This is a genomic window from Sphaerotilus microaerophilus (genome assembly GCF_023734135.1).
Classification (GTDB): domain Bacteria; phylum Pseudomonadota; class Gammaproteobacteria; order Burkholderiales; family Burkholderiaceae_C; genus Sphaerotilus; species Sphaerotilus microaerophilus.
This window is the reverse complement of sequence record NZ_AP025730.1, coordinates 3,930,177-3,987,482: the sequence shown is the minus strand read 5'-3', so window position 1 is coordinate 3,987,482 and position 57,306 is coordinate 3,930,177. Positions and strand designations below refer to the sequence as shown.

Annotated in this window: 46 protein-coding genes and 2 tRNA genes (2 of these 48 running past the window's edge); 26 read left to right on the top strand and 22 right to left on the bottom strand. The window is 69.3% G+C overall.

The annotated features are described in order from the left end of the window. Both NGK70_RS16970 and NGK70_RS16965 read left to right on the top strand, forming a co-directional pair. Window positions 1-843, top strand: partial view of a carbohydrate kinase family protein gene (locus NGK70_RS16970; RefSeq protein ID WP_251969678.1) — the 3' portion only. Its footprint begins 108 nt before the window's first position; only the last 843 of its 951 coding nucleotides appear in the window; the start codon falls outside the window, past its left edge; it ends in the stop codon at window positions 841-843. Window positions 844-892: 49 nt separating this feature from the next. Further along, window positions 893-969 (top strand) — tRNA-Pro (locus tag NGK70_RS16965). A 52-nt stretch (window positions 970-1,021) separates the two neighbouring features. Here NGK70_RS16965 and NGK70_RS16960 read toward each other — a convergent pair. The 4 genes from NGK70_RS16960 to nikR all read right to left on the bottom strand — a co-directional run bounded on the left by NGK70_RS16960 (window position 1,022) and on the right by nikR (window position 3,674). Then, a complete protein-coding gene (locus NGK70_RS16960) occupies window positions 1,022-1,483 on the bottom strand; it encodes a copper chaperone PCu(A)C (protein ID WP_251969677.1) in 462 nt (153 codons plus the stop codon). A gap of 222 nt (window positions 1,484-1,705) precedes the next feature. Next, a complete protein-coding gene (locus NGK70_RS16955; protein ID WP_251969676.1) occupies window positions 1,706-2,101 on the bottom strand; it encodes a DUF2946 family protein in 396 nt (131 codons plus the stop codon). Between the two features lie 83 nt (window positions 2,102-2,184). Beyond that, window positions 2,185-3,030 (bottom strand): HoxN/HupN/NixA family nickel/cobalt transporter, encoded by an 846-nt coding sequence (locus NGK70_RS16950; protein ID WP_251969675.1) that lies wholly within the window; start codon window positions 3,028-3,030, stop codon window positions 2,185-2,187. A 131-nt stretch (window positions 3,031-3,161) separates the two neighbouring features. Continuing rightward, entirely contained in the window at window positions 3,162-3,674 is a 513-nt protein-coding gene (gene nikR, locus NGK70_RS16945) for a nickel-responsive transcriptional regulator NikR (protein ID WP_251969674.1), read from the bottom strand. A 153-nt stretch (window positions 3,675-3,827) separates the two neighbouring features. Here nikR and clpB point away from each other — a divergent pair, with 153 nt between their 5' ends. Further along, a complete protein-coding gene (gene clpB / locus NGK70_RS16940; protein ID WP_251969673.1) occupies window positions 3,828-6,419 on the top strand; it encodes an ATP-dependent chaperone ClpB in 2,592 nt (863 codons plus the stop codon). Window positions 6,420-6,443: 24 nt separating this feature from the next. Here clpB and NGK70_RS16935 read toward each other — a convergent pair whose 3' ends face one another. Beyond that, complete coding sequence (locus NGK70_RS16935; RefSeq protein WP_251969672.1) at window positions 6,444-7,397, bottom strand: tripartite tricarboxylate transporter substrate binding protein; 954 nt, start codon at window positions 7,395-7,397, stop codon at window positions 6,444-6,446. Between the two features lie 185 nt (window positions 7,398-7,582). On the opposite strand from NGK70_RS16935, the gene NGK70_RS16930 reads away from it, so the two are divergent. Next, window positions 7,583-9,247: a sensor histidine kinase gene (locus tag NGK70_RS16930; RefSeq protein WP_251969671.1), complete on the top strand. Its 1,665-nt coding sequence runs from the start codon at window positions 7,583-7,585 to the stop codon at window positions 9,245-9,247. Between the two features lie 31 nt (window positions 9,248-9,278). Further along, entirely contained in the window at window positions 9,279-9,974 is a 696-nt protein-coding gene (locus NGK70_RS16925) for a response regulator transcription factor (protein WP_251969670.1), read from the top strand. Between the two features lie 25 nt (window positions 9,975-9,999). Here NGK70_RS16925 and NGK70_RS16920 read toward each other — a convergent pair whose 3' ends face one another. After that, on the bottom strand, window positions 10,000-11,394 hold the full coding sequence (locus NGK70_RS16920; protein ID WP_251969669.1) for an ATP-binding protein: 1,395 nt from the start codon (window positions 11,392-11,394) through the stop codon (window positions 10,000-10,002). A gap of 186 nt (window positions 11,395-11,580) precedes the next feature. On the opposite strand from NGK70_RS16920, the gene NGK70_RS16915 reads away from it, so the two are divergent. The 7 genes from NGK70_RS16915 to NGK70_RS16885 are packed head-to-tail and all read left to right on the top strand — an operon-like array spanning window position 11,581 to window position 18,552. Then, on the top strand, window positions 11,581-12,807 hold the full coding sequence (locus NGK70_RS16915; protein WP_251969668.1) for an ABC transporter substrate-binding protein: 1,227 nt from the start codon (window positions 11,581-11,583) through the stop codon (window positions 12,805-12,807). Window positions 12,808-12,817: 10 nt separating this feature from the next. Next, on the top strand, window positions 12,818-14,338 hold the full coding sequence (locus NGK70_RS16910) for a sensor histidine kinase (protein WP_251969667.1): 1,521 nt from the start codon (window positions 12,818-12,820) through the stop codon (window positions 14,336-14,338). Next, the gene (locus NGK70_RS16905; RefSeq protein ID WP_251969666.1) at window positions 14,316-15,191 is read left to right on the top strand and encodes a response regulator; all 876 of its coding nucleotides are present in this window, start codon (window positions 14,316-14,318) and stop codon (window positions 15,189-15,191) included. The genes NGK70_RS16910 and NGK70_RS16905 overlap by 23 nt, the downstream gene beginning before the upstream one ends. A gap of 43 nt (window positions 15,192-15,234) precedes the next feature. Next, a complete protein-coding gene (locus NGK70_RS16900; protein WP_251969665.1) occupies window positions 15,235-15,579 on the top strand; it encodes an STAS domain-containing protein in 345 nt (114 codons plus the stop codon). Between the two features lies 1 nt (window position 15,580). Continuing rightward, entirely contained in the window at window positions 15,581-16,501 is a 921-nt protein-coding gene (locus NGK70_RS16895; RefSeq protein WP_251969664.1) for a patatin-like phospholipase family protein, read from the top strand. A gap of 9 nt (window positions 16,502-16,510) precedes the next feature. Further along, complete coding sequence (locus tag NGK70_RS16890) at window positions 16,511-17,380, top strand: patatin-like phospholipase family protein (protein WP_251969663.1); 870 nt, start codon at window positions 16,511-16,513, stop codon at window positions 17,378-17,380. Beyond that, window positions 17,377-18,552 carry a PP2C family protein-serine/threonine phosphatase gene (locus NGK70_RS16885; RefSeq protein WP_251969662.1) on the top strand — a complete coding sequence of 392 codons (1,176 nt, stop codon included), beginning with the start codon at window positions 17,377-17,379 and terminating at the stop codon, window positions 18,550-18,552. The genes NGK70_RS16890 and NGK70_RS16885 overlap by 4 nt, the downstream gene beginning before the upstream one ends. Before the next feature lie 84 nt (window positions 18,553-18,636). Here the strand turns inward: NGK70_RS16885 and NGK70_RS16880 are convergent, their stop codons facing one another. The 3 genes from NGK70_RS16880 to NGK70_RS16870 form a co-directional block, all read right to left on the bottom strand. Continuing rightward, window positions 18,637-19,767: a phosphotransferase gene (locus NGK70_RS16880; RefSeq protein ID WP_251969661.1), complete on the bottom strand. Its 1,131-nt coding sequence runs from the start codon at window positions 19,765-19,767 to the stop codon at window positions 18,637-18,639. Window positions 19,768-19,771: 4 nt separating this feature from the next. Continuing rightward, window positions 19,772-20,764: a Bug family tripartite tricarboxylate transporter substrate binding protein gene (locus NGK70_RS16875; protein ID WP_251969660.1), complete on the bottom strand. Its 993-nt coding sequence runs from the start codon at window positions 20,762-20,764 to the stop codon at window positions 19,772-19,774. A gap of 211 nt (window positions 20,765-20,975) precedes the next feature. Then, on the bottom strand, window positions 20,976-21,707 hold the full coding sequence (locus NGK70_RS16870) for a FadR/GntR family transcriptional regulator (RefSeq protein WP_251969659.1): 732 nt from the start codon (window positions 21,705-21,707) through the stop codon (window positions 20,976-20,978). Between the two features lie 486 nt (window positions 21,708-22,193). On the opposite strand from NGK70_RS16870, the gene rimP reads away from it, so the two are divergent. The 7 genes from rimP to NGK70_RS16835 all read left to right on the top strand — a co-directional run bounded on the left by rimP (window position 22,194) and on the right by NGK70_RS16835 (window position 31,886). Further along, window positions 22,194-22,811: a ribosome maturation factor RimP gene (rimP, locus tag NGK70_RS16865; protein WP_251973809.1), complete on the top strand. Its 618-nt coding sequence runs from the start codon at window positions 22,194-22,196 to the stop codon at window positions 22,809-22,811. Then, a complete protein-coding gene (gene nusA, locus NGK70_RS16860) occupies window positions 22,808-24,286 on the top strand; it encodes a transcription termination factor NusA (protein WP_251969658.1) in 1,479 nt (492 codons plus the stop codon). Before rimP ends, nusA begins: the two co-directional genes overlap by 4 nt. 73 nt (window positions 24,287-24,359) lie before the next feature. Beyond that, complete coding sequence (gene infB / locus NGK70_RS16855; protein WP_251969657.1) at window positions 24,360-27,461, top strand: translation initiation factor IF-2; 3,102 nt, start codon at window positions 24,360-24,362, stop codon at window positions 27,459-27,461. 141 nt (window positions 27,462-27,602) lie between these two features. Further along, the gene (rbfA, locus tag NGK70_RS16850) at window positions 27,603-27,974 is read left to right on the top strand and encodes a 30S ribosome-binding factor RbfA (RefSeq protein WP_251969656.1); all 372 of its coding nucleotides are present in this window, start codon (window positions 27,603-27,605) and stop codon (window positions 27,972-27,974) included. 8 nt (window positions 27,975-27,982) lie between these two features. Continuing rightward, on the top strand, window positions 27,983-29,059 hold the full coding sequence (truB, locus tag NGK70_RS16845; RefSeq protein ID WP_251969655.1) for a tRNA pseudouridine(55) synthase TruB: 1,077 nt from the start codon (window positions 27,983-27,985) through the stop codon (window positions 29,057-29,059). Between the two features lie 53 nt (window positions 29,060-29,112). Next, window positions 29,113-30,942 (top strand): translational GTPase TypA, encoded by a 1,830-nt coding sequence (gene typA, locus NGK70_RS16840; protein WP_251969654.1) that lies wholly within the window; start codon window positions 29,113-29,115, stop codon window positions 30,940-30,942. Further along, window positions 30,939-31,886 (top strand): DMT family transporter, encoded by a 948-nt coding sequence (locus NGK70_RS16835; protein ID WP_251969653.1) that lies wholly within the window; start codon window positions 30,939-30,941, stop codon window positions 31,884-31,886. Before typA ends, NGK70_RS16835 begins: the two co-directional genes overlap by 4 nt. Here NGK70_RS16835 and NGK70_RS16830 read toward each other — a convergent pair. The 3 genes from NGK70_RS16830 to NGK70_RS16820 are packed head-to-tail and all read right to left on the bottom strand — an operon-like array spanning window position 31,878 to window position 34,611. Continuing rightward, window positions 31,878-32,636 carry an arginyltransferase gene (locus NGK70_RS16830; protein WP_251969652.1) on the bottom strand — a complete coding sequence of 253 codons (759 nt, stop codon included), beginning with the start codon at window positions 32,634-32,636 and terminating at the stop codon, window positions 31,878-31,880. The two genes, NGK70_RS16835 and NGK70_RS16830, sit on opposite strands and share 9 nt — an antisense overlap. Then, window positions 32,633-33,430: a leucyl/phenylalanyl-tRNA--protein transferase gene (gene aat, locus NGK70_RS16825; RefSeq protein ID WP_251969651.1), complete on the bottom strand. Its 798-nt coding sequence runs from the start codon at window positions 33,428-33,430 to the stop codon at window positions 32,633-32,635. Before aat ends, NGK70_RS16830 begins: the two co-directional genes overlap by 4 nt. A 26-nt stretch (window positions 33,431-33,456) precedes the next feature. Beyond that, window positions 33,457-34,611: an AIR synthase related protein gene (locus NGK70_RS16820; RefSeq protein WP_251969650.1), complete on the bottom strand. Its 1,155-nt coding sequence runs from the start codon at window positions 34,609-34,611 to the stop codon at window positions 33,457-33,459. Between the two features lie 115 nt (window positions 34,612-34,726). Between NGK70_RS16820 and dnaX the strand changes: the two genes are divergently transcribed. The 3 genes from dnaX to recR are packed head-to-tail and all read left to right on the top strand — an operon-like array spanning window position 34,727 to window position 37,825. Then, window positions 34,727-36,814: a DNA polymerase III subunit gamma/tau gene (gene dnaX / locus NGK70_RS16815; protein ID WP_251969649.1), complete on the top strand. Its 2,088-nt coding sequence runs from the start codon at window positions 34,727-34,729 to the stop codon at window positions 36,812-36,814. Between the two features lie 41 nt (window positions 36,815-36,855). Then, window positions 36,856-37,182: a YbaB/EbfC family nucleoid-associated protein gene (locus NGK70_RS16810; RefSeq protein ID WP_251969648.1), complete on the top strand. Its 327-nt coding sequence runs from the start codon at window positions 36,856-36,858 to the stop codon at window positions 37,180-37,182. Window positions 37,183-37,201: 19 nt separating this feature from the next. Further along, window positions 37,202-37,825, top strand: coding sequence for a recombination mediator RecR (gene recR, locus NGK70_RS16805; RefSeq protein ID WP_251969647.1), 624 nt, complete (start codon window positions 37,202-37,204; stop codon window positions 37,823-37,825). Window positions 37,826-37,908: 83 nt separating this feature from the next. Here recR and NGK70_RS16800 read toward each other — a convergent pair whose 3' ends face one another. Then, window positions 37,909-39,711: a transglycosylase SLT domain-containing protein gene (locus NGK70_RS16800; protein WP_251969646.1), complete on the bottom strand. Its 1,803-nt coding sequence runs from the start codon at window positions 39,709-39,711 to the stop codon at window positions 37,909-37,911. Window positions 39,712-39,761: 50 nt separating this feature from the next. Next, a complete protein-coding gene (gloB, locus tag NGK70_RS16795) occupies window positions 39,762-40,547 on the bottom strand; it encodes a hydroxyacylglutathione hydrolase (RefSeq protein WP_251969645.1) in 786 nt (261 codons plus the stop codon). On the opposite strand from gloB, the gene NGK70_RS16790 reads away from it, so the two are divergent. The 3 genes from NGK70_RS16790 (at window position 40,546) to NGK70_RS16780 (ending at window position 42,836) form a co-directional block, all read left to right on the top strand. Further along, window positions 40,546-41,370, top strand: a complete 825-nt coding sequence (locus NGK70_RS16790; RefSeq protein WP_251969644.1) for a class I SAM-dependent methyltransferase — start codon at window positions 40,546-40,548, stop codon at window positions 41,368-41,370. The genes gloB and NGK70_RS16790 overlap by 2 nt on opposite strands. A 7-nt stretch (window positions 41,371-41,377) precedes the next feature. Beyond that, a complete protein-coding gene (locus NGK70_RS16785) occupies window positions 41,378-41,860 on the top strand; it encodes a DUF2946 domain-containing protein (RefSeq protein ID WP_251969643.1) in 483 nt (160 codons plus the stop codon). A 220-nt stretch (window positions 41,861-42,080) separates the two neighbouring features. Further along, window positions 42,081-42,836, top strand: a complete 756-nt coding sequence (locus NGK70_RS16780; RefSeq protein ID WP_251969642.1) for a Crp/Fnr family transcriptional regulator — start codon at window positions 42,081-42,083, stop codon at window positions 42,834-42,836. A 44-nt stretch (window positions 42,837-42,880) separates the two neighbouring features. Here NGK70_RS16780 and NGK70_RS16775 read toward each other — a convergent pair whose 3' ends face one another. Then, window positions 42,881-44,017, bottom strand: coding sequence for a GGDEF domain-containing protein (locus NGK70_RS16775; protein ID WP_251969641.1), 1,137 nt, complete (start codon window positions 44,015-44,017; stop codon window positions 42,881-42,883). Between the two features lie 185 nt (window positions 44,018-44,202). On the opposite strand from NGK70_RS16775, the gene NGK70_RS16770 reads away from it, so the two are divergent. Continuing rightward, a tRNA-Arg gene (locus NGK70_RS16770) sits at window positions 44,203-44,279 on the top strand. 108 nt (window positions 44,280-44,387) lie between these two features. On the opposite strand, the gene NGK70_RS16765 is transcribed toward NGK70_RS16770, so the two are convergent. The 7 genes from NGK70_RS16765 to NGK70_RS16735 form a co-directional block, all read right to left on the bottom strand. After that, window positions 44,388-46,499: a DEAD/DEAH box helicase gene (locus NGK70_RS16765; RefSeq protein ID WP_251969640.1), complete on the bottom strand. Its 2,112-nt coding sequence runs from the start codon at window positions 46,497-46,499 to the stop codon at window positions 44,388-44,390. Next, on the bottom strand, window positions 46,496-47,806 hold the full coding sequence (gene brxD / locus NGK70_RS16760) for a BREX system ATP-binding protein BrxD (RefSeq protein ID WP_251969639.1): 1,311 nt from the start codon (window positions 47,804-47,806) through the stop codon (window positions 46,496-46,498). The genes NGK70_RS16765 and brxD overlap by 4 nt, the downstream gene beginning before the upstream one ends. Further along, on the bottom strand, window positions 47,803-50,607 hold the full coding sequence (gene pglZ / locus NGK70_RS16755; protein WP_251969638.1) for a BREX-2 system phosphatase PglZ: 2,805 nt from the start codon (window positions 50,605-50,607) through the stop codon (window positions 47,803-47,805). Before pglZ ends, brxD begins: the two co-directional genes overlap by 4 nt. Window positions 50,608-50,609: 2 nt before the next feature. Next, a complete protein-coding gene (locus NGK70_RS16750) occupies window positions 50,610-54,296 on the bottom strand; it encodes a DUF6079 family protein (RefSeq protein WP_251969637.1) in 3,687 nt (1,228 codons plus the stop codon). A gap of 14 nt (window positions 54,297-54,310) precedes the next feature. Beyond that, window positions 54,311-55,075 carry a hypothetical protein gene (locus NGK70_RS16745; protein WP_251969636.1) on the bottom strand — a complete coding sequence of 255 codons (765 nt, stop codon included), beginning with the start codon at window positions 55,073-55,075 and terminating at the stop codon, window positions 54,311-54,313. Continuing rightward, a complete protein-coding gene (locus NGK70_RS16740; protein ID WP_251969635.1) occupies window positions 55,072-56,325 on the bottom strand; it encodes an AAA family ATPase in 1,254 nt (417 codons plus the stop codon). The genes NGK70_RS16745 and NGK70_RS16740 overlap by 4 nt, the downstream gene beginning before the upstream one ends. A gap of 100 nt (window positions 56,326-56,425) precedes the next feature. Continuing rightward, window positions 56,426-57,306: the 3' portion of a Fic family protein gene (locus NGK70_RS16735; RefSeq protein WP_251969634.1), read on the bottom strand. Its footprint extends 685 nt past the window's final position; only the last 881 of its 1,566 coding nucleotides appear in the window; the start codon falls outside the window, past its right edge; its stop codon occupies window positions 56,426-56,428.

The window sequence follows — 57,306 nt, the reverse complement described above, 5'->3', positions numbered from 1 at the left end:
CCGCTCAATGTGGCGATGGGCGTGGCCCGGCTGGGCCACCCGGCGCTGTTCTTCGGCGGCCTGTCGCGCGACTTCCTGGGCGAGCGCATCGAGCGCAGCCTCCGTGCCGAGGGCATCTCGATGGACGCGGTGCTGCACTGCGATGCCCCCACCACGCTGAGCCTGGTCGGCCTGGACGCCCAGGGGGTGCCGAGCTACCGCTTCTACGGGCATGGCGGGGCCGATCGCCAGCTGAGGCCCGAGCACCTCGACCGCCTGCCTGCCGAGGTCGCGGCCTTCCACTTCGGCTCCTACGCCTGCGTGGTGGAGCCCATCGCTGCCACCATCGAGGCGCTGGTGGAGCAGCGCCGCCACCGCAGCGTCATCGCCTATGACCCCAACGTGCGCCTGAACGTCGAGCCCGACCTGGCCATCTGGCGCCAGCGCGTCGACTGGATGGCCTCGCGCAGCCACTTGCTCAAGCTCAGCGACGAGGACTTCGAGCGCCTCTACCCCGGCGCCTCGCCGGAGGGCATGGCGCGGCACTGGCTGGCGGCCGGGGTGAACCTGGTGATGCTCACCCGCGGTGGCGAGGGCGCGGTGGCCTGGACCCGCGAGGGCCGCTGCGAGGTGAGCGCCCCGCGCATCAGCGTGATCGACACGGTCGGTGCTGGCGACACCTTCCAGGCCAGCACATTGGTTGCGCTGGCCGAGCTTGGCCGGCTCAGCCCCGCTGGGCTGGCCCGGCTGACGCTCGACGAAGCCACGCGCATCGCAGCCTTTGCCGCCGGCGCCGCGGCCATCACCTGCACCCGTCGCGGCCCGGATCTGCCGCGCCGTGCGCAATTACCGGCGCAGATTTGAGGGGGCTGTGTTGAAGTGCCTCCTGAACCGCTAGAATCGCAGGCTTCGTCGGGGTGTAGCGCAGCCTGGTAGCGCAACTGGTTTGGGACCAGTGGGTCGGACGTTCGAATCGTCTCACCCCGACCACCGAATGCAACGGGTTGGTTCTCGCAAGGAACCAGCCCGTTTTCCGTTCCGGTCAGTGCTTGTGTGCGTCCATCGGCCTGGCGGCCAGCGGGCGGGCGGGGGCCTTGAGGGTGAGCGTCTCGCGCTTCTTGTCCTTGCCCTCAATGGTCAGCGTCACCTCCACCAGGTCACCGTCCTTGATGGGCTGCTTCAGGTCCATCAGCATGACGTGGTAGCCGCCCGGCTTGAGTTCCACCGTCTTGCCGGCCGGCAGGTCCAGGCCCGGGACGGCGCGCATCTTCATCACGTTGCCTTCCATCGCCATCTCGTGCAGTTCCACCACGCCTGCGGCGGGTGAGCCGACCGCCACCAGGCGTGCGTCGGTGCTGGAGGTGAGTTGCACGAAGAGGCCAGTGGCCTTCTGCTGGGCGACGGTGGCGCGCACCCAGGCGTCCTTGGCGGTGACTTCGGCCTGCGCGGCGCCACACAGGGCGAGGGCGGCGGTGGCGGCGATGAGGAGTTGGTTGAGCTTCATGGTGAGGGTCCTGTTCGAAGGATTGGAACGGAGGGAACGGTTGGAAGGGAGGTGTCGTGCTCGGTTGGCCTGAACCGGCGCCCGATGCGACGCGACCCTGACCTGGATCGGCCGAAGGAACGCGGCGGCATAACCGGCGTGAGGCGCGGGAACCCGCTCGGCCCGGGGGCGGACGGGCGGGGCGTCGCCCCGCTCAGTCCCGTTCAGGCGGGCTTCGCCAGATCAGGCCAGCGGGGGCGGGGCGCGCGGGCTGCGGTGCCGGGCGGGCGCGGTGGCCGGCCGGTCCGGGTTCTCGCGATGGGGCTGCACCGTGGCCACGCGCAGGGCGGGCCGATGGTCCGGCGCCGTGGCGTTTGGCAGAGCCAGCTGGCTCGCCGGATACAGGCAGTAGCCGCAAGCGGAGTCCTGCGTCGTGGAGGCTGGCGGCGCTTCCTCGGTGGCACCCGGGTTGGACGGGGCAACGACCGAGCACAGATCCGCCAGCAGGGCATGCACCGGCGCGCCGCGCTGCACGTCGGCATGGCGCAGGGCATGGGACACACCAGGCGCCAGCAGCTGCGCCAGGACCAGCAAGGTGCCCAGCCAGGCCAAGCAGGTCCGGTAATGCCGAAGGATCATGCGCCGCATTGTACGGAGCCGCCTGGCGCCCGGGCGTCGCAGTCGTTCCGGACGGGCCATTCCAGGTCACCGGCCACCCTGCGTCAGGCGGCCTCCAGCGGGACGGCGACCGCTTGAGATACCCGGCGCGCCAGCAGGTGGGCCATGAGGTAGCTCAGCGCGATCACGGTGACCACGATGGCACCGAAGGCCAGCTCCTTGCCGTCGCTCCAGGCGTCGATGGCGGGTGAACTCAGCTTGGCGATGCCCAGGCCGGCCACCAGCAGGCTGACGGCCGATACCGCCACGCTCATCACACGCGAGGCCAGCGCGGCGATCTGGTCGGCCCGGGCGATCAGGCGGGCGATCCACCAGCCATTGAGTGCGTCGGTGGCCAGCATGCCGAGCACGAACAGGCCGCCCAGCATCAGTGAATGCGCCACGCCGCCGAACTGCGCCGCGGTGACGGCAAACAGGGCCGACTGGCTGACCGTGTCGAACGACAGGGCGAACAGCGCGCCCACCACGGCCACGGCCACCGGCCCCTGTCCGGGCGCGAGCCGGCCGAGCAGGCGGCCCAAAAGCCGGCCCTTCAAGCCGACCAGACCGACCACCGTGCCCGCCGGGGCGGCCAGCACCACGCGCAGGTTGACGATGCCCAGGGTGAGCAGGAAGGCAATCGACACCCAGGCACCGAACAGGTCGATCCACTCCGGCGGCGTCCAGTGCTCGCTCGCGACCCCCACGATCAGCGCGATCGCCATCACCACCACGCCGTGCCCGAGCGAGAACAGGGCGCCGCAGTAGCGCGTGTGCGCCGCGCCCTGGCGTGCGCCCAACCGGGTGAAACCGTCGATCGTCGCCAGGTGGTCGGCATCGAAGCCGTGGCGCATCCCGAGCAGGAACACGAGGGCGCACAGGGCGCTCCAGTCGGTGGGCAGGTCGTGCATGGCGGTGGGTGTATGAAAGACGTCCAACCTTTCATACATGAATCGTGCCATTCGGCGGCACGGCCGGTCAACCGACGTGGTGCCCAGGCTGGGGTGCACCGGCCTTTCGTTTGATCCTCGTTAACCCCTGGTCAGCAGTTGTCCGGCGGCGTGTGCGGATCGGCAGCCTGCTGGTCAGCCGCCACGGGGGGCGCCGGGGGGGCCGAGGCCGGCACAAGGTGGTCGTGACCATGGTGGTGGTGGATCGACACCGGCACCAGATGCAGCTGGCCGTGGCTCACTCCAGGCTGGGCGATGACCGACTGCGCGAAGTCCTGCACCGCGTCGGTGCGCCCGCGCAGGATGGCCACCTCGATGCACAGGTCGTGATCGAGGTGGGCGTGGGTGGTCGCGATGGTCAGCTCGTGATGCTCGTGCTGCATGTCGGTCAGCCGCATCGCCAGCTGGCGCTGGTGGTGGTCGTAGAGGTAGCTGAGCGTGGCGATGCAGGGCCCGTCGGGCCGGGCCTGGCGGCGCTCCTGGCCGAGGTGCTCGCGCAGCAGGTCGCGGAAGGCCTCGGAGCGGTTCTCGTAGCCACGCTCGCGCACCAGGGCCTCGAAGGCGTCGGCCAGGTCGTCGTCGAGGGACATCGTCAGGCGTTTCATCGGGGACGGCTCCTTGCGGTGGATGGCGCGGTGGGCGCGGGCTGCGCCGAGGATAGCGGCGCACTGGGGCCCACCTCCTGCATCCGCCTTGATCTGGCAGGCCTTGAAATGCGTGCGGCGTCCCTCAAATCCCCGTCAACCCGGAGGATTCCCATGCGTGCCGACAAGCTCACCACCCTGCTGCAACAGGCCCTGGCCGATGCCCAGAGCCTTGCGAACCAGTCCGACCACCCCTACATCGAACCGGCGCACCTGCTGAAGGCGATGCTGCAGCAGGCCGACGGCCCACGCTCGCTGCTGCAGCGCGCCGGGGTCAATCTGCGCGCGTTGGAAGACGCGGCCGACGCCGCGCTGTCGCGCATCGCCCCGGTACAGGGCGGTGAGTTGCAGCCCGGGCGGGACCTGGTCACGCTGCTACAGGGCGCCGAGAAGGAAGCCAGCAAGCGCGGTGACCAGTTCATCGCCAGCGAGATGCTGCTGCTGGCGCTGGCCGACGCCAAGACCGATCTGGCCCAGGCCGCGCGCAGCGCCGGCCTCACCCGCAAGGCGCTGGAAGCCGCCATCGACGCGGTGCGCGGCGGCGCCAAGGTGGATTCGGCCGAAGCCGAGGGCCAGCGCGAGGCGCTCAAGAAGTACACGCTCGACCTCACCGAACGCGCCCGCTTGGGCAAGCTCGACCCGGTGATCGGCCGCGACGACGAGATTCGCCGTGCCATCCAGGTGCTGCAGCGGCGCACCAAGAACAACCCGGTGCTCATCGGCGAGCCCGGCGTGGGCAAGACCGCCATCGTCGAAGGCCTGGCGCAGCGCATCGTCAACGGCGAGGTGCCCGAGACGCTCAAGGACAAGCGCGTGCTGGTGCTGGACATGGCGGGCCTGCTGGCCGGCGCCAAGTACCGCGGCGAGTTCGAGGAGCGCCTCAAGAGCGTGCTCAAGGAAGTGGCCCAGGACGAGGGGCGCATCATCCTGTTCATCGACGAGCTGCACACCATGGTGGGCGCGGGCAAGGCCGAGGGCGCCATCGACGCCGGCAACATGCTCAAGCCGGCGCTGGCGCGTGGCGAGTTGCACTGCATCGGCGCGACCACGCTGGACGAGTACCGCAAGTACGTCGAGAAGGACGCCGCGCTGGAGCGCCGCTTCCAGAAAGTGTTGGTCGACGAGCCCAGCGTGGAGGCGACGATCGCCATCCTGCGTGGCCTGCAGGAAAAGTACGAGGTGCACCACGGCGTGGAGATCACCGACCCGGCCATCGTGGCCGCGGCCGAACTCAGCCACCGCTACATCACCGACCGTTTCCTGCCCGACAAGGCGATCGACCTGATCGACGAGGCGGCGGCCAAGATCAAGATCGAGATCGATAGCAAGCCCGAGGTGATGGACCGGCTCGACCGCCGCATGATCCAGCTGAAAATCGAGCGCGAGGCCGTGCGCAAGGAGAAGGACGAGGCGTCCATCAAGCGCATGGGCCTGATCGAGGAAGAGATCGGCAAGCTGGAGCGTGAGTACGCCGACCTGGAAGAGATCTGGAAGTCCGAGAAGGCCTCGGCGCAGGGTTCCGACCAGGTGCGCAAGGACATCGAGCAGATCAAGCTGCAGATCGAGGAATGGAAGCGCAAGGGTGACTTCAACAAGGTCGCCGAGCTGCAGTACGGCAAGTTGCCCGAGCTGGAGAAGCGCCTGAAGGAGGCCCAGGCCAAGGAGGCCGGCAAGGCCAAGGGCGGCCAGGGTCCGCAGCTGCTGCGCACCATGGTGGGCGCCGAAGAAATCGCCGAGGTGGTTTCACGCGCCACCGGCATCCCGGTCAGCAAGCTGATGCAGGGCGAGCGCGACAAGCTGCTGCAGATGGAAGGCAAGCTGCATGAGCGCGTGGTCGGGCAGGAGGAGGCCATCGTCGCCGTGTCCGACGCCATCCGGCGCAGCCGTGCGGGCCTGAGCGACCCCAACCGGCCGCTGGGCAGCTTCCTCTTCCTCGGCCCCACCGGCGTGGGCAAGACCGAGCTGTGCAAGGCGCTGGCGGGCTTCCTGTTCGACAGCGAGGAGCACATGATCCGCGTCGACATGAGCGAGTACATGGAGAAGCACTCGGTCAGCCGGCTCATCGGTGCGCCCCCGGGCTACATCGGCTACGACGAGGGCGGGGCGCTGACCGAGGCGGTGCGGCGCAAGCCCTACTCGGTGCTACTGCTCGACGAGGTGGAAAAGGCCCACCCGGACGTGTTCAACGTGCTGCTGCAGGTGCTCGACGATGGGCGGCTCACCGACGGCCAGGGCCGCACGGTGGACTTCAAGAACACTGTGATCGTGATGACCAGCAACCTGGGCTCGCACATGATCATGCAGATGGCCGGGCAGGACAGCGAGCTGATCCGCGAGGCGGTCTGGGCCGAGGTCAAGCAGCACTTCCGCCCCGAGTTCCTGAACCGCATCGACGAGACGGTGGTGTTCCACGCGCTGGACCGGCAGCACATCGAGTCGATCGCGAAAATCCAGCTCAAGGTGCTGGAGACGCGGCTGGCGAAGATGGAAATGGCGCTCGAAGTCACGCCCGAGGCGCTGATGGAACTGGCCAAGGTCGGCTTCGACCCGGTGTTCGGTGCCCGGCCGCTCAAGCGGGCGATCCAGCAGCGCATCGAGAACCCGGTGGCCAAGCTGATCCTGGAAGGCAAGTTCGGGCCGAAGGATGTGATCCCGGTGGGCGTGAGCGCCACGGGCGGCTTCGAGTTCGGCCGCACGGTGCACTGAGGCGCTGTCGAGCGCCGCGCTGTCTCAAGGCCGGACGGTGGCCGCTGGTCGCGCCATCGTCCGGTACAGCCTCACTTCCTTCAGGTAAGCGGCCTGGACCTGGTCCAGGCTCATGGGGCCGGACACCGTACCGCCGGTGTTGGCGATGGCCTTGCCCAGTTCCGGTTTGGCCAGGGCAGCGTAGGTAGCCTGGTGCAGTTGCCTGACGATGGCCTCGGGTACGCGGGCGTGGACGTGCAGTCCAGCCCAGAGCGACATGGACAGACCCTCGAATCCGCGGACCTCGCGGGCCAGCGGCAAGGTCGGCAGGCGCGGATGCACTGCATCACCCAGGGCCGCCAGGGCCTTCAGATGGCCGTTGTCCACAAACCCGGGGAAGGGCCCGGAGATGGGCACGAGGGCGGTGTCCACGTGTCCGCCGATGATGTCTCTGACACAGTCGCCGAGCCCGCTGTAGGGCACTTCCAGCCACTGCACGCCGGCCAGCGTGCTGATTCGCTCCCCCAGCAGACTGTGCGGCGCGGCGCTGCCCATGATGCAGGTCGACAGGGGCTTGCCGGGGTTGGCCTTCATCATGGCCACCAGATCGGCCAGGGAATCGGCAGCCAGATCCTTGCGGGTCACCAGCATCAGATCGGTGCGGCCGACCAGCGCGACGGCGCGGGCGTCTTCCGGCTTGTACCCGGCAGCGGGAAAGTTCAGCGGTGCCAGGAGGATGTCCAGCGGCGAGCTGAGCATCAGCGTGTAGCCATCCGCCGGCGCACGCAGCGCTTTGGCGGCTCCCAGCGATCCACCGGCGCCGGGCACGTTGTCCACGATCACCGGCTGGCCCAGGATGCGTTCCATCTCCTTGCTCAGTGTGCGCGCCACAAAGTCGGCTGCGCCGCCGGCTGGCCACGGCACCACCATCGTCACCGGCCGGCTGGGAAAAGTCTGGCTGCAAACGAGCCCGCTGGCCAAACAGGCCCCGGACAGCAACAAGGTGCGAAGAACGATCAAGATGGCGTGCACGCGATGACCCTTGTTCGGCTGGCAGGAAGTGCCTCGGCATGGTAGTGGCCTCGACGAGCCCCGCAAGATCCGGGGCCCTCCTGATTACCCGCTCCGGGGACGACCCACCCTGGCGCTCCTGTGGGAGGACCGACCTCTAGAATCGGCGTCACATGGCCTCCCCCGTCGCAATCGCACCGATCGAATCGAACCTGATCGCGCGCCGTCTCGACGAGATGCGTCCGTTGTCCACCACCTCGCGGGTCGCGACGCTGTTGATCGTGCTCCTCACGCTGTGGTCGCAGGGCGGCACCCAGGCCTGGGCCTTGGCCGTGGTGGGCCTGGCCTTGCTGTGGACGGCCTTCAACCTGTGGCGCGAAACCACCGGTCGCGGCTCGGCGCTGGGCGGACCTGTCTTTTTCATGGGTGCCATACCGGTGATGCTGATTGCGGTGCACAGCACGGTGCACGGCGGACTGCTGATTCCCCTGGTCATCCACCCGTTGACGATGATCACCCTGCTGTTCGGCCTGCGGCTGGGCATGACGGCTGCCACGGTGGGTGCGGTCGGGCTGTTGGTATCGCTGCGCCCGCTGGGCATGGACACTCAGCACCTGCTGCCGGCCTTGGGCCTGCTGCTGCTGCCGATGATTGCGATCGTGGCCACCCGCCCCGTCGCGGCCCTGCGCCAGCGCGTCCAGCTGGCGGCGGAGCTGGAGCGCGAGCTGGACCCGCGACGCGGCCTGCAGTCGGTGGGCCTGGTCATTGCAGACCGTCTGCGGCTGGCCACGGGCGCACAGCGGGTGATCTTTTGCCACCGCGATGCCGAACTGCCCACGGTGCTGGTGGCCGACCAGGATGACAGCGCCTACGAGGCGTCGCCGACACTGGCAGCGCGCCTGTTGCCGTTGCTGGCGGACCTGCCGGTCGAAGGGATGTCGCTGGACGCCCGCGGCGCGCCTGGCAGCGGTTTGACCTGCGACGCCCCGGTGTCCACCCGGCAGGCGATGGAGCCCCGGGTGCGCGAGATCGCCGCCTTGCTGGGCGCACAAACCCTGCAGCTGACGCCTGACGCGCCCGGGGAAGCGCGCTCGGGTTGGCTGCTGGTGGCCTACGGCCCGGAGGGCCGCGACGGCGCACGACCTGTCCGGCCCTGGCCCCTGCGACCCTTGGCTGCATTTACGTCGGACATGCGGCGTCTGGTGCAGCAGGCCTCTTACGTGGACACGCTGCAGGCCGAGATCGCTGCGCACGAGCGGGCCCGCATCGGCCGCGACCTGCACGACAGCGCCGTGCAACCCTACCTGGGCTTGAAGTTCGCCATCGACGTCGTGGCGCAGCGCTGCGCGCCGGACAACCCGCTGCACGCCCAGGTGCAGGATCTGCGCCAGTTCTGCGAGGCCGAACTCAACGAGTTGCGCGACACCGTGGCGGTGCTGCGCAACGGGGAAGTCCGGGGCGACAACGCCCTGCTGCCGGCATTGCGCCGGCAGGCCCAGCGGTTCACCACCTTGTTTGGCATCCAGACGAGCCTGGAGCTGCCCGATGAACTGGTGGCCAGCCGGGCCCTGTCGGGGGCGGTGCTGCACATGGTCAACGAAGCCTTGAACAACGTGCGGCGCCACACGCGGGCCAAGAACGTCTGGGTGAAGCTGGCCCTGCAGCCCGCTGCGTTGCACCTGGTCGTGCGTGACGATGCGGGCCGGCGCAGCGGGTTTCCGGCGCCCGTCTTCGAGCCCCGCTCGTTGACCGAGCGGGCCCGCGAGTTGGGGGGTACCCTGGAGCTGCGCCGCCACCAGGGGCTGGACACCGAGATCCACATCACCATTCCGGTTTGACGCCGTGAGCACGCCAGACACACCCGCCCCCATGCCCGACACCGCCGCGCCCCTGCAGCCGATACGGGTCTTTCTGGCGGAAGACCACGCCATCACCCTGTGGGGTCTGCAACGCCTGATCGAAAGCCGGCCGGGCCGGATGACGGTCGTGGGAACCGCCCCGTCGCGTGACAGCCTGCTCACGCACACGGCCCTCGCACAAGCCGATGTGCTGCTGATGGACCTGGACCTGGCCGGCGCCGACTGCCTGGACCTGCTGCCCGACGTGCAGCGCCTCAGCCCGGCCCAGGTGCTGGTGCTGACCGCGTCGGAGGACCCCCAGCGCCTGTGCCGTGCGATCGAGCTGGGCGCACGAGGCGTGTTGCACAAGTCCGAGGCACCACAGCAGATCCTCACGGCGATCGAGGGCGTGAGCAGCGGCGCTGCCTGGGTCAGCCCGCAGCTCATGGGCCAGGTGCTGGGCCGCCTGACCCACGCGCCGGCGCGCGCCGCGCCACCGCAGGATGCCTTGCAGGCACGCATCGCCAGCCTGACCGCACGCGAGCGCGGCATCGTGCGCGTGCTCAGCCAGAGCCCCAGCGACAAGCTCCTCAGTGTGGCCGGCCGGCTCGGCATGAGTGAGACCACGCTGCGCAACCACCTCACCACGGTGTACGGCAAGCTCGGCGTGCGCGGGCGGCTGGAGCTGCACGTGTTTGCGGCGGAGCACGGCCTGACGGCCGAGTGAGCTGTGCGTCGGCGCCGGGGGGGCGTCAAGGTGGACTGACCGCTGCGGCCATCGCCGAGGATGCCTCGATGTTGCCTTCGACGGTGCTCTCGCCACCGTCGGCCGGCAGGCGAAGGGTGAAGGTGGTGCCCTGTCCCAGGGCACTGCGCAGCCCGATGTCGCCGCCCAGCATGCGGGCGATGTGGCGGGTCAGGGCCAGGCCCAGCCCGGTGCCGCCAAACCTGCGCGTGGTGGAGGCGTCGGCCTGGGCAAAGGGCTGGAACAGCCCGGCCTGTTGTTCGGGCGACATGCCGATGCCGGTGTCTGCCACCTCGAACACCACCCATTCCTTCGCGGCCTGCATCTCGCGGCGCACACGCAGGCGGATCTCGCCCTTCTCGGTGAACTTGGCCGCGTTGCCCAGCAGGTTGAACAGCATCTGGCGCAGCCGGGTGGAATCGGTGCGCAGGGTGCCCGGCGCTTGCGCCTGCAGCAGCAGCCGATTGCCTTTCTGCTCGGCCAGCGTCTGCATGCTGCTCATCACCTGGTCCAGCAAGGGACCCAGGGGGACGTCTTCCCAGTGCAGCGCCATCTTGCCGGCTTCGATCTTGGACAGGTCGAGCACGTCGTTGATCAGTCCCAGCAGGTGTTTGCCGGCGCCGATGATCTTGTTCAGGTCGGCGCTGGTGGCACTGTCGCCGGTATCCTGGGCGTCTTCGAGCAGCAGTTCGCTGTAGCCGATGATGGCATTCAGCGGCGTGCGCAACTCGTGGCTCATGTTGGCCAGGAACAGGCTCTTGGCGCGGTTGGCGGCATCGGCCTGTTCCTTGGCCATCTCCAGCTGGGCGCCTTTTTCTTCGATCTGCCGGTTCCGTTCCTTGAGCAGCTGGCGGTTGTGCACGAAGCGCCGGCTCTGACCGTGTGACTGAAAGGCCCAGACGGAGGTGGTCAGGAAGATGCCGACCACGCTGGCCACCATGGGCCACAGCGGCGTGTCGAGCTGGACGGCGAACCCGCTGGCCCACACGCCAGCGGCCAGGCCCACAGCAAAGCCGACATAGCCGCGCAGCAGCAGGCGCAGGCCACCCACGGCGATCACCGCCAGGTTGATGGCCGTCATCACCATCACGCTGGGCCACAGGTTGAAGTGCATGCTGGCAACCCAGGCGCCCACGAAGACCGTGTCGAGCAGCAGGTTGCGCAACTCGGCCTGCTTGGAGTCTCGGCTGCGGCCGGCCACCCAGCGCGCCACCTGAGGCCACACCAGGCCCCACAGCAGCAGAAAGGTGACCACGACTGCGCTGTCGCGGCCAGCGGCGTGGAACACCAGGTAGAAGACGGGCATCAGCGGTGCCATGCCCACCAGCCGCACCATGTAGTCGACGCGGACGATGGGATGCGGCGCCGATGGGTCGCGGCGGCTGAGTTCCCTCTGTTCCATCAACCTGAGTGTGCAGACCCGCGGCCCGTGGCACACCGTAGAAAAGTCCCGGTGCAGGGGGGTGAAAACTCCCGGAGGACAGTGGAGAAAACAACCCCCGCGGCCATGAGCAAGCTCCGATGCCGCTGGAGCGCAGGGCCAGCACACTGCTTCGCAAGATGGCTTGCCCGAAGGTGAATCGAGGTGATGAAGCTCCACAACCTGCTGCATGAACCCGCGCTGCGACGGCCGGCCGGTGTGGCGCGGGCGTTGGCGTTCGCCCTGGCCATGGCCTGCAATGGCGCCGTGGCCGACATCACCGTCGGCGCCCCCTTTGCGCTCAGCGGTCCGGTGGGCGAGCAGGCCCAGGCCATGCGCCAGGGCGCCGAGTTGGCCGTGCAGCAGGTCAATCAGCAGGGGGGCCTGCTGGGCGACGCCTACCGCCTGAACTTCGCCGACACGGGTTGCGACCCTGACAAGGGCGTGGAGGTGGTCCGCCAGCTGATCCAGGCCGGCGCGGTCGCCCTGGTCGGTCCGGTGTGCTCCGGCGTGACCCTGCGGGTCGCTCGCTCGGTGACCATTCCAGCGGGGGTGGCGCTGTTGTCGGTGGCTTCGGCTTCGTCGCTCATCACCGGCCTGAACGATCAGGACCTGGTCTTCCGCACGGCACCCTCGGACGCGCTGAAGGGCAGCGCCCTGGCCAGGGTGGCCTTCGACATGGGCATGCGCAGCCTGGCCATCAGCCATGCGAGCGATGCCTACAACACCGGCGTGGCCCAGGTGTTTGCCGACGCCTTCAAGGCGCTGGGCGGGCGCGTCACGGTCAACCAGAAGCACGAGCCCAAACAGGCCGACTACCAGCGCGAGGCACGTGCGGCGGCGGCCGGTGCCGGCGATGTCGCGCTGTTTGCCTATTCCGGTTCAGGGGGCGTGCAGTACCTCAAGGACCTGCTGGCGCAGCCCGGCGTGCGGCGTGTGGTGGGCACCGATGGCCTGATGTCCAAGGACCTGGCCACCGCGTTTGCGGCCGATCAACTGGCGCGCCTGACCTTTGTGCTGGCGGCCGCCGATACCGAGCGCGAGGGCTACAAGCGCTGGCTGGCCATGGCCACGGCCGCCCGGCTCAAGGCCGACGGGCCCTATGTGGCCCATGCCTATGACGCGGCTTTCATGATGGCGCTGGCCATCGAGGCCGCAGGCAGCGCCGACAGGAGCCGGATCCCAGCGGCCCTGCGCAGCATCGCCGGCCCCAAGGGCACCCTGATCTACCCCGGTGAATTTGCCAAGGCCCGTGCGCTGATCAAGCAGGGTGCGCGCATCAACTACGAAGGCGCCTCGGGCCCGCTGGACTTTGACGCGGCGGGTGACATCACGGGCCGGGCCAGCGTCAACCGCTACCGCAACGGCGCCTGGCAGGCCACGTTCGTCAAGTAGACGCGCCACCATGTCCGCTCTTTCCCGCTTCTGGTACAGCGCCTCGGTCCACGTCAAGTTCCTGTTGATCGTGATCCCTGCGGCCATGCTGATGACGGTCGGCGGCAACGTCTACCTTCAACACCTGGCGGCGCAGCGACTGGCGCAGGTGGCGGTGGATCAGTTTGAAGAAGTCGGGCGAAGGAGCGCCAGGGCCCTGTCGACCGAGTACTGGAACTTCAACACGCTGCAGGCGCGGGCCATCGTGCAGTCGATGCTGCTGATGCCCAACATGGTGCGGGTGACCAGCGAAGAGCTGGCACAGGGCAGGGTGGTGGCGGGCAGCCCGTTCCAGTGGCGCTTCGAGGATGCCACGCTGGCCGCCACAGACCCCACAGAGCAGCGCACGCTGGAGTTCCCCATCCAGGTCCAGCGCGCTGAAGGCCAGGCCCAAGCCGAGGCCCAGGCCGAAACCGTGGGCCACCTGACCATCGTCTACAGCCTGGCCGAACAGAACCGCGTCAGCCGCAACCGGTTCTATCTGACGCTGCTGCTCTCCACCCTCCTGACCAGCATCGTCATCGCCATCGTGAGCTACGCGCTGAGCCGCGCCATCCTCAAGCCGATCGGCAGGGTCTCGGCCAGTGCCAGGCAGTCTGACGAAGACTTTCTGCCCATCGAACTCAACGCCGGTGACCAACTGGGCCAGCTGGTCAAGGCCTTCAACGATCTGCGCGCACGCCACATCGAGAACACGCGCCTGCTGCAGACCGCGCGTGACGACGCCATCGCGGCCAACGCCGCCAAGTCGGCCTTCCTGGCGATGATGAGCCACGAGTTGCGCACGCCGCTGAACGCCGTCATCGGCTACAGCGAGATGCTCAAGGAGGAGCTGGCCGACGAGGGCGTCACGCCCACCACGATGAGCGACCTGGACAAGATCAAGTCCGCCGGCAAGCACCTGCTGGAGCTGATCAACAGCGTGCTGGACCTGTCCAAGATCGAGGCTGGCAAGATCGAGCTGGAGATCGGCAGCGTCAGCGTGCGGCAGCTGGTGGACTACGCTGCGTCCACCGTGCACCCGCTGATCGAGCCCAACGGCAACCGCCTGGTGGTGGATGTGCCCGCCGACATCGGCCAAATCGACTCGGACCCCACGCGCCTGCGCCAGGTGCTGCTGAACCTGCTGTCCAACGCCGCCAAGTTCACCCGGCAGGGCGTGATCACGCTGACGGCGCGGCGCGAACAGGCACCGGGCCAGCCCGAGCAGCTGGTGTTCGACGTGCAGGACACCGGAATCGGCATGACGCCCGAGCAGCAGGGCAAGCTCTTTCAGGCCTTTGTGCAGGCCGATACCAGCACCACGCGCGAGTACGGCGGCACCGGCCTGGGCCTGGTGATCAGCCGCCGCCTGTGTCAGCTCCTGGGCGGTGACGTCACGGTGCGCAGCGTGCCCGGCCAGGGCAGTTGCTTCACGGCCCGGGTGGCCACCCACGGCCACGCGCCGATGGGCATTTCAGGAGGCGGGCATGCCCAGGATCCTGCTGGTTGAAGACAACGAGATGAACCGCGAGATGCTTTCGCGCCGCCTGGTGCGCAAGGGCTTCGAGGTGGTGATCGCCGTGGACGGCCTGGAAGGCGTGGCGATGGCCGGCGCCGAGAAGCCGGACCTGATCCTGATGGACATGAGCCTGCCCGGCATCGACGGCTGGGAGGCCACCCGCCGCATCAAGGCCGACGCGGCCACCCGCGCGATTCCCGTGATCGCGCTGACCGCGCACGCGATGTCCGACGACCGCGCCAAGGCGCTGGCGGCAGGCTGCGACGAGTTCGACACCAAGCCGGTGGACCTGGCCCGGCTGCTGGACAAGATGGGCAGCCTGCTCGGGGCTGCGGCGGGTCCTGCAGCTGCGAACGCCCCAAGCACGGCTGCCGTACCGGCGCCACCCGCGCCACAGGCGGCCACCCTGACTTTGCCCGCCGTGCACGCCAGCCTGCCGGGATTCAAGACGGAGCTGGAGCATTTCTGCATGCAGGCCGGCGTCGCCGCGGGCGTGCAGGAGGACCTGCAGGTGGTGCTCGATGAGGTTTGCGCCAATGTGTTCAAGCACGCCTATCCGCCCGGGCAGCCGGGGATGTTGCGGCTGGACATGCGGCTGGACACGGGCTGCGACGGGGGCCCCGACAGGAGCCGGACGCCGCAGGCCCTGGAAGTCACCTTCAGCGACCAGGGGCGGCCCTTCGATCCCCTGGCCAAGCCAGCGCCGGACCTGTCTCAAACCTGGGAAGAACGGCCCCTCGGCGGGCTGGGCATCCACCTCGTGCAGACGCTGACCGACCGCCAGTCCTACCTCTACACCGAGGCTGACGGCAACCGGCTGACCCTGGTCAAGCGGTTGGCCTGACCCCACCCCGCCTCACCCCATCCACCCCCGAAGGAGCCATGCCATGGAACTTGCGACCACTCACCACGAGCACGTCACCGTGCTCGCCATCGCCGGCAGCGTGGACAGCCTGACTGCCGACGCGCTCACCGCCGCCCTGGCCGAACAGGTGGGCACCGGCCGCTTGCGGCTGGTCTGCGACTTCAGTGCGGTGGACTACACCAGCAGTGCCGGCCTGCGTTCCCTGCTCGGAGCACTGAAGGAAAGCCGTCGCCTGGGCGGCGACCTGCGCATGGCGGCGGTGCAGCCCTCGGTGCTGCGGGTGCTGTCGCTGTCCGGTTTTGCCAGCATCATCAAGATCTTCGACGACGTGCCCGAGGCGGTGGGCAGCTACGGGGCGGGAGCCTGAGATGGCTGCGACCCTGACCATGGCAGCGACAACCGCAATGGCCAACACGCTGCCCACGGCGCCGCCCAGCGTCTCCCTCGTCATCGGCTCGGGCAGCGTCAAGTGCGCCGCCGCCATCGGCGTGGCCAGCGTGCTGCGCGAAGCGGGCATCCGCATCGAGCGGGTGGTGGGCTGCAGCGGCGGCGCGCTGTTCGCCACCCTGATCGCCATGGGCCACGACGCGGACACGGCACGCGACATGACCTTGCGGCTGTGGACCAAGGACATCACCGCCCGGCGCAACAACCATGCCCTGCTCAGCGCCCTGGCGCCCAAGCTGATGGGCTTCAAGGCCAGCCGCTTCGGCCTGCGCGACGACCGCCACATCAACCGCCGGCTCCAGGAAGCCTTTGGTGACGCGCGCATCGAGGACATGCCCGTGCCGCTGCACATCACCGCCACCAACTTCATGGACGGCGAGCTGGTGGATCTGTCGCGCGGCCCGGTGGCCCCGGCCATCCGCGCCAGCCTGGCGATTCCCTTTGCCTTCGCGCCGGTGGAGCTCGACGGCCAGTTGCTGGTGGACGGCTATGTGTCCGACCCCCTGCCCCTGAGCGTGGCCATCAAGCACGGGGCGCGCGTGATCGTGGCGGTGGGCTTCGAGAGCCCGATGATGGAAGAGATTGGCAGCGCCGGGCGCTTCGCCATGCAGCTGAGTTCGATCATGTCCAACAACCTGCTGCGCGCTCGCTACGCCTTCAACAGCGTGGCGCACCATGCCGAGGTCATCACCATCATTCCGGAGTTCAAGAAGCGCATCCGCCTGTTTGACACCGACAAGGTGCCCTACATCATCGAGGCCGGCACCCAGGCAGCCCGCGAGCAGATCGGCTACCTGCGCCGGCTGCTGGACCAGGACAGGGCCATCGCCGCGGCGGCGTGAGGCACAGCGATGGAGCGCCCCAAGATCGCGATGGTGCTTGGCGCGGGCGGCCTGCGCTGCGTGTCGGCCTTCGGCGCGCTCGCCGTGCTGCGACGCGAAGGCATCGACGTCGACATGGTCGTGGCCTGCAGCGGCGGCGCCGCGGTGGGCTACTGGATCGCCGCGGGGGGCACGGACATTCCCGAGGGCATCGCCCGCTACACCGAGGGCATGGCGCATAGCTTCGGCTCGCTCGGCGTGCGCAGGGTGTTGCGCGCGCTGCTGCCGCGCTGGCTGGGCTACAGCCCCCGCGGCGGCCTCATGAAGGACCAGCGGTTCAACCGCTACATGGCGGCCGAGCTGCGCGGTGTCCGGTTTGAAGACCTCCAGGTACCGCTGCACTTCGTGGCCGCCGACGTGCACAGCGGCGAGCAGGTGGTGCTGTCGAGCGGCCCGGTGTTCGATGCGATGCGCGCCACGCTGGCCATCCCGCTCCTGCTGCCACCGTGGGAGGTGGACGGCCGCCTGCTGGTGGATGGCGGCATCTGCAACCCCTTGCCGGTGGACGTGGCCATGCGCGAGGGCGCGGACATCATCCTGGCCATGGGCTTCGAGGATCCCCTCCAGAGCGAGCTGGACTCCAGCGTGGCGCTGATCCGGCAGGTGCTGGCCGTGTCCAGCAACCACCTGATGCGCGCGCAGTTCGCCTTCCACAGCATGGCGCACCACGCCGAGGTCATCCCCGTCATTCCCGACTTCGGCCAGCCGGTGGGCCTGCGCGACCTGCACCTCATTCCCCACCTGGTGCGCCAGGGCGAGCTGGCCACCGAACGCGAGCTGCCCTACCTGCGAAGGTTGCTGCAGGCCCAGCTTGTCCAACCGGCCGAGGCGACGGCATGAACTTGAGTACTGCGGCGGCGCACGTGCTGATCGTCGACGACCTGGAGGTCAACCGCGACCTCCTGGCCCGCCGGGTGCAACGCCTGGGGCACTCGATCGCCTTTGCGGCGAGCGGGCGCGAGGCTCTGGAGCGCCTGCGCGCGGCACGCTTCGACCTGGTGCTGCTGGACATCACCATGCCCGACATGGACGGCTACGAGGCCCTGGCGCAGATCAAGGCCGACCCGCTGCTGGCGCCCATCCCGGTGGTGATGGTCACGGCCATCGACGGCGTGGACAGCGTGGTGCGCTGCCTGGAGCTGGGCGCCGAGGACTACATCACCAAGCCCTTCAACCCGGTGGTGCTTCGAGCACGCATCGAGTCCTCGCTCAACAAGAAGCGCGTGGCGGACCTGAACGCCCGGCTGCTGCAGTCCTTGTCGCGCGAGATGGCGATCGCGCAGCGCATCCAGCTGGGTTTCCTGCCGGACTCGCTGCCGCAACTGCCGGGCTGGCCGATGGCTGCGGTTTGCGTGCCGGCCAAGCAGGTGGGTGGCGACTTTTTCGACGCCTGGGTCCTGGAGGACGGCCTCCTGGCCTTCACGGTGGCCGATGTCTGCGACAAGGGCGTGGGGGCTGCGCTGTACATGGCCCTGTTCCGAAGCCTGCTGCGCATCAGCCTGCAGCAGGCGCAGCCCGGGCAGGCCGCGGCGCAGCGGCTGGAGCGCGCGGTGGCCTTCACCAACGACTACGTCGCCACGGTCCATGCCCGCGACAACATGTTTGCCACGGTATTCACGGCCATCGTGGACCCGGCCACGGGGCAGATGGACTACATCAACGCCGGCCACGACGCACCCTTGCTGCTGCGCCGGGGTGCCGTGGAGGCAGAACGCCTGCCGCCTCAGGGCCTGGCGTTGGGCATGATGGCGGGCCATGCGCATCGTGCCTGCCGCACCCGGCTGTCAGCCGGTGACCGGCTGCTGGTGTTCAGCGACGGCTTGCCCGAAGCGCTGAGCCCGCAGAACCAGGACTTCGGTGGAGAACGTGTCAGCGCGGCGATTACGCACCCTGCGGACAGCCCGCAGGCCCTGCTGGCGAGCCTCCAGGATGCGCTGGCCCTGCACGTGGGGAACCGCGATCCACACGACGATGTGACCCTGCTGTGCCTCTTTCCGACGGCCTCGGGCTGAACGGGGGCGGCATCGGCCGGGTGTTCGGCGCGCGGCTTCGAGGTTGGCCGGGCGCATGGACGCTCGGCCGGCGGCTCGCCATGCTCAGCCCGGTGCGGCGACCTGGGCCAGCGACCAGCCCAGCTCGGCCACCGGCGTGGCCATCGCGCCAATCGCCACGGCGCTCGGGTTGGCCGCGGTGCCGTCTTCGGCGCGCCGGGCGATGCCCTGCAGGATGGCCGAGAGACGGAACAGGTTGCAGGCGAGGTAGAAGTTCCAGTCGCGCAGCACCTCGGCCTGGGCCTGCGCGCTGCTGCGGCCGCTGCGCTCGCAGTAGCGCTCGATGTACGCGCGCTCGCTGGGGATGCCCAGCGCCGCCAGGTCGAGCCCGCCGAACCCCTGTAGCACACCTGGCCGGTGGTGCCAGGCCATGCAGTGGTAGGCGAAGTCGCTGAGCGGGTTCCCCAGCGTCGAGAGCTCCCAGTCCAGCACCGCCAGCACGCGCGGCTCGCTGGGGTGGAAGATCAGGTTCTCGATGCGGAAGTCGCCGTGCACCAGCGTGGCGTCGGCCTCGCGTGCCGCGGCGGGAATGTGCTGCGGCAGCCAGTCGATCAGCCGCTCCATCGCGTCGATCGGCCGCGTCATGCTGGCGGTGCTGGTGCGGTACTGCCGGCTCCAGCGGCCGATCATGCGCTCGAAGTAGGCATCGGCGCGGCCGAAGTCACCCAGCCCGAGGGCGCGCCAGTCGGCCCGGTGCAGCGCGGCGATGACGCGGTTGGCCTCGTCGTGGATCGCGGCGCGCTCGCCGGTCGACACGCCGGGCAGGGCGGCTTCGCGGAAGATGCGGCCCTCGACGAAGTCCATCACGTAGAAGGCGGCGCCGAGCAGCGATTCGTCCTCGCACAGCGCGTGCACCCGCGGCACGGGCACGTCGGTGTCGGCCAGCGCGCGCATCACGGTGAACTCGCGCTCGATCGCGTGCGCCGAGGGCAGCAGCCCCGCGGCCGGGCCGGGCTTGGCGCGCAGCACCCAGGCGCGGCCCGGCCCACCGTCGCCAGTGCGCAGGATCCAGGTCGGGTTGGACTGACCGCCGATGACGCGGCTGCTGCTCAGCGTACCGCCCGCGTCGTCGAAGCCCGGCAGGTGCCGGGCCAGCCACGGGCGCAGTGCGTCGAGGTCCAGGGCCAGTCCGGCGGGCCGCACCGGCTCGGGTATGGCGGCGGTGTCGATGGTCATCGGCTCAGTCGGCGGTGAAGCCAGACGCCTTGATGACCGGCTCCCAGCGCTTGGCGGCCGTGTTCTGGCGCGAGACCAGCTCCTCGACAGTTCCACCCACCGGCAGGAAGCCCATGGTGGCCAGGCGCTCACGCACCTCGGCCAGCTTGATCACCTTGGCCAGGGCCTGGTTCCAGGTGCTGGTCACCGCGGCGGACGTGCCGGCCGGTGCGTACAGCGCGTTGAAGCCCATGCCGGTGATGGCGGGGTAGCCCAGTTCGGCGAAGGTGGGCACTTCGGGCAGCTGCGGCACCCGCTGGGGCGAGGACACGACCAGCACGCGCAGCTTGCCGCCGCGGTGCTGCTCGGTCAGGCTGGTCATCACGTCGATGCCGGCGCTGATCTGGCCGCCGATCAGCCCGACGATCATCGGCGCACTGCCCTGGAAGGGCACGTCCTCCATCTTCACGCCGATGGTGTTGCCCAGCAGCATGCCGAAGAAGTGGTGCGGCGCCCCGCGCGCCGGGATGCCGTAATTGGCCTTCTGCGGGTTCTGCTTGGCCCAGGCCACGTACTCGGCCAGGGTCTTCACGGCGGGGTCGGAACCGGCGGCCATCGCGAAGGGGAACTCGCTCACCGTGCCGATGGGGGTCAGGTCCTTGGCCGGGTCGTAGTTCAGCTTGCGGAAGGTGAAGGGGTAGAGCGCGGTCAGCGCGTCCGGGCCGAGCATGACGACGCTGCCGTCGTTGGCCGAGGCCTTCAGCACGTCCACGGCCAGGCGGCCACCCGCGCCGGGCTTGTTGTCGACCACCACCGGGCGCTTGAGTTCGTCCTTGAGCTTCTCTGCCAGCAGCCGGGCGATGGCGTCGAACGAGCCCCCGGCCGGGAAGCCGACCAGCAGTCGAGCCGGCTGGCCCGGCTGGCCCCAGGCGCCCAGGGCGGTGGTGGCGAGCAGGGCACCAGCAAGCACCGCGCGGTGCAGGCGGCGACGGGCGGGGATGCGGTGGGCTGGGGTCATGGGGTCTCCTCGGTGCGGTGCGCAATGGTCACGTGATGAACTGATTGTCGTATTGTCCGACCGAAAATTGAGCGCACACAAGGTCCTGCAGGGCGGTGTTTACCCCGGTTGTGTAAGGCGTGGAGGGGTCGTCGCGCAGGGGGCGGCGAGGCGAGGCGCCGTGGCCGGGTGCCCGTGGGGTGGCGCGGTCGCGTTGCGACCGAGGGGCGCCTCAGGTGCAGGGCGGGATGGGCAGGCTCATGTCGAGCCCGGCCACTTCGCAGCCGCGCCGGTAGTCCTGCATGTGCCGCCGGGCGATGGCCTCGGCCAGTGCGGCATCGCGCTGACGCAGCGCATCGAGCATCTGCCGGTGCACGGCCAGCAGGCGCGGGCCGGACTGGGGCAGGGCGGGTGCGATGGCGGCATAGCCGGCATGCATCAGCAGGCTCACCGGCCCGCGTGCCAGCCGCAGCGCCTGGTTGTGGGTGGCGGAGGCCACCAGGTCCAGAAATTCGATGTCGGCGGCCACGGGGGACTCGCCCGCGGCCACGACGGCCTCGGTGCGGGCCAGGCTGCGCTCCAGCAGCGCGAGTTCGTCGGCAGTGATCTGGCGGGCGGCCAGCGAGGCGCACAGCGGTTCGAGCGCGGAGGCCACCTCCCAGACGTCGCGGAAGTTCACCTGGCGCAACCGCAGCGCCCGCTCGGCCGTGCTCGCCAGATCGCTCTGGCGGGGCATCGATACCAGCAGCTTCTTGCCGTCGCGACGCAGCAGGCCTTCCTGTTCGAGCTGACGCAGCCCTTCGCGGATGGTCGAGCGGTGCACGCCAAAGCGGCTGGCCAGCTCGGTCTCGGTGGGCAGGATGTCACCCTGCTCCAGGCTACCGGCGACGATGCGGCGCCGCAGATCGTCCGACACCACACGGTAGGCGGGGGCGAGTTGCAGCTTCTCGATGTCGAGGGCCATGGCAGGGTGGGTGATCGCTGGGGAGGGTGAAAGGGGTGGCCGAGTGTAGCGGCGCCTTTGCACCGCTCCTGACAATGAACGGTGCCGGCCGGAGCCACGCGCCTGCGTCACTCGGCAGCAGGTGCTGCAGGCGCGGTCGTGGGGGGCGGACAGCGGTGCAGAGGCGTCGCCTGCGGTTCTCTCGTCGCCCGGCCCCAGCTGCTTCAGCGCAAGATCCCAGGCGGCGTTGTGGCGCCGATGCTGCTACCTTGCCCTCAAATGGCGAAATGCGGCATAATAGCGGTTTCGCTAAGTCGCTGGATGGGCGGTATCTACCTGCCCATTTTTTTTGCTTGGATCCCGGTTCGTCGGCCACGTCAGGTGGTCGGGTGGGGTTCGGGGAGCTGCGGCAGCCTGCGGGCGTGGCTGGATACGGCATCGTGTCCCGGCTGCGTCGCTCAGGCTGCCTTTTGTACTGGTCGAAGGGATTGTGCGTCGATGGTGTCGGTGAATTGGCAGCAGGCTGTAGAACGTACCGTGTCCGGGATGGGCTATGAGCTCGTCGACTGCGGGCGCAGTGCGGGGGGCTTGTTGTCGGTGTTCATCGACCGGGTGCCGGGGCGCAGCTATCCCTCGGGCGAGGGTGAATTCATCACGGTCGACGACTGCGAGCTGGTGACGCGCCAGTTGCAGTACGTGCTGGAGGTCGAGGGCTGCGACTACGCGCGCCTCGAAGTCTCCTCACCGGGGTTGGATCGTCCGCTGCGCAAGGCGGCGGATTTCGAGCGCTTCGCCGGTGCCGAGGTGGATGTGACGCTCAAGCGTCCGTTCCAGGGGCGCAAGAAATACCGTGGTGTGCTGCAGGTCGTTGTCCAGGCGACGGCGGAGCCTGCCGAGGCGCAGTCGCAGGCTGTGGCGCAGCCCGATGCGTTCGAGTTGGTTTTCCGCGATGGGCAGGAAGACAAGGTGTTGGGGTTCGTGCTCGACGAGGTCCGGGAAGCGCGGCTGGTGCCGGTGGTGGACTTCAAGAAGGGGCGCGGGCGCCGCGGTGCGGCCGAGGCTGCTGACGAAGCGGTGCAATTGCCTGCGGGCGAGGCAAAGGATTCCGGAGGTCACGAAGAATGAATCGCGAACTGTTGATGCTGGTGGATGCGATCTCGCGCGAGAAGAACGTCGACCGCGAGGTGGTGTTCGGTGCCGTCGAGTCGGCGCTGGCCTCCGCGACCAAGAAGCTCTACGAGGGTGAGGTGGACATCCGCGTCGCCATCGACCGCGAGACCGGGGTCTACGAGACCTTCCGCCGCTGGCACGTCGTGCCCGATGAGGCAGGTCTGCAGTTGCCCGAGGCCGAGATCCTGCATTTCGAGGCCAAGGAGCAGATCGATGACATCGAGGTAGGCGACTACCTCGAAGAGCCGGTCGAGTCGGTGCCGATCGGGCGAATCGGTGCCCAGGCGGCCAAGCAGGTGATCCTGCAGAAGATCCGGGATGCTGAGCGCGAGACGCTGCTCAATGACTTCCTGTCGCGCGGCGACAAGATTTTCTCCGGCACCGTCAAGCGCCTGGACAAGGGTGACCTGATCATCGAGGCCGGGCGGGTCGAGGGGCGCCTGAAGCGCACCGAACTGATCCCGAAGGAGAACCTGCGCAGCGGCGACCGCGTGCGGGCGATGATCATGGAGGTCGATCCGACCCTGCGCGGCCCGCAGATCGTCCTGTCCCGTTCGGCGCCTGTCTTCATGATCGAACTGTTCCGGCAGGAGGTGCCGGAGATCGAGCAGAGCCTGCTGGAGATCAAGAGCTGTGCCCGCGATGCCGGCTCGCGCGCCAAGATCGCCGTGGTGTCGCACGACAAGCGCGTCGATCCGATCGGCACCTGCGTCGGCGTGCGGGGGTCGCGCGTCAATGCCGTGACCAACGAGCTCGCTGGCGAGCGCGTGGACATCGTGCTGTGGTCGGACGACCCGGCGCAGTTCGTGATCGGCGCGCTGGCGCCGGCGAACGTGCAGTCCATCGTGGTGGACGAGGAAAAACACGCGATGGACGTGGTGGTGGACGAGGAAAACCTCGCCATCGCCATCGGCCGTGGCGGGCAGAACGTGCGTCTGGCTTCCGAGCTCACGGGCTGGAAGATCAACATCATGACGGCCGAGGAATCGGCCGCCAAGCAGGCGCAGGAAAGCGATGGCATCCGCAAGCTCTTCGTCGAGAAGCTCGACGTCGACGAGGAGGTGGCCGACATCCTGATCGCCGAAGGATTCGCCAGCCTGGAAGAGGTGGCCTACGTGCCGCTGCAGGAAATGCTGGAAATCGAATCCTTTGACGAGGATACGGTCCAGGAGTTGCGCAATCGCGCCAAGGACGTGCTGTTGACGATGGAAATCGCCAAGGAAGAGCGCGTCGACGAGGTGTCGCAGGACCTGCGCGATCTGGAGGGCTTGACGCCCGAACTGATCGGCAAGCTGGCCGATGGCGGCATCCATACCCGCGACGATCTGGCTGATCTGGCGGTGGACGAGTTGACCGAGATGACCGGAGTCGACGAAGCCGCTGCCAAGGCCCTGATCATGAAGGCGCGTGAGCATTGGTTCACCGCTTGAAACCGTCGCTGATCGAAACGACCGCCCCGACCCAGAGCGACACCTCGCACGCACGTCGCAAGGAATACAAGACATGGCTGTGACCACCGTTGCCCAGTTCGCTGCCGAGCTCAACCGCCCGGCAACGACGGTGCTCGAGCAACTTCAACACGCGGGGGTGAGCAAGACGTCGGTCAGCGACGCGCTCACCGACTCGGACAAGGAACGGCTGTTGTCCTTCCTTCGTACCTCGCACGGCACCCACAGTGCCGACCGCAAGAAAATCACGCTGACCAAGAAGTCCACCAGTGAGATCAAGCAGGCCGACGCCTCCGGCAAGGCCCGCACGATCCAGGTGGAGGTTCGCAAGAAGCGGGTGTTCGTCAAGCGCGACGACGTGCCTGGCGGTGCTGGCGTCAGCGTGACGGAAGAGGACGCCGAGCAGGCCGAACTCGCCCGGCGCGAGGAGGCTGCCCGTCTGGAAGCCGATCGGCTGCGCGAGGAAGAACTGGCCGCTGCCGAACGCCGCGCTGCCGAGGAGCGGGCACGCGCCGAACGCGAGGCCCGTGAACAGGCCGAACGAGCCGAGCGGGAAGCTGCTGAACGGGTCGCTGCCGAACGGGAAGCTGCAGAGCGTGCCGCGTCCGAGCGTGTGGCCGCCGAGCGTGCTGCTGCCGAGCGTGCCGCTGCCGAGAAGGCTGAGAACGCCGACAAGGTGGCAGACACCACGGATCGCCGCGCCGCTGCCGTGGCTGAGGCGGCGGCGTTGGAAGTCGCTCGCAAGAGCGCCGCAGGCAAGTCCAGGTCGACGGTCCAGGCGCCGGTGGCTGCCGCGCCGGCACCGGCACCAGCTCCTGCTCCGACACCCATTCCGGTGCCACCGCGTGGTGCCGTGCCGGCGCCTGTCGCCGCTCCTGTGAAGCCGGCCCCGGCTGCGCCAGGCGGCCCCACGGCGCCCACCGGGCTGCGCGTGGTCAAGGCGGCGGACATCGCCGCTGGCGAGGCCCAGAAGCAGGCAGACCTGGAGCGCCGCCGCAAGGCCGCCGAGGCCGAGGCCGCTGCGATCCGCGCCATGATGGCCGCACCGAAGAAGGTGCTGACCGCCAAGAAGCCCGAGGAACCCAAGCCGGCCGCAGCCGCACCGGGTGCTGCGGGCAAGGACGGCATCAAGGGCACCATCCACAAGCCCAAGGGTGCACCGGGTGCACCCGCGCCGGCAGGTGCCGCCAAGCCGGGCGACAAGAAGTCGGTCAAGTCGGAGAAGCTGTCTTCCAGCTGGGCCGACGATGCCAAGAAGAAGGGCGCCACCGCCAACAAGGGTCGGGCCCCCGACACCTCACGCGGCGGCTGGCGTGCGCCGGCCGGTGGCCGGGGCGGGCGTCGTGGCGATCACCGGGGTGACTCGGGTTCGTCCTTTGCCGCGCCGGCTGAGCAGCAGATCCACGAGGTGCATGTGCCGGAGACCATTTCCGTCGCCGACCTGGCCCACAAGATGTCGGTCAAGGCCTCCGAGGTGATCAAGCAGCTGATGAAGCTGGGCCAGATGGTCACGATCAACCAGCAGCTGGACCAGGAAACGGCCATGATCCTCGTCGAGGAAATGGGCCACAAGGCGTTCCCCGCCAAGCTGGATGATCCGGATGCCTTCCTGCTGGAAGAGCATGCGGCCCAGGAGTCGGGCGAGTCCATCCAGCGTCCGCCGGTGGTGACCGTGATGGGTCACGTCGACCACGGCAAAACCTCGCTGCTGGACTACATCCGCCGTGCCCGCGTGGCCGCGGGCGAAGCCGGCGGCATCACGCAGCACATTGGCGCTTACCACGTCGAGACACCGCGTGGCGTGATCACCTTCCTCGACACCCCGGGTCACGAGGCCTTCACGGCCATGCGGGCTCGCGGTGCCAAGGCCACCGACATCGTCATCCTGGTGGTGGCGGCCGACGACGGCGTGATGCCGCAGACCAAGGAAGCCATCGCCCATGCGAAGGCCGCCAAGGTGCCGCTGGTGGTGGCGATCAACAAGATCGACAAGCCCGATTCCAACCTCGAGCGCGTGCGCTCCGAGCTGGTGGCCGAAGGCGTGGTGCCCGAAGAGTTCGGCGGCGATTCGCCGTTCTGCCCGGTGTCGGCCAAGACCGGCGCTGGCATGGACACCCTGCTGGAGCAGGTGCTGCTGCACGCCGAGGTGCTGGAACTGAAGGCGCCGATCGACGCGCTGGCCAAGGGCCTGGTGATCGAAGCCCGCCTGGACAAGGGCCGCGGCCCGGTGGCCACCGTGCTGGTGCAGTCCGGCACGCTCAAGCGCGGCGACGCGGTGCTGGCCGGCCAGAGCTTCGGCCGTGTCCGCGCCATGCTCGACGAGGACGGCAAGCCCTGCCAGGAGGCAGGTCCGTCGATCCCCGTGGAGATCCAGGGTCTCACCGAGGTGCCGCAGGCCGGCGATGAGTTCATGGTGCTGGCCGACGAGCGCCGGGCTCGCGAAATCGCCACGTTCCGCCAGGGCAAGTACCGCGAAGTGACGCTGAACAAGCGCCAGGCCGCGAACCTGGAGAGCGTGTTCGAGTCGATGGGCCAGGGCAACGTCCAGTCCCTGCCGCTGATCATCAAGGCCGACGTGCAGGGCTCGCAGGAGGCACTGGCTTCCTCGCTGCTCAAGCTGTCGACCGACGAGGTCAAGGTGCAGATCGTGCACGCGGCGGTGGGTGGCATCAGCGAGTCGGACATCAACCTCGCGCTGGCCTCCAAGGCCATCGTCATCGGCTTCAACACGCGTGCCGATGCGGGCGCTCGCAAGCTGGCCGAAGGCAACGGCGTCGACATCCGCTACTACAACATCATTTACGACGCGGTCGACGAGATCAAGGCGGCGATGTCGGGGATGCTGGCACCGGAGCAGCGCGAGGAGGCCATCGGTACGGCCGAGATCCGCACGGTGTTCGTGGCGACCAAGATCGGCACGATCGCCGGCTCGATGGTCACCTCGGGCCTGGTGCGCCGCAACTGCCGCTTCCGCCTGCTGCGCGAGAACATCGTCATCTACACCGGCGAGGTGGAGTCGGTGCGACGCCTCAAGGACGATGTCAAGGAAGTCAAGGAAGGCTTCGAGTGCGGTATCAAGCTCAAGAACTACACCGACATCGCCGAGGGCGATCAGCTGGAGTTCTTCGAGATCAAGGAAGTGGCGCGGACACTCTGAGCCCCCACGCTCCCGCTGGTCGCTGCCCCCCGAAGGGGGCGCCGTGCAGCGGACCGGCCAAGCCGGATCCGCGCACGTGGCTGGCAGGAAACGCGCTTCGGGAGCCCCGCCTTGGCGGGGCTCCTCGTTTGAAGGAATCCCATGCGACACAAGCGAGCCACACCCAACCGCAGCTTCCGCGTGGCCGACCAGATCCAGCGCGATGTGGCCGAGCTGATCCGCGAACTCAAGGATCCCCGCATCGGCATGGTCACGATCAGTGGCGTCGATGTGACGCCGGACTACGCCCACGCGAAGGTCTACTTCTCCGTGCTCGTCGGTGACGCCGCGGAGTGCGAGACGGCCCTCAACGAGGCCGCTGGATTCCTGCGCAACGGGCTGTTCAAGCGCCTGGCCATCCACACGGTGCCCACGCTGCACTTCCACTTCGACCGCACCACCGAACGGGCGGCGGACCTGAGCGCGCTGATCAACCAGGCCAACGCCAGCCGCGCGAAGGACAGCGAGGACTGAGCCCCACCATGTCCGCCGAAATGACGTCCGCCACTGCCGCTGTCACCGAATCTGCCGACGTGCAGGACGCTGCCGTCGCAGCGCGAGCCGCCACCGCGGCGCCGCGGGTGCGCCTGCCGCGCCGCGCGTTGCATGGCGTGCTGCTGCTGGACAAGCCGCTGGGCTGGACCAGCAACGACGCGCTGCAGAAGGTCAAGAACCTGCTGCGCGCCGAAAAGGCCGGCCACACGGGCACGCTGGACCCGCTCGCCACCGGGCTGCTGCCGCTGTGCTTTGGCGGCGCGACCAAGTTCAGCCAGGTGAGCCTGGAGGCCGACAAGGCCTACCACGCGACCCTGCGCCTGGGCCAGCGCACCGAAGGCGGTGACCGCGAGGGCCAGGTGATCGAGGAGCGGCCAGTGGCCACCGACCGTGCCGCGGTCGAAGCCGCCTGTGCGGCGCTGACCGGCGAGATCGAGCAGCTGCCGCCGATGCATTCCGCGCTGAAGGTGCAGGGCCGTGCGCTCTACGAGTACGCCCGCGCCGGGCAGACGGTCGAGCGCATGCCGCGCCGGGTGACGATTCACGCCATCGACATCGTCGACTGGCAGGCTGAGCGCCCCGAAACCCTGGTGATCAACGTGCGTTGCAGCAAGGGCACCTACATCCGCACGCTGGCCGAGGACATCGGCGAGCGGCTGGGCTGCGGTGCCCACCTGGCGGCGCTCAGCCGCACCGGCGCTGGCACGCTCTCACTGGCGCAGGCCGTGACGCTGGACGACCTGCTGGGCATGGACGACGAGCAGCGCGTGGCGCTGCTGCGCCCGGTGGACGTGCTGCTGACCGACTGGCCGAAAGTGGAGCTCAGCCTCGCCGACGCCGGGCGCTTCCTGTCGGGCATGCGCCGCCGGGTCGAGCTGGCTGACACGCCGCGCCTGCGTGTCTACGGTCCGGGGGGGCATGCCTTCCTGGGCAGCGCCCACGTCACGGCCGGCGAGCTGATCTCCGACCGCCTCCTCAGCCCCATCGAAGTCGAGGCCCAGCTGCTTGCAGCCCAGGCCGCCCTGAACCGCAGCGCCGCGTCCCGCGGCGCCAGCGCCTCCTGAACGACCGGCCCAGGCCTTTTCCTGCCGCACCGGCCTCAGACACGCACCGCATCATGAGCAAACCCATCCGCAACATCGCCATCATCGCCCACGTCGACCATGGCAAGACCACCATGGTGGACCAACTCCTGCGCCAGAGCGGCACCTTTGCCGAGCACGAGAAGGTCGTCGACACCGTGATGGACAGCAACGCCATCGAACGCGAGCGGGGCATCACCATCCTGGCCAAGAACTGCGCCGTGAGCTGGGAAGGTACCCACATCAACATCGTCGACACGCCCGGACACGCCGACTTCGGCGGCGAGGTGGAGCGCGCGCTGTCGATGGTCGACGGCGTGGTGCTGCTGATCGACGCCCAGGAAGGCCCGATGCCGCAAACCCGTTTCGTCACCAAGAAGGCGCTGGCGCTGGGCCTCAAGCCCATCGTGGTCGTCAACAAGGTCGACAAGCCGGGTGCCAACCCCGACAAGGTCGTCAACGCCGCCTTCGACCTGTTCGACAAGCTCGGCGCCACCGATGAGCAGCTGGATTTCCCGGTGGTCTACGCATCGGGCATCAACGGCTGGTCCTCGCTGGAAGAAGGTGCGCCTGGCGAGCAGTGGGGGCCGGACATGTCGGCGCTGTTCAACACGGTCCTGAAGCACGTGCCGGCGCACCAGGGCGACCCGAGCGCCCCGCTGCAGCTGCAGATTTCGGCGCTGGACTACTCGACCTTCGTCGGCCGCATCGGCGTGGGCCGCATCAACGCCGGCACGATCAAGCCGTCGATGGACGTGCTGGTCTGCGAGGGCACGGACGGCAAGACCTACAAGGGCCGCGTCAACCAGGTGCTGACCTTCCAGGGCCTGGACCGCGTGCAGACCACTGAGGCCGGCCCGGGCGACATCGTGCTGATCAACGGCATCGAGAACCTGGGCATCGGCGTGACGGTGACCGACGCGGTCACCCCGCAGCCGCTGCCGATGCTCAAGGTCGATGAGCCGACGCTGACGATGAACTTCTGCGTCAACACCAGCCCGCTGGCCGGCCGTGAAGGCAAGTACGTTACCAGCCGCCAGATCTGGGACCGCCTGCAGAAGGAGCTGCAAAGCAACGTCGCGCTGCGTGTGTCCGAAACCAGCGAAGACGGCATCTTCGAGGTGATGGGTCGGGGCGAACTGCACCTGACCATCCTGCTGGAGAACATGCGCCGCGAGGGCTACGAGCTGGCCGTCTCCAAGCCGCGAGTGCTGTTTCATGATGTGAACGGCGAGAAGCACGAGCCCATCGAGATGGTCACCGCCGACGTGGAAGAGCAGCACCAGGGCGGCGTGATGCAGGCCCTGGGCGAGCGCAAGGGCGAGCTGGTCAACATGGAGCCGGACGGCCACGGGCGTGTGCGCCTCGAGTACCGCATCCCGGCGCGGGGCCTGATCGGCTTCTCGAACGAGTTCATGAACCTGACGCGTGGCTCGGGCCTGATCAGCAACATCTTCGACGGCTACGAGCCGCACCGCGGCGAGATCGCCGGGCGCAAGAACGGTGTGCTGATCTCGATGGACGCCGGTGAGATCTTCACTTACGCGCTCGGCAAGCTGGACGACCGTGGCCGCATGTTCGTCAAGCCCAACGATCCGGTCTACGAGGGCATGATCGTCGGCATCCACAGCCGCGACAACGACCTGGTGGTCAACGCCACCCGCACCAAGCAGCTGACCAACTTCCGCGTCAGCGGCAAGGAAGACGCGATCAAGATCACCCCGCCGATCGACCTGACGCTGGAGTACGGCGTCGAGTTCATCGAGGACGACGAGCTGGTCGAGATCACGCCCAAGTCGATCCGCCTGCGCAAGCGCCACCTGTCCGAGCACGAGCGCCGCCGCGCGTCCCGCGAGGGCGCATGAACGGCGCGCGGCATGCCCGCGCCGTCGCCCTGATGGTGGTGGTCACGCTGCTGTGGAGCAGTGCGGGTGTGGTGTCGCGCCACCTGCAGGCGGCCGAGGGCTTCGAGGTGACCTTCTGGCGCAGCGCCTTCAATGCGCTGGCGCTGGTTGGCGCCCTCGGGGTGATGCGCGGCCGCGCGCTGTGGCAGGGGCTGAGCAGCGCACCGCCGGTGCTGTGGATCTCCGGGCTGTGCTGGGCGGTGATGTTCACGGCCTTCATGCTGGCGCTGACACTGACGTCGGTGGCCAACGTGCTGGTGACGATGTCCATCGGCCCGCTGTTGACGGCGTTGCTGGCGCGCATGGTGCTTCACCACCGCCTGCCGCTGCGCACCTGGTGCGCGATCGCGGTGGCCGGCGTCGGGATCGCCTGGATGTTCGGCCGGGAGGTGCAGGCCGCCAATGCGCGCAGCCTGCTGGGCATGCTGGTCGCTCTGGCGGTGCCGCTGGCCGCGGCCATCAACTTCACCGTGATGCAGCACACGCTGCATGGCCAGGGTGACCCGGACGAGAGTCTGGGCGGCGGGATGGGTGGCGAAACCCCCGCGACGCTGGACATGCTGCCAGCGGTGCTGATCGGTGCACTGCTGTCCTCCGTGGTCATGCTACCGCTGGCCTGGCCTTTGCAAGCCTCTGGGCATGACCTGCTCCTGTTGGCCGGTCTGGGGGTGTTCCAGCTCGCCGTGCCCTGCCTGCTGGTGGTCGGGCTGACCCGCGTGCTGCCGGCCCCGGAGATCTCCCTGCTCGGCCTGCTGGAGGTGATCTTCGGCGTGCTCTGGGCCTGGCTGGGTGCTGGCGAGGCACCTGCGGCGAGCGCACTCACGGGAGGGCTGCTGGTGCTGGGCGCGCTGGTGGGCAACGAGCTGATCGCCCTGCGCCAACGCGCCGGCTCTGCCTCAGGCTGACTGGTTGAGCGAGGCATGCGGCCGCAGCCACTGGCCGCGCCGCAGGATCTCGTGTGGCTGGAACAGCGCCTTGTAGGCCATCTTCGGGCTCTTGGCGATCCAGTAGCCCAGGTAGAGGAAGGGCAGGCCGAGCACGCGCGCCTGCTCGATCTGCCAGAGCACGTTGTAGGTGCCGTAGCTGCTGCCGGCCTCGGGGGCGTAGAAGGTGTAGACGGCGGAGAGCCCGTCGTTGAGCACGTCGAGGATCGACACCATCTTCAGCTCGCCGGGCGCGTGCTGCGGCCCGGGGATGCGGAATTCCACCAGCCGCGAGTTGACGCGGCTTTGCAGCAGGAACTGGGTGTACTGGTCGACCGAATCCTGGTCCATGCCGCCGCCGGCGTGGCGCTCGTTCTGGTAGCGCAGGTAGAGCTGGTAGTGCTCGGGCGCGAAGCCCAGGCGCATCACGCGCACCTGCAGCGCGCCATGCTGTTTCCAGGCGCGGCGCTGGCTGCGGGTGGGCTGGAACTCGCCAACGGGGATGCGCAGCGGCACGCACTGCTCGCAGCCGTCGCAGTATGGGCGGTAGGTGAACAGGCCGCTGCGCCGAAAGCCGTTGGCCACCAGCTCGGAGTAAGCGTCGGCGTTGATCAGGTGCGAGGGCGTGGCCACCTGCGAGCGCGCCTGCCGCTCGCTCAGGTAGCTGCAGGGATAGGGCGCCGTCGCGTAGAACTGCAATTGCGCGAGCGGCAGGTCCTTGGGGTAGGTCACGCGGGCGGCTGGCTGGGGGGCGGAGGAAGGGCGTCTGGCTGGGCGCCGGCCTGCAGTTCCGACAGCCACGCCCAGTGCGCCGGATCATAGATCCAGCGCGCTGGGGGCTCCTGATCCACCACGCGTTCGAGGTGGGCTTCGAACTCGCTGCGGGGCACGGGTGCCGCGCCCAGGCTGGCCAGGTGGCGGGTCTGCTGCTGGCAGTCGATCCACTCGATGCCCTGGGCCCGGCAGAACACCACCAGCGCAGCCAGGGCGATCTTGGAGGCGTCCGTGCGCAGGGCGAACATCGACTCGCCGAAGAACATGCGCCCGAGGTTCACGCCGTACAGGCCGCCCACCAGCTCGCCGCCGATCCAGGTCTCGACCGAATGCACCTGACCGGCGGCGTGCCAGCGGCCGTAGGCCGACTGCAGCTCGGGAACGATCCAGGTGCCGTCCTGGCCCTCGCGCGGGGTGCCGGCGCAGGCGGCGAGGACGCGGTCGAAGGCGCTGTCAAAGCGGATCTCGCAGCCCGGCGTGCCCAGGAAGCGCCGCAGCGTCTTGCGCAGGGAGCGGTGCAGGCGAAAGTGCGCCACCTGCAGGACCATGCGCGGGTCGGTGGTCCACCACAGCACCGGCTGGCCTGGGCCGTACCAGGGAAAGATGCCGTGGCGGTAGGCCAGCCGCAGCCGGGCCGGGTTCAGCCGCCCGCCCGCGCAGAGCAGGCCGGGCGCGTCGCTGCCCGGCCCGAGCGCCTGTCGCGTGGGCGGGAAGGGTGTGCGGTCGTCGTCCTCAGGCAGCCAGGGGATCATCGGCGGCCCAAGCGCTGGTGGGAGGATCAGCGCAGCTGCAGGTCATCCGCACCGAACTCGATGCCCAGCGGCTCGACGATCAGCCGCTTCGGCCCCGCCTCGACGTGGCCAGCGACAATCGCTGCCACGCCCTGCGCTTGGGCGACCGCGACGGTGCGCTCGGCGTCGTCGGCACGGACGAAGATCGCGAAGCCGGCGCCCATGTTCAGCGTCGAATAGGCCTCGCGGTCGTCCTGGCCCGCATGGCGCTGGATGAAGCCCAGCACCGGCGTGACCGGCGGGACCTGGCGGATGCGGTAGGTCAGCGTCGAGGGGTGGCGCAGCAGCTTGCGCCAGCCGTGGCCGGTGATGTTGGCGCAGTAGTGCGGCGTGATGCCGGCCTTCCACAGTGCCTCGGTCACCGGGGAGTACAGCACGGTGGGGGCCAGCAGCGCGTCGCCGTAGGTCAGGCCGGGATGGTGGATCGGGTCGACCTCGGTCAGGTAGCCCTGCGGCAGGCGCTCGACCAGCTTGCGCGCCAGGCTCAGGCCGTTGGCGTGGATGCCCGAGGAGGCCAGCAGCACGATGGCATCGCCTTCGCCGAGCCGGTCACCGACGGACAGGCGCTCCTTCGGGTTGATCAGGCCGGTGCAGGAGGCCGCCAGGTCCACCCGGCCGCCTTCGACGATGCCGGCCAGTGCGGGCGTCTCACCGCCGCCCCAGGCCACCTGGCAGGTCTCGCAGGCGGCCTTCCAGCCGGCCACCAGGGCCTGGGCGCGCTCGGCGTCGCCGAACCAGTCGCTGCCGCCGGCGGCCCAGTAGGCCTGCACCACCAGCGGCGTGGCGCCGACCGTGATCAGGTCGTTGATCGCCATGGCGATCGTGTCCTGCGCGATGCGGTCGTAGTAGCTCTTGCCGGTGAGCCTGGCCATCTCGTCGGCCACCAGGGTCTTGGTGCCCAGGCATTCGACGATGGAGGCGAGGTAGAACGGGCCGACGTCGACCACGTAGGCCGATTCGCCGCGCGAGGCGGCCACCTCGGTGAAGCCATGGGCGGCCAGCTGCACCGCGGTGGACGCGGCGGCGCGCTGCGCGCTGATCTTGAGCGGGTCGATCAGGTCGTACTGGACGCCGGCCTGTTCGTAGCTGAGGGTTTCGGGGCGGACCGTGTGATCCGGGGTGGAGGGGTCTGGGGCGTGCATAGCTCGCGATTATCGGAGACGCGGCGCTCCCGTGGCGCACCGGTCGTGATGTCACGGTGTGAGCGGATCCAGCCCGTGGGCCGACCCGTAGGTCGACCCGTAGAATCGCGCCCCCATGAGCTACCTCGTTCTCGCCCGCAAGTACCGGCCGCGCAGCTTTGCCGAGATGGTCGGGCAGGAGCACGTGGTGCAGGCCCTGGGCAATGCGCTGACGCACCAGCGCCTGCACCATGCCTACCTGTTCACCGGCACGCGCGGCGTGGGCAAGACCACCGTCTCGCGCATCCTCGCCAAGAGCCTGAACTGCACCGGCGTGGACGGCAATGGCGGCATCACCGCCCAGCCCTGCGGGGTCTGCCCGGCCTGCCGCGACATCGATGCGGGCCGCTACGTCGACTATGTCGAGCTGGACGCGGCCTCCAACCGCGGCGTCGACGAGATCAGCCAGCTGCTGGACCAGGCGGTCTACAAGCCGGTGGTGGGCCGCTTCAAGGTCTACATGATCGATGAAGTGCACATGCTCACCACGACGGCCTTCAACGCCATGTTGAAGACGCTGGAAGAGCCGCCCGAGTACCTGAAGTTCGTCCTGGCCACCACCGACCCGCAGAAGGTGCCGGTCACGGTGCTCAGCCGCTGCCTGCAGTTCAACCTGCGGCCGATGGCGCCCGAGACGGTGTTCGAGCACCTGCAGACGGTGCTGGCGGCCGAGGCCATCGAGGCCGATGCCGGCTCGCTGCGCCTGCTGGCACGGGCCGCACGCGGCTCCATGCGCGATGCGCTGTCGCTCACCGACCAGGCGATCGCCTTCGGCGCCGGCCGGCTGGAGGAGGGCGCGATCCGCCAGATGCTGGGCGCGGTGGACCGCGGCCATGTGGTGCGCATCCTGGAGGCGGTGGCCGCCGGGGACGGCGTGGCGCTGGTGCGCACCGCCGACGAGTTGCGTGCACTGGGCCTGTCGGCCGCCGGCACGCTGGAGGAGCTGGCCACGCTGGCGCAGCAAATGGCCGTGCTGCAGGCGGTGCCGTCGGCGGTCGATCCGCTCGACCCCGATGCCGCCACCGTGCAGCGCGTGGCCGGCCTGCTGGCGCCTGACGAGACCCAGCTCATCTACAGCGTGGCCCTGCACGGCCGTGCCGAGCTGGCGCTGGCGCCCGACGAGTACAGCGGCCTGGTGATGGTGCTGCTGCGCCTGCTGGCCTTCAAGCCGTTCGGCGATGGGGCTGGCTTGCCGAAGGCATCGCGCGATGTGGCGGCGATGCCTTCACCCGCCCCCGCACCGGCGGCGGCTGTTGCACCTGCAGCGGCGAAGCCTGCGCCCACCCCGGCGGCGGTCAGCCAGGATCTGCGCCGGCCGGCCCTGCCCAGCGCCTGCGTGGCGGTGCCGGTGTCCCCGGCGCCGGTGGTCCAGAGCCCGGTCGCAGCCCGTCCGGCCTACCGGGTGCCTGCGCCTGTTTCCACGCCTGTTCCCGCACCTGCTCCCGTGGCCATGCCGGTGCCTGAGGCGGCAGCGTCGCCACGGCCCGTGCCCGCGGCGGCTGCTCGGCCTGCACCCGCGCCTGTGATCCGGCCAGTGAGTGCCCCGGCGGCAGACAGCAGCTCGGTGCCGCCCTGGGCAGACTGGGACGAGGAGGACACCAGCCTCCCGGCTCGCTCGCCTGGCGCCACGGCGGCGCCAGCGCGGCTGGCCGACGACGCCGAGGTCTCTGCGGCGTCGATGCCGGCGCCCGGCCCGGTGACCGGCCCAGTGAGCGGCCCGGTGAGCGGCCCGGTGAGCGGCGCCGAGGTCGACCCCGTCCACGTCGCCTGCACCGACCGCTGGCTGGCCTGCTGCGAGCAGTGGTTCGAGCGCAATGTGCTGTTCGGGCTGGTGCGCGAGCTGGCCTGGCAGGCCCAGTGCATCGCCATCGACGAGCAAGCCGACCCGCCGCGCTGGACCCTGCGGGTGGAGCGCGAGTCGCTGCGCCAGGGCAGCCACCGCGACCGGCTGCAGGAGGCGCTCTCCGAACTGCTGGGCCGGCCGGCCGCACTGGACATCGTCGCCGGCGTGGTGAGCGACAGCGCGGCCCGCCGCGACGCCGCCGCCAAGGCCTACGCGCAGGAGGAGGCCGAGTCGATCATCCGCAATGATCCGCTCGTGACCGAGCTGCTCGCACGTTTCGCGGGGGCGCGCATCGTGCCCGGCTCGATCCGCCCCGCCTGAACGCTCTTTCCCATTTCCGAACCCATCCCGAAAGGACACCCATGCTCAAAGGACAACTGGCCGGCCTGATGAAACAGGCGCAGGCGATGCAGGACAACCTCAAAAAGGCGCAGGACGAACTGGCCAACGTCGAGGTGGAAGGCCAGTCCGGCGCCGGCCTGGTCAAGGTCACGATGACCTGCAAGCACGACGTCAAGCGCGTCGCGATCGACCCCAGCTTGCTGGCCGACGACAAGGACATGCTGGAAGACCTGGTGGCCGCCGCCTTCAACGACGCGATCCGCCGCGCCGAGACGGTCAGCCAGGAAAAGATGGGCAAGCTGACCGCCGGCATGCCGCTGCCGCCGGGCATGAAGTTCCCGTTCTGATCCGCGGCGGGCAGCGACCGTGGCCAGCGGGGCACGCCATGCCGAACCGCCAGCGCGTCCGGCCGATGCGCTGGGCCGCCTGATCGAGGCGCTGCGGCGCCTGCCCGGCGTGGGCGTCAAGTCCGCCCAGCGCATGGCCTACCACCTGCTGCAGCATGACCGGGATGGCGCGCTGCAGCTGGCCCATGCGCTCGACGAAGCGGTCCACCAGGTGCGTCACTGCGAGCGCTGCCACACCTTCACTGAGCAGCCGGTGTGCACCACCTGCCTGGATCCGCTGCGCGACGCGCGCCAGCTCTGCGTCATCGAGACGCCAGCCGACCAGGCGGCAGTGGAGCGCACCGGCAGCTACAAGGGCCTGTACTTCGTGCTGATGGGCAAGCTCAGCCCGCTGGACGGCATCGGGGCGCACGACATCGGCCTGCCGGTGCTGCTGGAGCGTGTGGGCGACGGCACGGTGCAGGAGGTCATCGTCGCCACCAACTTCACCGCCGAGGGCGAGGTGACGGCGCACGTCATCGCGCAGGCGCTCCAGAAGGCTGGCGTGCGGGTCACACGCCTGGCGCGCGGCGTGCCGATCGGCAGCGAGCTGGAATACGTCGACCTGGGCACCATTGCCCACGCACTGGTCGACCGGCGCTGATCACCACGCCACCGCAGCAGGCCGCCACGGTTCCGCCGCCTGAGCCGCCCGTCCGGGTGAGCGCGGCGCCACAGCCCCGCCCGTCAATCGTCCGCGCGGCGGGCGACCTTCACGTTGCTCCGGCTGCGCTTGGCCACGCTACCGGCCTGCGGGCCCGCGGCGGAGGAGGGGCGAGCGACCTTGCGCTGCGGCGCCGCGCCGGCGCGGGCCTTGGCCTTGACCTTGTTGGGCTGGTAGACCACCAGCGCCTGGCCGGCCTTCAGTGCGCTGCTGGTGCCCACCTGGTTCCACTGTGCGAACTGGGCTGGGCTGACGCGGTAGCGCCGCGCCAGGCTCGCCACGGTATCGCCCTTGCGTGCCTTGAGGCTGACCTTGCGCATCGGCGGCAGGTCGGGTGCCAGGGCCATCTGACCGTTGTCGGCCAGGGCCTCGGGCACGTCAGCCACCCGACGCTCGGAGCGCGGCACCAGCAAGGCGGAGCCGGCCTTGACCAGCATGCGCGGCGGAATGCGGTTGACCTCGCGCAGCGTGGCCTCTGACATGCCCGTCTGGCGGGCCGCCTCGGCCGGGCGCATGGTCTTGGGCACCACCCAGGCGGTCCAGCTGGCGAACTGGCCACGGTGCTGCTTCAGCTGCTGCACGAAGCGGTCGGCATTGTCGAAGGGCAGCAGCACCTGCGGCGTGCCGGCCGCGAGGATCACCGGCTTGCTGTGCTGCGGGTTGAGGTTGCGGAACTCATCGACGCTGAGTCCGGCCAGCCGTGCGGCCAGGGCCACGTCGATGTCGCGCTGGATCGGCACGCTCAGGAAGTAGGGGTGGTTCTGGACCTCGGGCAGGGACAGGCCAAACGCCTTCGGGTCGGCCACGATGTGCTTCACCGCCAGCAGCTTGGGCACGTAGTGGCGGGTTTCGGCCGGCATCGACAGGCTGGCGTAGTCGGTGGGCAGGCCGGCCTTCTCGTTGCGCGCGAGGGCCTTTTTCACGTTGCCCTCGCCCCAGTTGTAGGCCGCCAGGGCGAGCTGCCAGTCGCCGAACATGCCGTGCAGGCGCCCGAGGTAGTCCAGTGCGGCGCGGGTGGAGGCGAGCACGTCGCGGCGGTCATCGCGGAACAGGTTCTGCTTCAGGTCGTAGTCGCGCCCCGTTCCCGGCATGAACTGCCACATGCCCGAGGCGCGGGCGGTGGAGATCGCGGTGGGGTTGAAGGCGCTCTCGATGAAGGGCAGCAGCGCCAGCTCCAGCGGCATCTTGCGGCGCTCGACCTCGGCAACGATGTGGAAGAGGTAGCGCGAGCCGCGCTCGGTCATGCGCTGCACGTAGTCGGGCCGGCTGGCATACCAGCGCTCGTGCTCGCGCACCAGGTCGCTGTCGAGCGGGGGCATGCCGAAGCCGCGGCGAATGCGCGCCCAGAGGTCGGCGTGGGTGGTAGCGGGGTCGAGCTGAACCGGAGCCTCGGGTTCGAGTGGATCGCTGGGCGGGCCGGCCACGTCAACGCCCGCGTCGCTGGCCGCGGCGGCGGCTGTGGGGGCATGGGCAGCAGGTGCCGTGATGCCCGGCACCGGGGCGAGGGGCCCTTCCTGCACGGGGACGGGCGTGCCCGGTGCGGTGGCCGCGGCGACGCTGGCAGTGCTGGCATCCCTGGCGTCCTTGGCGTTCGGGACGGCGGCAGGCGTGGCCAACGTGGTCGTGCCTGCCGGGGCAGCGGCATCGGCGCGGCCATCTGCCGGGCTGCGGGTTGGCACCGTGGTGACCTGCGGCGGCGGCTGCAGGGGCGAGAAACCGTTTCCATCCAAGCTGGCGCAGCCACTCAGCGTGGCGATGGCCAGGGCCAGCCACGCAGAGGTCCCGAGGGTGCCGCTCGCCTGAGTGCGGTGCTGGTTTGTGGCCATGGCGTCGTCAACCGGGGCCAGGCGGGGGCAGGATCGGGGCAGGGGAGGGGTCATCGGAACTCGTTTTTCCAGGATCGAAGGGCGGCCAGCACCGCCACCGGGTCGGTCGCGTCGGCTCCGCGCGCTGCGGCGGTGGCTTGCACCGCAGGCTCACGGCAGCGCAGAAAGGGGTTGATCTGCAGTTCCAGTCCCAGCGTGCTCGGCAGCGTCGGCTGGCCCTGGGTCCGCAGTGCCTCACAGCGGGCCTGATGCTGCAGCACGGCCGCGTTGTCGGGCTCGACGGCGGCAGCAAAGCGCAGGTTGGCGAGGGTGTATTCGTGGGCGCAGCAGACCTGGGTGCCGCCGGGCAGCGAGCTCAGCCGGGCCAGCGATTGGGCCATCTGCGCTGCGGTGCCTTCGAAGAGCCGGCCGCAACCCGCGCTGAACAGCGTGTCGCCACAAAAAAGTGCATCCTGCTCGCCGGGCACGCGCAGGTGATAGCTGACGTGTCCAGCAGTGTGGCCGGGGGTGTCGATCACCTGCACCTCGGCGCCGAGCAGCCCGATCACGTCGCCCTGGCCCACGGGGGTCACCGGCGCACCGGCATCGAAGGCGATGCGCTCGTGGCGTGGCCCCCAGATGGGCTGCGGCCCGAAGTGCGCCAGCAGGTCCGCCACGCCGCCAACGTGGTCACCGTGGTGGTGCGTCACTAGAATGCCAGCCAGTCCGAGCGCTTCCCGCGCCAGGGCCGCGACGACGGGCGCGGCTTCGCCTGGGTCGACCACCACGGCACGTCGGCCGTCGTGGATGAGCCAGATGTAGTTGTCGGTGAAGGCGGGCAGTGCTACGACATTCATGACGTTCAGTCGCTGGATTATAGAGATCGACCCCTGGCTGGAGACCCCTTACGGCCGCTGCGTGCGCGAGTGGGAGCAGGCCCAGCTGGACCGCATCGTGGCGGACCTGTTCGGCTTCCACGCCCTGCAGGTCGGCTGGCCTGCAGTGCAGGGCCTGCGTGCCAACCGCATGCCGCATCGCTGGCTGCTGGAGCGTTCGGCCGCGGGCGAGGGTACAACGGGTGGCCCGGGCAGTGTGCTGCCGTTGTCGACGGGCGTGTTGCCGCTGAGCGTGCTGGCCGACTTCGAGGCCCTGCCCTTTCCCTCGCAGAGCCTGGACCTGGTGGTGCTGCCGCACACGCTGGAGCGTGCCCAGGATGCGCACCACACGCTGCGTGAGGTCGAACGCGTGCTGATGCCCGAGGGCCGTGTGGTGGTGATCGGCTTCAACCCGGCCAGCCTGCTGGGGCTGCAGCACCGCGCGGCCCCGCTGCTGCAGCGCCTGGGGCGCGGCGACACGCGGCTGCCCGTCGCGGGCGATTTGATCGGCTGGCGCCGGCTGCGCGACTGGATCCGCCTGCTGGGCTTCGAGATCGAGCAAGGGCAGTTCGGCTGCTACCGGCCGCCGTTTGCATCCGCGCGGCTGCTCGATCGCAGCGCCTGGGTGGAAGACACCGGCGCGCGCTGGTGGCCGGTGCTCGGGTCGGTCTACGTGCTGCAGGCGGTCAAGCGTGTGCGCGGCATGCGCCTGATCGGTCCGGCCTGGAAGCTCCGCCGCCAGGTCGGCAGCGCCTCGACGGTGGTTGCACAGCGGCAGTCGCGTGACGAGCCGTCGCCGATCTGATCTGCGCATGCAGGTGCGCCACGGCTCAGTTCCTGGCCTGACCGGCCTGTCGAGCCAAGCACTACACTGCGGCGGCACCCCCGATCTCACATTGACTGTCGTGCACCTCCTGCGCCGTTATCGACTGCCCCACTGGATCGCCCTCTTGGCGATGTGGTTCGCTGCGTTTGCGCCGACGGTGTCCCATGCGCTCGCCCGCGCCGAGGCCATCGAGTGGGTCGACATCTGTTCGGCAGTGGCCCCCTCGGCGTCCGTCGACCATGGGGCGGCGGCTGGTGATGCCGAGCCGGCCGACTGGCTTGGCGAGTTGCGTGCCTGCGGCTACTGTGTGCCGGCCTTTGGTGCTGCGCCGCTGCCGTCCTCGCCCGGTGCAGCCGGCATGGCGGTCGTCGAGCATCGCTCGCCGCCGCCGCCCGCTTCGGCGGATGCGTGCCTTGCGCAGGTCGCTTGGGCGCTGCTGCCCTCGCGTGCACCCCCGGCACCGGGCTGACCGCTGCTGCTTCGTCCGCCCCGCTAGGGGATGCCTGTCAGGCGCCACCGCCGCTGGGCCGAGATCCAACCTGACCTGAATGCCGGACCGGCGTGCCGTCTGGCGATCTCACCGGGGCTGTGCCCCAGGTGATGTTTCGCGCGACGCCCTGCGCCACCACCCCACGCTGGCCCTGCGCGCGCCGCGCACCGCCACGCCCTGGTCCGTGCAGAGAGTGACCATGTCTTTGACTTCCTTGCCATATCCGGGCGCTGCTCCGCACGCGGACTGCGGTGAATCCAATCGCTACGCCCGCCGCGCAGCAGCCAGCGCCATCGAGCAAGCCGAGCACCTGCTGCGCGGTGCTGCCATCCAGCCCGGCGCTGAACAGCCGGTGCCGCGCATGCTCATCAGCGGCGCGCTGCGGCTTGACCCCGTTGCCGAACGGGCTGCTCCGGTGTTGCTGGCGCTACCCGGCAGCCTGATCGGCCTCGAATCCCTGCGGGGCCGGCCGGCCATGTACACCGCGCGGGCGATCGTCGCCTGCGTGCTTGCGCCGCTGCCACACCTGGACGATGCCGCCTGGCGTGACCTGTTGATGCGCAGCCTGATCACCCAACAGGAGCGCGCCGCCGAGCTGGCCGAGCTACGCAGCGGGCCGGTGCCCGAGCGCGTGCGGCGCCTGCTGGTGCTGCTGTCGCAGGGCTCGCGCGGCGGTGCGGGCCTGAGCCCCTGGCGTGCCGCGACTCCCAGCTGTGAGCAGCCGACGTTGGTTGACATTGCCGCGCTGACCGATACCGCCGAGGAGACCGTCTCGCGCGTGCTGTCGGCCATGCGGCGCCAGGGTGACCTGGTGCGTGACGGCGGGCGCCGCGTGCGGCTCGATCCGCGCATGTTCGAGCCGGGCTGGACGCTCTCGGCTGCCGCTACCTATGCACACCGGGGCGGTACAGCCGCTCTGGCGCGTCCGTCTGGGCCGGGCTGCTTCCACGCCTGACGATGCCCGATGCCGGGCGTGTGGCGCGGCGCTGGTGCGCCGCGTCAGCGGGCCAGCACGGTGTTGCGGCCGCGTGACTTGGCCTCGTAGAGTGCCTGGTCGGCTCGGTTGACCAGCGCCTCGGCGGTCTCGCCATCCTGCAGCTCGACCACGCCGGCCGACAGGGTGACGTGGATCGTCGTTGTGCCGTGCACGATGGCCAACTGCTCCAGCTCGCGGCGCAGGCGTTCTGCGCCGGCTCGGGCGCGAGGCAGGTCCACGTCCGGCATGAGCAACACGAACTCTTCGCCGCCCCAGCGGCCCAGCGCGTCGGTGATGCGCACCTTCTGGCCGACGTCGCGCGCGAAGGCCCGCAGCACCTCGTCACCGCAGGCGTGGCCGTGCTGGTCATTGATGCGCTTGAAGTGGTCCAGGTCGATCAGTGCCAGGCAGAGCCGGGCGCCACTGCGGGCGCTGCGGCGAATCTCCTTTTTGAGCAGTTCATCCAGGCAGCGCCGGTTCACCAACCCGGTCAGGCTGTCGTGGGTGGCCATCTGATGGATCTCGTCCAGTGCCTGCCGCAGCTCGCGCTTCTGGTCCTGCAGCCGCCGCCGCAGCCGCTTCAGGCGTTCGGCCAGCACGGCCACCGCCGGCATGGCCAAGGCCAGCATGATGAAGTGGCCCCACTCCACGGCAGCTGGTGCGACCTGCGGTTGCCGGTAGGCCGACACGGTCATCGCCAGCGCGAACACCGCCAGCGCGAACAGACCGACCGCCAACACCCTGCGGGTGGACAGCGCGAACATGCCGAACATCATCACCACCATCAACAGCGTCACGAGGGCGCCACGCACCGGGCCGGTGTGCATGTAGGCCATCGCACAGGCGCTGATCGCATAGACCATCTGTGCGATGGTCAGCGAGGGATCCTTGAAGCGCTCAGACCAACCGCTGCGGATCGCCAGGAAGAACCCGGCGCTGCCACCCAGGGTCACCAGCGACCACAGTTGCACTGCGAGCTGGCTGGCATAGCCGGCCCAACCCGCGTACTGGAGGAATCCGATCGACGCGATCGAGAACAGCCCCGCGACGGCGGTCTGTTCCGTGCGCAGCCTGCGCTTGGCGTCCTGAGGCAACAGCCACGCAGCCCAGCCGGAGCGGTGCGTGGGTTTCAGGGGGCTGGACGGGGGCAGGGAGTCCATGTCGATGCCATTTTCCGGCGCGACGCCTGGCCCGAACCCCGGAGAAGATGGCCAGCGACGTCCTGTCTGCGCCAGAGCGGGCGGCGGCGTGGCGCCTCGGCGCGGTGTTATGCTTCCCGCCCGTCTGCCAAAGCAGTCGGTACGCAGGGCTGGTGGCCCCGATGACCGACGTTTGGCCCACCATGCTGCCCGTAGCTCAACTGGATAGAGCAGCTGCCTTCTAAGCAGCAGGTCGGGGGTTCGAGTCCCTCCGGGCAGGCCAGGGAAATCAAGGGGTTAGCTGTTGCGAGAGGGCTAACCCGGTTTCTCTTACCTGTCTTGGTTACCGTATGGTTGCCGTTTCTAGCTGGCTGGCGGGCCCGGTAGCAGTTCAGGTGGCATCGGTCTCGGCTTGGACGGTCGGATTATCTGGATCACCGAGTGTCTCGTTGAGGCCGTCGCCGTGATGTGAAGCCAACGCAAGGCGGGCGACGACCAGATCCCGGATGCAACCGGGCTCAAGCAACTCTGCGAACTTGAAGGGCTGCGCCAACTCGGCGATCTCCTCGTCGCTGAGCACAGGGTCCTGTTCAGTCAGCTTGCCGATCGGTCTCGGGTCGACACGCCAGGTGACCGACAGGCCATCTGAGCTGCTCGTACCCGCGTGGTGCCAGGCGAGCTGGGTGCGCCGGTTCGCATCCGAGCCAGCATAGGTCCAATAGCGCCAGCTGGCAGCTCCCTGGGCCTGCACGGCTGGCGGGTCGATCTGTGTGGGCGTGGTGTCGCGCAGGTCGTCCAGCGTCGCGATGGCCCGCTTGGACAGCTTGGCGACGCCCGCCTCGCCGCTGAGCAGCAGCTCGCGCACCGCCGTCGCGACTTCGGCGCTCATGCCGCGGCCGCTGCCCATCCAGCGCGCCTTGCCGCCCAGTGTTGCTGGCTCCAGCCACACCACACGGCGTTTCCAGTCGACTTCGCGCACTGTCCAGCTGCGTCCGCTCAGCAGCACCTTGAGGGGCTCGTCGCGCTTGCCTACCAGCACGGCAGGATCGAGGTAGCCGACCTCAGCGGTGCCGTGCTTGCCGACGAGCAGATCCGGGCCGGTGAAGGTGACCAAGAGATCGCGGTAGTGGCTGCGCTCGTGGGCGGCCTGGGTCTTGGGTCCGATCTGGATCAGGCCGGGCTCCGGGCTGGCGAGGTCGGCTTGCGCGACGAGGTGGCCGACGCAGGCGCGGACGCCGGCTGGCTCCAGTTCCGGGAAGCTCATGATGAGCCGTGCCAGCAGTTCGGCCAGCGTGACCTGCCCGTGTTCCAGCACCATCAGCAGAGCCTGCTGTGCGAGCACGTTCCAGGGCTGCGGCGGCGGGTAGGCTGTCTCGACCCAGCCCTGCGACCAGAGCCTGCAGATGGCACCGGCGCCCAGCAGCGCGGTTTCCCCAGTGGCCAGGAACAGGCAGCTGCGCCGGGTGCCGCTGCGCCGACCGCTGCGGCCCATCCGCTGCAGGAAGGAGCTGACAGTGCCGGGTGCGTCGATCTGGATGACACGATCGAGGTCACCGACATCGATGCCGAGCTCCAGGGTGGACGTCGCCACGATCACGCAGTCGCGTTCCTCGGCGAAAGCCTGCTCGGCATGGCGGCGTTCAGCCACCGACAGCGAGGCATGGCTGACAAAGGTGCGCACACCCAGTTCGCGCAGCCCCGACCCCAGCTTCTCGGCGCTGGCGCGCGAATCGCAAAACACCAGGCGCTTCTCGCCGCGGTGCAGCCTGGAGATCACGATGGCCGCGTTCTCGAGCGTGCTGACGTGGTCGATGGTCACGTCGGCATCGGCCCTCACGCTGGAGCTGCCCACCACCTCGCGCGGCCCCGTAGGTGCGAACCAGTCCAGCAGCTCCACCGGGTTGGCCACCGTCGCCGACAGGCCGATGCGCTGCAGGGGACTGCTGGCATAGCGGTCGATGCGCGTGATGACGCTGCGCAGGTGCCAGCCGCGGTCGCCGGCCGCGAAGGCGTGCAGCTCATCGGCAATCACGCAGCGCAGTTGCCCGAACCAGGCGTCACGCTCCACCCGCGGTGAGATCAGCATGCCTTCGAGCGACTCCGGGGTCGTGAGCAGCACATCGGGCGGATCCTGGAGCACCTTGCGCTTGCGGGTAGCCGACACATCGCCATGCCAGACCTCCACACGTCGGCCGACCAGCCCCGCGTAGTGGGTGAGGCGGGCCTCCAGGTTGTTGAGCAGTGCCTTGATGGGGCAGACGTACAGCACGCTCGCGCCGGTCCAGCCCTCGGTCAGCATGCGCGACAGGACGGGCAGGAAGGCCGCCTCGGTCTTGCCGCCCGCGGTGGGGGCCAGCAACAGGCAGTGGCGGCCCGTGTGGATGGGCTCGATGGCCGCGAGCTGGGTGGGCCTCAGCGTCGACCAACCGAGCGAGTTGACGATGTGGTGCTGCAGCGCCGGATGCAGCAGGTCGAACTCAGGCGACCGGGCGTTGTTGCTCACAGCTCGATGTCATCCACCGACGTGGCACTGGCGGCCGCGCGCTCGTTGACGGTCATCTCGCTATCGGCGAGGGTGAGCTGGTAGTGCTGGCGCGGGTCGAAGGCCTCATGCAGGTCGACGCGGTCGAGCACGTCGGCCACCAGCTTCTTCAGGAACAGGCGCGGCGCCACGCCCACCTTGCCGCCCAGGCCACCGGCCACGGCGCGCGCCAGCTGCTCGACATAGACATCGCCTACCTGCTGCCGCAGTCGTGCTTCGGTGGGGCGCCCTTCGGCATAGAGATCACGCACCTTCCTCCCAACCTCCAGCAGAGCGCCCTGGTCGAATGCGGCCAAGCGGATCTGCACCGCGCGCGGGTTGTCGAAGCGGCGGTCGGTGCCGAAGTCCACGTGCAGCCGCTGGGCCAGCGGCGCCAGGCGTTGCACGCCCTGCGGACCGTCGAAGAAGGCGGGCGTGCCCGTGACCACCAGGTAGAGGCCTGGGTAGCGGCCCGCGTCGAGCTCGTCGATCCACTGGCGCAGTGCGTTCAGGCCCTTCTCGCGCGTGTCGGCCCGCATGCGCTGCAGGGTCTCGACCTCGTCGAGCACCAGCAAGAGGCCGCTGTAGCCGCTGTCGCGCAAGATGGTCAGCAGGCCGGCCAGGAAGTTGGCCGCCGCAAAGTGGTCCAGGTCACCCTTGATGCCGGCTCGGCGCTTCACGCTGGCGGCCACGTTGGGCTGGCCGGCCAGCCAGGCGATCAGCCCGTCGGCGACCTGGGCATCCCCTTCCGCCTGGGCCTGCCGGTAGGCGCGCAGCACCGCAGCAAAGGCGGGGGCTGTGCGGCTGATGCTGGCCAGGCGGGCCTCCATCAGCTCGTTGGCGCGGGCCAGCAAGGCAGCCGTGTCGTCGGCATCGACGGTCTCGTCGGCAAGCACGTCCTGCTCCAGGGTGAAGAACCAGCCGTCGATCACCGTGCGGAAGGCGCCTTGGGGTGTGTCCGCAGTGGCAAGGTGCTCTACCAGCCGCCGGTACACCGTCTCCAGACGGTGCAGCGGAGTCTCGGTCTCGTTGATCTGGACTTCGCTGGTGGCGTAGCCGCGGGTGCGGGCGCGCTCCTGCAGCCAGCGGCCGAAAAAGGTCTTGCCGCTGCCGTACTCGCCTCTGACGGCCTTGAAGCCGGCCTTGCCCAGGGCCACGTTGCCCAGCTCCTCGTCCAGGCACGGGGCGAGTGCGCCGATGCCGACCGCCAGGGCATCGAGCCCGGCACTGGGCACAGTGCCACGGCGCAAGGCGCCCACGATGTCGTCCCGGCGTGCTGCGCTGATCATGTCTTGGCTCCCGGCTTGAGGGCTGCGCTGGGGACAGCGATGGCGAACTGCACCGCCAGCAACTCGCGGTTCAGCTCCACCACGCCCGCAGCCTCGTCGACCACCAGCACGGCGGCCTGGTCCACGTTCAGCAGGCGACGCGCCACGCTCAGCACGCCCGCCACCCGCATCTCAGCGATCCCCAGGCGCTGGGCCAGGGCTGCCTTGCCCAGCTTGCCGCCGCGCTCGTCCAGCGCCTTGAGGATGCGGCGCATCTGGTCTTCGGGCAGCTGAACCCGTGCTGCCAGCTGCCGCTGCGCCGCGTAGACCGTGCTGGTCAGCAGGTCGCCGATCCAGTCGGGCGCGTCGGGCACTGCAGGCTGCGGGGCAGCCGTCGCCATGGCCGTCTGCGGCACCGGCGCCTCGTCTTCGGTGAAGAGCGACGGTGCTGACGCTGTCTTGGGGGCTGCCTTGTGCGCGCGCCGCGGCGCAGGCTTGGCCGCTACCGGTCTTTCGGGCACAGGCAGCACCACACCGGGCAGATCCCACCATTCCGGCTGCTGGGGCGGGGCCGGCTTCCGGCCAGGCACCTCGACGCCGAATGGCGCGAACACGCTCATCGGCACCACCACCTCGGCCGGCGCGGCGCCGCCGTGGTAGCCGTTCTTGCGGCCGGTGTAGCGGGCGGTCTCGCTCCAGAGCAACACGGCGCTGTTCAGACCGTCGGGTGTGTGCACCCGGTGCCCGGACAGCGCCACCTCTTCGGCCACCTCGGCGAGCGACCCTGCGCGCCAGCGATCGCTGGCCGCCTCTGCGTTGCCGAGCGTGCCACCCTGAGCGGCTCCGACCTGGCGGCTGCCGTCTTCCAGCACGTGGCCGTGGTCGGCTGTCACCAACACCACGCGGCGCGCCGTCAGCGCCTCGCGCAGGATGGGCAGCAGCAGCCGCAGGTCCTGCAAGTCCCAGCGCTGGTTCAACTGCTCCGGCCCGCTCAGGTGGTCATCGACGGCGTTGTAGACCACGCCGACGACCTTCACCGCAGCATCACCGATGGCTGCCCGCACCTCGGTGGCCAGGTGGCCGTCGTCGATGAGATCGGCCTTGTGGAACAGGCGTGGCTTCAAATGGGCGTTGCCCAAGGAGGCGAGGCCTGCATGGCGGGTGAAGGCGAGTTTCTCGATGGACTGCCCCCCGGTGGTGATGCCGCCGGACAGCAGGCTGGCCCGGCTGACACTGGTCACCGTCGGCAACACGGCCAGGCCGAAGGCCGGGCGCTCGGCGTCCTGACGGATCAGTTCGTTCCAGCCATGGCGCTCGCAGCGCTCGAAGAGCTCGCGGAAGATGGCCACGCTCAGGCCGTCCACCACCAGCAGCAGCACCGACTGGCTCTGGGCCAGTGGCAGGACGACGCGCTCCAGTGCCTGCTCCACCGGCACGCTGCGCGCACCAGGCGTGCGGGCTGACTTGAGCGACTGGCTCAGGGCCGTCGCAAACGATCTGGCCGCCAGGTCGCGCCGGGCCTGGACTGCCGATCGCAGCCGGGCATAGGCCTGCGAGAGCGAGGCCAGTTCGTCCCCGCCCAGCAGGCGCGCGCGCGCCCAGTCGACAAAGGCACCGTCATCGTTGTGCTGTGCGGCCAGGCTGTCGAGGTCCGTGGGCGAGGCCGACGCGCTCGTGCCGGGGCGGCCCCACCAGCGGGCCAGGCGACGCGACATCCGCACCCGCTCGCTGCGCAGCGCCTGTGTCGCGGCCAGGTGGTGCAGCAGCACCGCTTTGGCAGCGTCTTCGACCTCGGCCATGGTGCTCTCGCCCGGCTGAGTCAGATGGGCCTCCAAGGCCTGGGCATAGCGTGCCAGGCGTTGTTCGAGCCCCAGGGGCAGCAGGTCGCTGTAGTGCGCCAGGTCGGCCACGCGCAGGTCGGCGAGGAGCGCATCGGCCCGGTCCAGGGCGCCACGCAACGCCTCCAGCGGCAGCGTCTGCACCAGCTGGCGCGCGTCCTGGCTCCAGCGCCGGGCCGCCTCGATGCCCAGCGGCTGGTCACCCGCGTAGCGCTCCAGGCGCACCGCGGCCGTGGCCAGCTCATGGCGCCCCTCGCCCTGCGGCGCGAAGACCACGGCACAGACCAGCGCCAACGCCACCGCGTCGCCGCTGCGGCCAGCCCCGATGCAGCGCACCGTCAGTTCGCCACTGCTGCCGGCGTGCCTGACCAGCCAGCTCAGCGTGTCGCGGCGGGCGCGCTCGGGCAGTCGGGCCAGCAGCACATCGGCATCCGGGCGCAGGGTCCAGGCCAGGAGTGCGCAGGCGTCGGGCCGGGCGTTGTCCAACTCCAGGCAGCGCCCCAGTACCTCGCGCCAGGCCGTCTCGGCATCCAGAAAGCTGCTGGCCACCGGCACATAAGGCCCTTGCTGGGCCAGTTCGACCAGCACCTGCGGCATCCAGTCATGCGCACCCAGGCGGGCATCGGTGCCCTGGGCGCCGAAGAGCTGACGCACGATCTCCCAGCCCTGGGGCTGGAACACGCGGTGCCGTGCCAGACGGGCCACGACGTCGGCAGGCACCTCCTGCTCCGTAAGCGGGGTCAGCAGCACCAGGCCGTCAGGCGTGCCGTCGCCCGCGGCTTCGTCCAGGCTGTCCAGCGCCTCGCGCAGGGCCAGCCGGCTCTCGCACCAGCGCAGCGTGAACTGGCGGTTGCGCCGGCTCATCGTGCTCGGCCAAGCCAGCTTGCTGGCGCTGCGCATGGCCACCACACGCGCCTGCGGGTCGCGGCCCAGCACCGCGTCCAGCTGCGCGGTGATCTGGGCCTCGTTGACGGACAGGGCCATACTCACACCGATTTCCTCCGCCGCACGAGGCGCCAGCTCAGGGTCAGCTCCAGCGCGTCATCACCAGCCAGCGTCTCCTGCAGCTGAGCCAGTGCGCTGGTGGCCGCATGGGCGTCCAGCACCACATTGGTGGCCTCGCCTACCAGTTCGACGCCCGGCTCCTGCACGGGGCTAGGTGCCGGTGTCGGGGCCTGCGGCGGCAACGGTGGCTGCGGCGGTACTGGTGGCGGGGATGTGACCGGGACTGTTAGCAGCTCGGTGGCCGACTGCTCCAGCCCCTGAAGCCCGGGCTTGAGTGCTGACACGTACTCGTCGGTGGCCAGCAGTGTCGACAGGTCGGCCAACAGGGCCTTGGCATCCTCTGCGCGCTGGTCGGGCAGGCGCCCCACGGCGTCGAACAGCGGCCAGCGCGTGGCCGCCAGGGTGTCTGCCATGCTCTGGGCCTGAGCGATGGAGCGCCCCATGGCCGTTTCGGAGGTGTCGATCTCCAGCTGCGCCAGCGTGGCCACCAGCGCGGCCTCGTCGGTCCCGGCGAGGGCGGCCAGCGCGGCTTGGGACGCGCGCGCGGTGCGCCAGCGTGCGCCTGCCGTTCCACCGGTGTAGCGTTCGCAGCGGGGACGCAAGGCATCGACCAGGGCGTTGGCCCCCGGGCGACGCTCGCGCGCCACCTTCTTCACGTCGGCGACCAGCTTGCCCACGTTGGCGGCGCTCAGGGTCTGCGGCGCCACCACGCCCAGCATCTCGCCGGCGAGCCGGATGGCACGCTCCCAGTCGGTCGGCGCCGGCAGGGTCTGCTCGCGCAGCTCCACCTCGTCGGCCAGGCGGTCGACCTCGGCCTCGTAGGGACCATCGTTGAGCACCAGGCGCCGGTTGGTCTGCTGCGCCCAGGCCAGGATGATCAGGTTCTGCAGCTCGGTGGGCAGGCCCATCGCGCGCGGCTGGTCGATCCAGCGCCGCACCCGCGCCACTGTCAGCGGCCCGCCTTGCGCGTCCAGGGCCTGCTGCTGCGCGAAGTGGCTTTGCCAGGTCGTCTCCACCAGCAGGTGGGTCTCGCCCATCTGGCCCAGCCGCAGCGGGTTGACGACCGAGCGCAGGAGCTTGCGCATGCCCGCGTCCGCCACCGGGCCGCGGTGCTGCGGCGCCTCGATGGCAGCGCGCACTTCCGGCCAGAGGCGCCGCACCAGCGTGCCCTTGATCTCGGTGTCGAAATTCGGGTGGCCCGGCCAGCGGTGCGTGAAGAGCTGGTCCAGCAGGTTCTCGAAGGCCGCCTGCAGGTTCACGCCCACCGGCGGGCGCGCCGCCAGCGTGGGGTCCAGCGAGCGGAACTGCTGCTCCGCGCTCAGCTCATGCGTGATCGAGTCGCGCGGCTCGCTGCGCACTCCGTAGGCCACCTCCAGGTGGCCAATCAGCTTGGTGCGCAGGGAATCGCGCTGGTTCTTGGCCAGCGCCTTGGCCTGCACCCGGTCGACGAAGGACAGGTGGGTGGCGTAGGTGTCGAAGCGCTCGCCCTGCAGGATGTGGTCGAGCACCACGTAGCGCTTGAGGTCGCCCTCGGCCTTGGTGCTCAGGAAGGACGGCAGCCAGACCAGCGTGTGGGTCGAACCGCCGCGGTACTCGCCCAGACGGGCGATGTCATCGGCCGGCGTGCGGTGCGGCTCGTCAAAGGGGATGTCCAGCACCACCGTCCAGGATCCGGTGCGGTCCTTCAGGCGGTCGTCCGCCATCTCGCGCACGTTCTCGTAGACCACCTCGACCTCGCGGCGCGTGCCCCGCCACACCAGCTCGAAGTGATGGAACATGGCCCCCTTGTCCTCGATGCCCAGCTCCTTGAACAGCAGTTCGCGCACCGTCTTGCGCCGGTTGCCGGGGTTGTCCACCACCTCGGCGGCCTTGAGCACCGGCTCCAGGTCGACCCCGGTGATCTGGATGGACACCACCGGATTGGCGTCGTCGGTGACCTTGAGCTCACCCACCTCTCCCGCCCAGTCGCGCAGCTTGCGCAGCACCTGCTGGGCCTCCTGACCCGGGATGGGCGACTTGAAGGTGCCGTGGTTGAGCGCGGCCAGGCGCGTGGCGGTCAGCGCCTTGAGCGACTCCACCTCCGGCACCAGCGCGGCCAGCAGCAGGGTCTTGAGCAGGCGCGCGTCATTGCGCAGCGCCTTGGCCCGCGTAGGCTCCGCCTGGCCCAGGCGCAGCGCCTCCCAGGTCGTGCCGGCCTTGGCTTCCAGCACCGGCAGCAGGCGCTGGTTGAACAGGCGCTTGGCGTTCTCGAAGTGCAGCCGCATGGCTTCGGAGAAGGGCTCGTCGCCCTCGGCGATCACGTCCCACAGGTCGCCCACCGGGATCAGCTGACCCAGCTCCAGGTCGGCGCGCCGGTCCACCAGCAGCTGCAGCATCAGCTTGAGCGCGGTGCGCTCGCGCTGCAGCACCGACGACACCGCGATCAGCGTCTGCACCAGCGCCGGGCTGAAGGGGTAGACCTTGCGGAACATGTCGCGGTCCGCGTCGGTGGTCAGCAGCGTGTCCAGCACGTCGCGGCGCAGGCGCAGCACGTCGTCAAACGCCCTGGCCAACTCCTTGCGCGCCTCGTCGCTGACCGGGCGCAGCACCCGCTTCTCTGCAATGGCCGGCAGGTTGCGATCTTCCAGCGTGATGCGGTGGAAGCGCGCCTCCCAGTGCTTGAGCACGTCGCTGAACTGCACACCGGCGGCGCCGCTCAGGTGCTCGCCCACCAGGTCGCGCAGATCGCGCTGCCGGGCCACGAAGCTGACCAGCGGGATGGGCCGGTCGGCATGCGTGGCCTCCACCAGCTTGACCAGCTTGGTGCCCTCGCGGCTGACGAAGCTGACGTCGGCCGCATGGCTGGCCAGCCACAGCACCAGCTCATCGAGAAAGAGGATGACCGCGTCGTACCCCAGGTCGCGCGCATGCCGGCTCATGATGGCCAGCCCCGCGTCCAGCGGCACGAAGGACTCGCCCGCACCGGCCAGGGCCTGGTAAGCGGTGAAGAACTGACTGATCAGCGCGCCCACCAGCCGGCCGCGCTCCTCGCCCTCGGGCGGCTCCAGCAGGGCCGCCTCGAAGCTGATGGCATCCCAGCCGCCCTCCATCTCGCCCCAGCCATCGCCCCCGGCCGAACCGGATCCAGGCGCCTCGTTGAGCTTGCTGAAGAAGGCCTCGTCACCCAGGCGCTGGCGCAGCGCGCTCGCGTCCTTGAACAGCTCCTCGGCCAGGTAGAAGCCCGGCACCGGCGCGGTGGGGTGCAGGCGCCGCACATGGTCAGCGTACTGGCCCAGCACGGCCGACTCCATGTCGATGGCGCCGATCATGTGGTACGGCACCATCAGGAATCGCTTGCCCTGCGCCCAGCCCAGCTGGGCCACCACCTCGGCCAGCTCCGGCATCGACCGCGCCTGCGCGTGGCCGGCCAGCAGCAGATTGAGCACCGCCATGAAGTGGCTCTTGCCCGAGCCGAAGGAGCCGTGCAGGTAGGCCGCCTTGCTGCTGTGGCTGGTCACCGACTGCTGGATGAAGCCCAGGGCGTTCTTGAACGCCGCGCCCAGCTCCGGCGTGACCACGTAGTCGCGCAGCGTCTGGTCGGCCTGGGCCACGCCCTCGGACAGCTTGAGGACGAAGTCGCCCTGGTGCACCCGCTCGGGGATGGTGATGAGGTCTCGGATGAATGGCATGTTGTCGTTCTCCCTCAGGCTGCGCCGGCCTGTGTCCTATCGTTGGTGTTGCGGGTCAATGCCGCGCCGCAGGCACGGTCCAGTTCACGCCGGAATGCTTCGAAACTGGGCATATCAATGCGCCGCGGGTCAACCGTTCCGTCGCGTATCCAGCCGGCCTGCACGTCCGCACTTGGTTCGATGCCACCGTTCAGCGCCTTCAGCCTGTTCTTGAGGTTGTGCGGGCTGCCGTCGTTGCCGGGTGCGTCTTCCAGCTCGCCGCAGTGCTGATACGGCTGTGTCTTGAGTCCGCACAGCAACCAGGCTTCCGACTTGGGCCGCGGCACCATCGGTACGCCCGCGTCGAACCCGGCCTGCTTGAAACCGTTGACCATCGAATCGAACTTGTCTTGCCATTCATGTGACGGCACCGAACGGGTTCCATCGCCATCGCGGAACAGCACCGCCAGCACGGGCTCTCCTGACTCGGCCTGCTGCGTCTGCGCCAGGCGGCCCAGCACTTGGGCATTGCGGAAGTAGAAGGCCGTGCCCTTGCCTCGCTTCAGACCGGGCAGCAGCGTCGGCCCACTGCGGGCGTGCTGTGCCAGTTCTGTCTTGTGCACGACGCGAAGTGCGTCGCCCCCCGCTTCGGCCAACTCCAACAATGAATAGCCCAACCGGTTTTCAGCGAGCCGGTCGACGATCCAGGCCATCGGACCGGGCACAAACCGGGTGCCACCCGCTTCTGGCCGCATGACGCCCAGGTCAGTCGGTCCCTCCCCAGACAGCATCAGCTTCACGCAGATGCCTCCAACGGTTGCTGCGCCAGCCGCTGAGCCTCGATGGGCAGCGCGCTGAGGTCCGTGTCAACGTAGGCCTCGCCCGGCCCCAGCAGACCCAGCTTGTCCTGCATGGACGGCAGGTCGAACAGGCGCGCGGCCTGGGTGTGCCCCTGCTCGTTGCGGTACAGCAGCATCACCGCCTGCCGCGCGACGTCGTCGGGCAGGTAGTTCAGGATCAGCGGGCTGTGGGTGGTGACGATGACCTGCGGGCCGGCGTGGAGCAGATGGTCAACCAGCTTCTGTACCAACTCTGGATTGATGCCATTCTCGATCTCATCAAACAGCACGCTCGCCACTGGAGCATCCGTGTCAATCACCCCGGCAATCTGCAATCCGCTGAGGTGCCCCCCCAACTGACTTTGGGCCAGAACCGCCAACGTTCGCAGTAGGCCGTCATTGACGTGCCTGGAAGGCGTCTGCACCGGTTTGCCGGCCGCATCCAAATAGTGTTCGTCGATCGACAGATCTTTCCAACCAGCCTGCACAGCCCGCGTGGTCAGGCTATCGAGTTGAGGGTAGAAGACACGGGCGGCAGCTAGAAGCCTTTCCTTTTCTTCCTTTCGCATGCCGTGCAGATAAGCCGACAGGCGCTCCCCTCCATAGCCGATGTCACTTCCTTCCTTGGCGCGGCGACGCATGGCATGCGGGGACAACATGTCGAGCGATTTCAGCTCGTACAAGCTCTCCCGAAGTACCTCGATCGCCCAATCCCATTGCCCTGCCTTCAGCAGTGAAAGGGTCGAGCCCTCGTATTGCAGCCCGGGAAGCTCGTAGATACGAGTGAGCGCCGGCACCGATGGCTTTGGCGGAAGCATCCGTGCGAATAGCTTCTGCTCGCTGATGCGCAGCACGGCCTCGCCACCGACAGAGACCGATTCACTGGTGCAGCGCAGGAGCTTTGTATTGAACTGCCCCTCCCATGTGATGACGCCGATCGGCGCAGCCTCCAACTCCAGTTTGAAATGAATCAGCTGTCGCTTCAGGAATCTGCTTGCAATGTCTGCAGCACGCCATTCACGCCGCTCGAGCCAAGCCTTGATGTCGCCGCTGGCCAGATGCGCCACAAAGTCCAGTGCCTGCAGCACCGTCGACTTGCCGGCCCCGTTCAGGCCGACGAGGCAGACGAACGGCCCGAGCGCATGGGGCGCCGGCGGCAGGCGGAAGTTGACGAGCGACTTGAAGTTGTCGATGTAGAAGCTGCGGATCATGGGGCGTCCTTCTGCGCCAGCAGCGCGGCGTGGCACTGGAGCTGCCTCCATTCTGGAGTGGGCTTCAGGTCTCGGATGAATGGCATGCGGTGCTTCTCCCTCAGGCTGCGCCGGCCTGTGTGTCGGTGTCGGCGTCGGTGTCGGTTGCCGTGCCAGGTTCGGCGGCGGGTGGCCGGAAGCACTCTGCCACGATGGCCTCGATGCGGTCGATGTGTGCCGGCGGCACCAGTGCCAGCTCCGCGGCCGTGCGGCGGCGTGCCGGCATGCGCCCACCGTTCTGGCGGATCCACTGGATCAGCAGGTTGATGGTGCGGTTGGGCAGGTCGAACTCGCGGTCGATGCGGTCGAAGGCCTGGTCGTAGGCCTGGATGAACTGTGTTTCCTCGATCAGCGACTGCGCCAGCGCCTGCTCGGCGCAGTCGGTGATGAAGCGCGCGGCGGCCTCGCCGTTCCAGTGGGCGTAGGCGCTGGCCGAGGAGCGGAAGTCGAAGGCGAAGGTGTTGTCGGCCAGGCAGGTCACATCCCACAGGCCGCGCGCCGGGCGGCTGAAGGCCTCCAGCGCCGCCAGGTACTCGGCCTCGTGCCGCTTCATGGCCACCGACAGCGGCAGCAGCGTCGGCTGCCCGCCGACCAGTGGCAGCACCTGCTGCAGGTTCAGGCTGTGGTGGGCCAGCAGGCGCGACAGGCGGCCGTTCCCGTCCATGAACGGGTGCAGGAAGACAAAGCCGAAGCTCACCAGCGCCGCGCGCACGAAGGGCGGCACATCGCCCTCGCGGCTGTTGGCCATGGCCATCCAGCCGTCCATCAAGGCCGGCAGGTCGCCGGGCGGCGGCGGGATGTAGCGCACCGCGAGCGCCCCGTGGCCGCCGCGCTGCAGCCAGTTCTGCTGGTCGCGGAACGCCACCTCCATGCGCAGCGCGCTGGTGATGACCGTGTTCTGCAGCCTGACCAGGTAGTCCTCGGTCACGGGTTGGTGCTCGG

Bases quoted from the DNA above. Each gene is read 5' to 3' on its own strand.
- NGK70_RS16920 (WP_251969669.1), bottom strand. From the start codon at position 11,394: ATGGAACAGAGGGAACTCAGCCGCCGCGACCCATCGGCGCCGCATCCC.
- NGK70_RS16900 (WP_251969665.1), top strand. From the start codon at position 15,235: ATGGAACTTGCGACCACTCACCACGAGCACGTCACCGTGCTCGCCATC.
- NGK70_RS16870 (WP_251969659.1), bottom strand. From the start codon at position 21,707: ATGGCCCTCGACATCGAGAAGCTGCAACTCGCCCCCGCCTACCGTGTG.
- NGK70_RS16885 (WP_251969662.1), top strand. From the start codon at position 17,377: ATGAACTTGAGTACTGCGGCGGCGCACGTGCTGATCGTCGACGACCTG.
- NGK70_RS16785 (WP_251969643.1), top strand. From the start codon at position 41,378: ATGCAGGTGCGCCACGGCTCAGTTCCTGGCCTGACCGGCCTGTCGAGC.
- NGK70_RS16880 (WP_251969661.1), bottom strand. From the start codon at position 19,767: ATGACCATCGACACCGCCGCCATACCCGAGCCGGTGCGGCCCGCCGGA.
- NGK70_RS16740 (WP_251969635.1), bottom strand. From the start codon at position 56,325: ATGATCCGCAGCTTCTACATCGACAACTTCAAGTCGCTCGTCAACTTC.
- nikR (WP_251969674.1), bottom strand. From the start codon at position 3,674: ATGAAACGCCTGACGATGTCCCTCGACGACGACCTGGCCGACGCCTTC.
- NGK70_RS16750 (WP_251969637.1), bottom strand. From the start codon at position 54,296: ATGCCATTCATCCGAGACCTCATCACCATCCCCGAGCGGGTGCACCAG.
- NGK70_RS16790 (WP_251969644.1), top strand. From the start codon at position 40,546: ATGACGTTCAGTCGCTGGATTATAGAGATCGACCCCTGGCTGGAGACC.
- NGK70_RS16895 (WP_251969664.1), top strand. From the start codon at position 15,581: ATGGCTGCGACCCTGACCATGGCAGCGACAACCGCAATGGCCAACACG.
- NGK70_RS16950 (WP_251969675.1), bottom strand. From the start codon at position 3,030: ATGCACGACCTGCCCACCGACTGGAGCGCCCTGTGCGCCCTCGTGTTC.
- brxD (WP_251969639.1), bottom strand. From the start codon at position 47,806: ATGATCAGCGCAGCACGCCGGGACGACATCGTGGGCGCCTTGCGCCGT.
- aat (WP_251969651.1), bottom strand. From the start codon at position 33,430: ATGATCCCCTGGCTGCCTGAGGACGACGACCGCACACCCTTCCCGCCC.
- NGK70_RS16915 (WP_251969668.1), top strand. From the start codon at position 11,581: ATGAAGCTCCACAACCTGCTGCATGAACCCGCGCTGCGACGGCCGGCC.
- nusA (WP_251969658.1), top strand. From the start codon at position 22,808: ATGAATCGCGAACTGTTGATGCTGGTGGATGCGATCTCGCGCGAGAAG.
- rbfA (WP_251969656.1), top strand. From the start codon at position 27,603: ATGCGACACAAGCGAGCCACACCCAACCGCAGCTTCCGCGTGGCCGAC.
- NGK70_RS16875 (WP_251969660.1), bottom strand. From the start codon at position 20,764: ATGACCCCAGCCCACCGCATCCCCGCCCGTCGCCGCCTGCACCGCGCG.
- NGK70_RS16955 (WP_251969676.1), bottom strand. From the start codon at position 2,101: ATGATCCTTCGGCATTACCGGACCTGCTTGGCCTGGCTGGGCACCTTG.
- gloB (WP_251969645.1), bottom strand. From the start codon at position 40,547: ATGAATGTCGTAGCACTGCCCGCCTTCACCGACAACTACATCTGGCTC.
- dnaX (WP_251969649.1), top strand. From the start codon at position 34,727: ATGAGCTACCTCGTTCTCGCCCGCAAGTACCGGCCGCGCAGCTTTGCC.
- clpB (WP_251969673.1), top strand. From the start codon at position 3,828: ATGCGTGCCGACAAGCTCACCACCCTGCTGCAACAGGCCCTGGCCGAT.
- NGK70_RS16835 (WP_251969653.1), top strand. From the start codon at position 30,939: ATGAACGGCGCGCGGCATGCCCGCGCCGTCGCCCTGATGGTGGTGGTC.
- NGK70_RS16810 (WP_251969648.1), top strand. From the start codon at position 36,856: ATGCTCAAAGGACAACTGGCCGGCCTGATGAAACAGGCGCAGGCGATG.
- NGK70_RS16910 (WP_251969667.1), top strand. From the start codon at position 12,818: ATGTCCGCTCTTTCCCGCTTCTGGTACAGCGCCTCGGTCCACGTCAAG.
- NGK70_RS16925 (WP_251969670.1), top strand. From the start codon at position 9,279: ATGCCCGACACCGCCGCGCCCCTGCAGCCGATACGGGTCTTTCTGGCG.
- truB (WP_251969655.1), top strand. From the start codon at position 27,983: ATGTCCGCCGAAATGACGTCCGCCACTGCCGCTGTCACCGAATCTGCC.
- NGK70_RS16780 (WP_251969642.1), top strand. From the start codon at position 42,081: ATGTCTTTGACTTCCTTGCCATATCCGGGCGCTGCTCCGCACGCGGAC.
- infB (WP_251969657.1), top strand. From the start codon at position 24,360: ATGGCTGTGACCACCGTTGCCCAGTTCGCTGCCGAGCTCAACCGCCCG.
- NGK70_RS16775 (WP_251969641.1), bottom strand. From the start codon at position 44,017: ATGGACTCCCTGCCCCCGTCCAGCCCCCTGAAACCCACGCACCGCTCC.
- NGK70_RS16890 (WP_251969663.1), top strand. From the start codon at position 16,511: ATGGAGCGCCCCAAGATCGCGATGGTGCTTGGCGCGGGCGGCCTGCGC.
- NGK70_RS16905 (WP_251969666.1), top strand. From the start codon at position 14,316: ATGCCCAGGATCCTGCTGGTTGAAGACAACGAGATGAACCGCGAGATG.
- NGK70_RS16800 (WP_251969646.1), bottom strand. From the start codon at position 39,711: ATGGCCACAAACCAGCACCGCACTCAGGCGAGCGGCACCCTCGGGACC.
- NGK70_RS16960 (WP_251969677.1), bottom strand. From the start codon at position 1,483: ATGAAGCTCAACCAACTCCTCATCGCCGCCACCGCCGCCCTCGCCCTG.
- NGK70_RS16930 (WP_251969671.1), top strand. From the start codon at position 7,583: ATGGCCTCCCCCGTCGCAATCGCACCGATCGAATCGAACCTGATCGCG.
- NGK70_RS16820 (WP_251969650.1), bottom strand. From the start codon at position 34,611: ATGCACGCCCCAGACCCCTCCACCCCGGATCACACGGTCCGCCCCGAA.
- typA (WP_251969654.1), top strand. From the start codon at position 29,113: ATGAGCAAACCCATCCGCAACATCGCCATCATCGCCCACGTCGACCAT.
- pglZ (WP_251969638.1), bottom strand. From the start codon at position 50,607: ATGGCCCTGTCCGTCAACGAGGCCCAGATCACCGCGCAGCTGGACGCG.